Here is a 55268-nt window from a genome sequence, read left to right as displayed (position 1 = left end):
GTGTGGCATTAGGCGGCTTAAAATGACAAGTAAAATGAAATTGATATTTACATTTCTAACAATTTTTTTTAGTGTAATTTCTTATGCTCAAGTGGGTATTGTGAATGATAAATGGTTGATAATTCTCAGTGGTTTTGACAATTTAGAGAAAGCTACAGAATCTCAGAAAAGTTATGACTTTGAATCTCAAATATTAAACTCCTCGGACTATGATAATTTAAATCCAGGTTGGTATATAAATATTCTGGCTAAAGAATCGTATAGTAATGCAAAAACTGAATCAGAAGACTTGAATAAAAATGGATTTAAGAGTTACGTTAAGTATTCAGGAAAATATAAAAACACGGATTCATATTTACTAGATAACCATTACACTATTTTAGGTGGAGAATACATGATTACGGACTTTGGTATTGACAAAGAGAAGATATCTGCGGTGATTGGGATTGATGGTGCTGAAAATGGAGCTTTTATAGCAAAAGCTAAAATTGATTCTAAAGAACTTCCTCCTCAATTGAAATATTTAATCGGCAAAGAATTTATAGTTTATGATTTCAATGGAAACAAAACGAATGCAAAAATAAATGAATTTATTGCTGTTAATATTTCAATTCCATATTGGGGTTTTGTTGTGCAATGGCAACAAGAAAATTTATCGGACATTGAAATTGCAAAAAATCTAATTGATATGGAGCAGCTTACTATTGTTGCTAAATTGGATTTAGATAAAGAAATTGAAGGTGCAATTGCACATTTGAAATCTGATTACGCTTTGACTTGGTGTCTTGAAAATAAAATTCAGAAAAATGTTGACAATGCGTTTCGGAAATTAAATTCGAGTTACATAATCAAGGAATGTGATTCATTATTATCAAAATCCATGAAAGAGGAAAATGCATATTATTATAGTAAGCAACTACCAATATTTAAACAAGCAAAAGAATTGAGATCCAATGATACGACCTTTGTTTTTCTAAATGTAATATACGGAGACTATTGTGACAGTCAGAAGGATGGACATTTCTATTCTAATATTTTTGCTATTTGGAATAATAAGGATAATAAGATTGATATAATTGATAATTTTAGAGAATCATCTCGATTTGATTTCACCCCGTTTATAATAAATGAAACTGAACGTAAAATATTGGGGTTTGTAAAAAAGAATTACGGAGGGATTGCTACTTATTTTAATTATCCAGATTGGAAGAATTATAAAGGTTATGGAATAGGGGCCCATGAATGCGATTAATAACGCCACACAACAATAAATATAGGTCATTTGGCGGATAGTACTAACATTGAGCATGAGTACATTTAATAAAACATATGGCGTTTTGATAGTTGGGAGCTTTGAATTACCAAACGCCCCATATTCTCAACGTTGTGGTGCATTAGGTACGGTAAAGGGACATCCTTTACAAAGTTATAGATACATCGTTTACACTTTTAAGTTGCCCATCAAATGATATCCTGAAATAATTCTTGAACACAATTGGATTACTTTTAGATTATAACAAACTTAAAATAATTAATTTGGCTAGACCAGTATGAAAGATTATTATGAAATTCTTGGAATAGATGAATTGACTTCAAAGCCCCTTGTTAAAATAGCTTATGCTACTGCGATTGACTATTGCTTAAAGCACAATCTGGGACCAGATAAAATAAAGGAAATTAATGAGGCATACTCAATTCTGAGAAGTTATCGAATGCGGATTCGGTATTCTAATATGAAAAGTTCTCGTAAACCTGATTCGAGAATTCTTCAAATAATTGAAAAGGTGGACTCTGACCCTAGAAGTGGCTCAGTCAAACTCGTTAAAACACCTTCGCGAGTAAATCTTGAGACTAGATATATTCTGAAATCTCTGATATTCGAGATTTATGTATTTATCATTTCAGTTATATTTTCAACAATAGGAAATGCGTTAACGATTATGTCAAGTGGAGTTAGTTTTATTTCTAGTTTATTATTTTACTTTGGATTAATAAATCTGAGTGCGAATTGGCTGCCGACTAGTTATTCAATTCTTGCGATTATATTATCAATAGCAATATTAATATGGTTCCTAAAATCTCTGGGCAAGAGAGTAATAAAAACTGTGGCCAATAAATAGAACTATCAGTGGTCGGCACGCCCCAGCGATGAGTTTCGGTTGAACTACACCCCGGCCTTTATTTAACCTATGTACTTATCAACGCTTTTCGGTATTTTTAAGATGACAGAATGAGCTCAGAAGCTTTACAGAAGTGACATGAAGTTACGAGATTATTATGGCGAGGTCAAGTTATAAGCGAAAGAAGTTGTTAAAGCCTTAGGATATTAGTGGGCAAGGTATGAGATTTGAAATGAATTTAATGAATCATAGCTACATTCATTTGTAGAAAAACTTAGGCTATAATTATTGGTAGCTATGCCGGAGGACTTTAGTTCAACAATGAACTATAGAACATAAGTGGCTTGGAACTTAGAGCATATAATCAACCCCGCCGAAGCTTTTGCATCGGCTAATAACCAAAACCTTAGCTTTTGCTTGGTGGGGTTTCGGAAGTTCGGTTTTTAAATCAGCCTACGCCTCCTATTTGTAACGTCACGCATTTAAATAATTGTCGATATTCAATAAACTAGTGCACTTATATTTATCTCCTTCCTCTTATTCCGATATAACAACACCTTCGGTTACAAAAGATATTCCTTGCTGCCCTGCTGTGGAGATCATTACAGCCTGAAAAAGTGGCGTTGATTTGCTTTGGGAGTAATAGTCAAAAATAAAGTTTGCTCCCGTTCCGCCTGTATTATCTGTTTCAGCTACTACAATTTCCACCGTTTCTAATGGTCTTAAAAAAATAGGTTTGTCAATATTATTACTTATTTTATCTCCTAAAGTATTGTAATAATCTCCTTTAGTAACAAACAAAGTATCTTTTAAAGAGGTATTTCTTAGGCTTATGGTAACGGTTAAACCATAAGTATTTACATACCTGTGATGAATAACAGGATAAGCAGGAAGGTAGATGGTTTTCATATCCATCAGCGAGGTATCTATAGCTTGATGATAATAGTTTTTTTCAAAGCTAAGCTTATTATCTTCGGTTACATTTCTCTTCTCCTCAGTACAAGAAACAAAAGCTAGGGCAAGAATTATTAAGGCTAAAATGTTTTTCATAATTGTAATATATTAACGCATCACAATTTAATGAAATTATCTAAATTTTGCGTCAAACCGTTTTAATCCTTCCTATTCCATTAAATACCACCCTAACCATTAAGCTAATTATACCATTTTGTTCTTAATTTTTAAGCACAGCCTCTTTAATATCTCTCCAATCGAGCACCTTAAAGTTTTGGGCTTTCAACTCGTTACCTTCATAGTTATAACCATCATGAACCACAGCAAAACCTTCAGGGAATGCTGGTAAATTGATATTAATGACTTCTAAACCATCCGTTTCTTCTACGCCATCTATAACTCCATCAAGCACTTTAAAGGAGCCCAAGTACTTATTTTTTCCCTCACGCTCAAATAAAGCGTAAGAATAGTTTCCTTGAATTGAAGCAAGCAAATAACCTGTAGAATCACTTGTAGGATAAAGAGCAAGACCTTCGATATCAGCCTTAAAGAGAGGATTCTTTTCAATAATACTTTCGCTGAGTACTTTACCCTCATTTCCAAACTGTGGATTGGCCTTATATTTCCAAATAGCGTTCTGCTCTTCTCCTATGTATACCTCACCCAACATATCATCAGCCACCATACCTTCAGTTTGTGATGGTAGAGAGAATGCTCGTACTTGACTGTATTGAATTGTTCCTTTAGCGCTCCAAAAATGATACTGCTCAACAGATCCCGATTTACAATTGATGAAAGCGTAAAATTGCTCTGTATCTGGATTTTTATACAAACAAAAACCATATACCTCATCCTTAAAATCAGATACTATTTCTCCAACACTAAGCGGATGCAAGGCACCCGATTTATCAATTTGGTAAATATCGGTTGAATGTGTGGTTCTATTACTAAAAGCAACAATATCAACTGTATCACCCTTGTGTGGAAATCCATATCTAACATCCACATTATTCGCTTTTCCAAAGGGATAACAAAACAGCTCCTCACCTTTAAGGCTATACACAGCCACCCCACCCTTTTTATTGGTTCCAATAATATAAACCGAATCAGCATGTTGGGCTGCAACATAAATAGCTGGATCGTCGGCAGAATCCTCGTGAATACCAGCTGGCACTGGCTTTGTTTGATATTTAGCCTGCACTATTGGCTCAATTAATTTTTGATGTTCTTTTGAACCTTCACTTACTCTTCCCTTTTGTTTACAGGCGAAAAAAATGCCCCCCGCTAGTAAAGAAATGGCTATCGATATTCTTAATATATACTGTCGTTGTTGTAGCATTACTCTCTCTCTTAAAAAATATACTTCTACTTTGGCTTGTAAAAATTAAACTTAGTTTTAACACTTGGATTCTGTTCGCTTACGGTTACGTACCCACCATTGGAAATAAAACAGATGGCCTCCCCTTGAGGTTCCCCTAAATAAGGGACACGAATAAATGACGTTTGTAATATCTCTTCAACGGATTGGCTTAAATCTCGCCTCCAATACAAAACATGTTCATATGTTTTAATTAGTATTTCTTTCCCATCTGCCGAAATATCAGCAGCCGTTATTTGATTGGGAGGAATAGTAAACGAACCACATAAATGGGCATCATTAATTTTATTAAAACTATACGGATAAGTAATTTTATATAGGTGTGCGATGCTTTTACCCTTGGTAATTACATAAATATTTCTAGAAATAGGATCAACAAATAAAGCCTCGCAATTATAACTCACAGCTTCTTCGAAATCTTTATCTAAATACTGATATTCAATCTGATCAATAGTATTTACTGTATCTCTAAAATATTCTTGTGCAACTGTAAACTTAGGTTCTTGGAAGCGATAAATAGAAACTGTTTTGCGTTTTTCTTTATTATCGCCAAAATCACCTAGATAAATATAGTCTTTGCCCTCTTCTGTGTTTATGGCAATATCCTCGTAATCAATCGCAGTAATTCCTTCTAGCTTAAACTGACCCGCTTGATTGCCATTGGCAGCGTATAAATACAATCGAGCATCAGAGCCACTGTCGTTATGTTTGTAAAAGTAGTTTGGCTTTAATCTGCTTTCAATAATGCCAGAAGCTTCTTCAAGGTCGTTTAAAATAACAGCACTACTATCAAATTGAAATGAACTCTGATCAATCTCAAAATCATTTAATCTGTACTCCACATAGAAAGCGCCATCCTCATCCGCATCTTTTCCTGTTTCCCTTTGCGTATCCTCTAATTCTGAACTACATGCGCAACAGATGCTGCAGATAAGCAATAATATAAATCGTATCATAATAACAACAATAAGGTGCCACCATGGTATGATTGCACCTTATTTTATTCAAATAAATTATTTTACTGCTTTAGCACCTATATAACTTGCTGACGATGGAGTAATAAACTCATTACCGTCAATAGTTATATTTGCATACATAGGGCTTACACTTGTTAAACCAGCTCCCACCGCAGGCGAACCTGACTTTAATGAAAAGTCATACTTCCTGAAAGAATCAACAACAATACTTTCCACTGGCGTTGGGAATTCCGTATCTGCATTTTCGATGCTGAAATTAGCTTTACTATCATAGTTGGCAAACATAGGCATACCTGCCACTACATCAGTATTGTGAATATCAGAATCCTCAAAAGCATTTAATACCCCATTGGATGGAACAAACTCATTAATCATAGCCTGATTGTTACCATAGTAATAAGTATTCCCCCATGTTGTATTTTCCATATCAACATCAGTTTCACCTGTATCTTGGTCTCCAACTACACGGAATCCATATTTACAGTTAACCACTAGGTTATTGAATGAAGCACCACGAGCTCCTTTTTCAATATTCAAAGAACCGCCTCTTCCAGACTTACTTCTTCTCCATCCACCATTTAAAATAGTGTTGTTGTATACTCTTACATCCGCTTGCACTTCGCGTTCACCACTATTCGACCATTTAATACCGTTAGTAGCATTGTGGTAAAAAGTATTGAAACACACATCGCCTTTTACACCCGATTTAATGTTAATACACTCACCACCTGTTTCGCCAACATATGCAAAAAAGTTATTATATAATGATACTTGAGCTCCTTTAGAATAGAAAGCATCATCAGAAAAATATAAGAATTCGCTATTATGAATTACATTTTTTCCGGTGATATTATGCGTAAATATTCCTTTACATGGCTCACCATCTTCGTTGTAACCACCTTGCACCGACGGATGCTCTGCAGAACCAATTGCACCGCAAAACTCAACAGTTACATAGTTAAGCACAAAGTTTTCGCTTTCTTCTGTTGCACAGATACCAGACCATAAACCTTTAAATACATTATCGTTAGTTCTATTAACATCTGCAACTGTCATTACAATTCGCTTTTCTTCAGAACCTAATGCTAATAAATCACCCTTTACGTAAAACTCAGGAGCAACATCTACGTTAGCAATTACTTTTACACCTGGTTTAATTTTTAAGCTAGCGCCTTTTTCAATAATTACATGGTGGTTCATATTTACAGTAATACCTTCACCCCAAATCTGCTCACCTGTAATTACATATAAATTATCGATATCTAAATCTTCAACAATTTCGCCTTCTTCAGGAACGTATTCATCATCTTTGTCATCAACAACATCATCCTTTTCGCAAGCTGTAAAATTAATAGCTAACACTAATAGTAGTAATCTAAAAAATAATTTAGTATTCATTTTTCTAAATTGTTTAGTACTTAACGTACTGATGGTTTATAATTAATTATTAAAATTTATATCGGAGGCCAATCAAGAAATTCTGGCCATACTTATCGTATCTGATTAGTTTATCATCGCCTGCTTTGCCTTGTAAAATGTAATCCGTTTCGGTTTCCTTGAGTGGTTCTTTAATTACTATCTGGCGCGATGTATCTAATATATTTCTCAATTTCAGGAATAAGGTAACACCCATATTAAAATGCTTTTCGGCAGAGAAGTCCATTTTCCAGGTAGGCAATTCCCATAAGTCCTTTTCGTAATAAGCCGATATTTCAGAGATACGCTCGCCTGTGTATACATTAGCCAACTGCATATCTAAAGCCAATTGCTGATTCTTATACAACAAGGTGATATTTCCAATATGATCTGCTTGCCCCTGTAAAGGTCTGGTCTGATCAATTTGATAGGGAACAATATCTGACTCTGAGTCATTTTCATCTTCACGTTTCAGCAATACTTTTGATGTAGTAATACTTGAATTGGTATAGGTATAATTGGCTTTTATGCCCCAGTTTTTGATGTATTTGGTTACATCTAACTCAATACCCATATTGGTGGCTGTTCCATAATTACCTGGCTGCAGAAAAATAGCATTCTGTCTGCTTTCAATAGGTACAAGAGCGTACTCGATAGGGTCGTACAAACGCTTATAAAATGCCCCTACAAAAACATTATCTTGCGGACTTGGGAATAGCTCATAACGCAAGTCAATATTATCCGCACGCGTTCTTTCTAAATCTGGATTACCAATTTCATCATAATCTTCATACCTAAAAGTATATGGTACAATTTCGAAAAATCCTGGACGCACAATTGAATGAAAGTACGAAGCTCTTAAATTCGATTTTTTATTGAGTTCGTATTTAGCATGTAAACTTGGTAATAAGTCGATATAATTTTGCTCCAAAGTTGGTTCCTGTTCGTATTTAGGAAAAAGCAACTCGTAGCCCTGACGCGTATGCTCCACTCTAATCCCTCCAAATAACTTAAGGTTCTCTCCTATTTTTGAGTCAAACTGAAAGTAACCCGCGGCTATCTTTTCATAAGCATCATAATTTAATTCATTGGCCACACTTCCTTTGGGCGAAGTAACCCTCCAATCCACTTCAGTATAAATCCAATCTTCGCCTTCTTTTATCTCATCATTCTGTGGACGGAAATTATACCTATAAAAACGATTCTCTCTTTTCTTGTCTCTATATAAAACGCCTACTTTTAAATCGGTGTGTTCCCAAGGTTTAATATTTAAATTTAAGTAGGCACTTAAATCACGATCTGAATTATCTTCCCAAATTCGATAATTGCCACCATAATCTTCAACACGAACCTGAGTCATATCTCCATCACGGAAAGCCGTATTTCGGGTGAAAATGGATTGATCGGGACGAGCTCCTGTTGCAATAGAATATACCGCTGACCAATCGAAGCTAAACACGTCGTTTAATTCATGCTTACCTTGCAATGTGGTATTATAGATACTTTGAACGGTCGGACGAATACGCGTTTCTAAAGAAGCATTGCCTGTAGTTGTAATAGGATCGTAATTTCCATCCCACATCCTAAATTTAGTTTCTTCTCTGATTTCATCATCGCGTTGATAGATAAAAGCGGTATAAAGACTTAACTTATTTTTACCGTTTATGGCGAAATCTAGCTTACCATGGGCTCCTCCTCGCAATTGTTCCGAAGAATATAAACGATCGCTATAATGCGTTAAACTAATGGAGTTTGAAGCATCTCTATTTAATTGCTGATTGTAAAAAGAAGTATTTGAACCACGGTGTAAATGTTGAATATTACCCGACAGAACAATACCAAAACGATGATCTAAAAAACGATTCCCCCAGGTTAGTCCTGCATTTATATCAATCGGATTTCTCTTATACTGCTTCACTAAATTCTCAGTACTAAAATCATCCATCGAAGCTGAATAATCCTTACCATGAATCTCGTATGGTGATTGAGGATTAACAGCCGAGTAATTAAAATACTCAAAATCGCGTTCCATAAACAAAGTGGCCATACCTACTGAGGCATTAACTTGCCACATCTCCTGATCAGGCGCATTTTTCATTATTAAATCCATAGCTCCACCAACAGCATCACCTTCCATACTTGGTATTAAGGCCTTGCTCACTTCAATACGATCTAGCATATCCGACGGAAACATATCCAATGGCACAAAACGATTTTTATTATCGGGCGATGGTATTTTAACACCATTTACCGTAGTATAATTATATCGCTTATCCATACCTCTCACTATGGCATAAGTTCCTGTTCCACTACCAGAATATTCTAATGACACACCTGAAATTCGTTGTACAACCTCTGAAACATTTAAATCTGGAGATAACTCAATGGCTTTGCCTGACACTACATTCACCACTTTAGGCGACATTTTTTCCGTTGCCCTTGCGCTTGAGATAGTGCTTTTTATCTGACTGGCGGTAACCATCACCTCTCCCATCAACATATCATCCTCATCCAAAACAATATTTATCTCCTCATCGTTAAATATTTTAATGGTATGCTTTTCTTGTTTGCAGCCAATAAATGAAATGGTAAAAGTATATTGACCTGGCTCTAATTCTTTTATTTTAAAAGTTCCATCAAGACCAGCTATTGTCCCTTCCGTAGTTCCTTCAATAACAACAGTGGCGCCAACTAAAGGCTCCTTGTTTTTATCCGTAATCTTTCCTTTTAATTCATAACCATCCGCAAACAATTGCAGAGGCATTAGTAGCATGGCTAGTAAAACACCAATTTGAGACTTCATCATTTATTATCTTCGCTGTTAAAATTTCCGAAGGCAAATGAAGAGTTTTCTTCTCCAAAGAATTTAAACTAAATATTAAAGTATTGTAATTTGTAGCGTTGGTTTATGCAGGAAAATAACAATGTATTAAGGTTAAAGTACAACATAGTACACAAAGCAAACACTTAAACTGAAGTAGTAATTTACAATTAAAAACAGACCTGCTGTAAACAGGTAAATAAACCATATACAATTTACACCCTTGCTTATTTAATATGAGATTAACAATTGTATGTATTTACCTCAAATTAATATTTGAAGGTTCCTAGCTTTAATAAGTCTTTCTCTTATAACACACATTTTATCAGCCATAATTACATCAACTAAAACGCTTAAACATCCAAGCCTTTATTGTGTAATAACAACTTTTGTATTGACAACACTAAATAAATAAGTTACATTTAGGATATTTAGATCCTTTTTTCGTACACACTAATTAATCTTCCTTATTAATTCAATCGTATTTCGCCATGGATTTTCTGAACAAGCTACTTGAAATTAACCCAAACTATATAGTTATTGGATTAATTGCCATCTTCTTTTCTTTAGAGCAAATAATGAAAACGCCATTTAGCTTTAAAAACAGAATGAATCACTTACTTCAAAATACATTATTTCAAATTATATTAGTTGCATTAAACGTCTTTTTCGTCACATTTCAAGTATATTCTATTGAATGGCTGAACAATAATCATATTGGGCTTCTATATCTTATAGAATTACCCGCTGAATTGCTACTTATTATTTCTATTGCATTATATGACATCACTGCATACTGGATACATAGAGGAACTCACGCAATACCCATACTTTGGAGATTTCATAGAGTGCATCATAGCGATACAACGATGGACTCTTCTACTGTATTTCGATTTCATCCATTTGAACTGATTCTTGTATTTGGCATAGGAAATATTGTTACCGCAGCGCTGTTTGGAACAGATGTATTTTCAATGGCATGCTATTATTTCATTCTTTATGTATTCTTCTTTTTTGAGCATGCAAACTTAAAGTTTCCAAGTTGGTTAAACACCACCCTAGGTTTAATCTTTGTTATGCCAGATCACCATCGGGTTCACCATCAACAGAACCAATTTTACACCAATTCTAACTACGCAGATATATTCATCCTATGGGATCGGATTTTTGGCACTTTTAAAATGATGCCAATCGAGAAAATGAAATATGGCTTAGCCGAATTTAACACGAAAAAGAAACAGGAGTTTCTTTATTTAATTAAAAGCCCTTTTATCGATATTAACAAAGAGAAAACTGAGTAAGACCTAGAAAAAAAACGAATTGATAAAGATAACCATAGAGATACCAATTCTTTATATTTATTCAAGAACTTGTATGAACACATTAATACTGTGCACTAAGTATTTTTAATAGAAATATAAAATGCTTAGAGCCTATACTAGTAATCGTCAATTTTAATAATATTATCCCCGGTTTTGCTCGGACAAATACACCTAAGAAGAACTCGAATGTAGACGAAAGGTCTAGAGTACTATCTAATGGGGATAAATATATTTTGGCATGAAAGCCTGTGGAACAAACAAATAACTACCTCAATCAAGTTCTGGGCTGTTAGATTGGGAGGAAAAAGTTGCTATATTAGGTGAGTTTAGAAAATGAATTAAATAATGAACCTTCAAGAGCACTATAATAAACTATATCAAGATTCAATACAGAAGATACAATCAGACTCTTATCAAACTGACCAGTTAATCGATTCGGATAATGATAAAAGATACGGAATAACTCTTTTACTTCGACCTGACAATATAGTAAAGACCAATATTCAGAAATTACTATCCAAAGTAAAAGCAATAGAACCACACCAATACTATTATCGCAGTTCGGATATACATGTAACCGTAATGTCAATAATTTCTTGCTATGATGAATTTGATCTTAATCAGATTAGAGTTGAAAACTATATCGATACAATTAACAAAAGTATCAAAGGACTAAGTGGTTTTAATATCGAGTTTAGAGGTCTGACTGCCTCTCCATCTTGTTTAATGGTACAAGGATTTTTAAAAAATGATATTTTAAACCAGTTCCGGAACAACTTAAGAGCTGACTTTAGGCAAACTGACCTAGAGCAGTCAATGGATAAACGATATTCTATTCAAACCGCCCATTCAACAATTTTAAGGCTGAAAGAAAAATTTAAGAATAAAGAGAAGTTTTTGGATATTTTGGAAGAATATCGGCATTACAATTTTGGCTCATTTAAAGTAGACTCATTGGAATTGGTATATAATGATTGGTATCAGCGAAAAGAAAATGTAAAAACACTTCACAGATTTAAATTACGCTAAAAAACATGAATCAATATTTCACGAAAATCATCATAAAAAGGGAATAATGGCCATTGTTTATTTCCTTTTCAGATAGGCATTAAAAGAATAGGTTAAATGAGAAACAAATTGAGGTACAAATTGCTATTATGTACCAGTAAAGTGCCAGCAAGAATTACTCCAGCCAATCATTATTTTTTCGTTCATAGCCAATGCTTGTTTCATAACCATGCCCCGGATATACTAAAGTAGTATCGGGTAAAATCATTAATTTGGTTTTAATACTATTGATCTCCATTTTGGTGTACTTTTCATCCTCTTCGGTTGTTTTGTTTGGGGTACTGCCAATTCCCTCTTTTTGTAAGGTATCTCCGGTTACCAAAATATCTTCAATATGAATAGCTATACTTCCTGACGTATGTCCTGGGATATGGTAGAACTTAAGCTCTTTAAAGCCCTCAATTATTGGAAGCTGGTCTTCTTCGAAAAATGTAGTAATATCTTTTGTACGGTGATTACTTTTTTCAGCAATGTGGGCATAAATGTTTACCTTGTATAATGCTTTATAATGTGCATTTCCCCCAACATGATCACCATGACCATGAGTGTTGATAATTGCTCTAATGATTAGTTTATTTGCTCTAACATAATCTTCAATTTGATTGTCAACTTTTCCAGGATCAATCAAAATGGCATCTTTAGTTTCAGCATTATATAGAATATAGGCATTCTGCCAAAAATTTTGCCCATGAACTATATCAATCATTTGTATTTTATACCTTGGGCTTGCGCTTAAGGAACCCATACTGAATATGGCTGTCAATAAAAAAAACAAAATTTTCTGCATCGCTTTTAGTACTTAATGGTTTATCCAAACAGCCACAATCATACTGGCTTTTGGTTTCTGTAGTCAAACATACAATTTATCAGCCTATATCACCATCTTAAAATAAAAAAATTGAAACCTATAATACTTTGGCAGATAGTTATTAAAGAGGTGTGCTAAAATTATTAAAACAGCCGAAATTGTAACTAATTTAAATTCTAAACATGTGGTTTTTCATCCTTGAATTGGATAGACAATAGGGTATTGATGAAGTCTATTCTTTCTTAGATGAGAGAAATATTAGAATAACAAAACGTGTTATAACAATGTGATAAGTAATACGGAGAAAGTGCTATATTTATCGTTAAAACAATTGATAAACGGCAGTATAACTTAATAGTTTAGAGCTTTGAAATCCTGCACTGCTTATATAGGTCCCATTGTCAACAGTTTAAACTAAAGTAAGTAATCTATGTTCGGAGTAATAAACTTTGGGGCTTTTTTAATAGAAGAATTAATTTTGAATTTAACTCCAGGAGCTGACTATATATATCCTTGGACGAAGTATTTCTCAAGGGAAAAAAGCAGGTATTTTATCTGCTTTGGGAATAAAACTTACTTTAATGAAGAAATAATTGTCGCCAACCGAAGTCTAAAACTTAAATAGTCTCTTAAAACCCAAATAAATGATCAATAACCAAATGTCAAGAGGATTAATTCAAACACTTACAATTGCATTGTTAATGTGTAGCTGTAACAGCCCTAAGGATCAATCAAATAAAATAGGTACAGAAATGGATATCCCGTTAATAGGATTTGATTACATAGGTTCTTATCCACATAGTACAAATTCATTTACAGAAGGTTTGTTGGTTCATGATGGTAGGTTGTACGAAAGCACTGGTTCTCCCAAAGAACTACCTCGAACAAGATCTGAAATAGGCACAGTTGATCTTCGAACAGGTCATGTTAAGACCAAGGTTGAAATAGATCATAACAAGTATTTTGGTGAAGGAATAGTAATTTTAAATGAAAGAGTTTATCAACTAACCTATAAAAGTAAAACAGGTTTTATATACGACGTAAATAGCTTTAAAAAGATTGCCGAATTTGCTATCCCAAGTAAAGAAGGATGGGGAATGACTACAGATGGTACTAATTTGATTATGTCAGACGGTACTAATATTTTAACCTATTTAAATCCAGAGGATTGTTCTGTTATAAAGGAGATTAATGTTACAGAGAATGGTTTTGCAAAGGGTTATCTTAATGAATTAGAATTTATACATGGTTATATTTATGCAAATGTTTGGATGACAAACACTATCGTCAAAATTAATCCAACTAATGGCAGAGTTATAGGAGTGCTTGATTTAAGTTCATATGCTACTAATGCAAAAAGCGTTTTTAACGGATCATTAGAAATGAATGGAATAGCTTATGATTCAATAAGGGATAGGGTTTATATTACAGGTAAATTATGGCCAAAGATTTATGAAATTAAGATTAATCATAATAAATAAAGTCTCTCCAAACCTAACTGCATATTATGCATTGGTAAATCAAACAATTTCAAACCTAATCAAGTAGCCTACATGAAAAACATAACACTAATAACCCTATTATTTACTAGTGCATATTTCTTTAATAGTTGCACAGAAAGAACTGCAAAAAAAGATACTAATAATTCTCATATTCAATCAGAAGAGACTATCAAAAGCAAGTTATGTTCTTCTAAAGAATTAATAATTAAAGCTCAAGAGTATTATGACAACAAAAAATATTCTAAGAGCTTAGCAATGCTTGCTGAATTAGAGGAAAGGTATCCTGATAGTGAAGAATGTAAGCAAGGAATAACAATTGAAGGAATATCAAACACTTCAAATATTCAAGCCGAAAAAGCAGTCAGTACCACAGTGAATAAGATTGAAGGTAAAACTAAGGACGAAGAGAAATCCCAAAATTCATACAACCATGTATTAGCAGTAGAAATAAACTCAAATAATGTTGATGAAAAAATAATTGAAGAAAGGACATGCAAAACATATATTAGTCTTGACGATGATTATATTGTTGTAAGTGGATATACTACTAAAAAGACTTATTTTGAAATTATTTCTACAGGTAATGTTATGGGGTCAAAATATTACGATGTAAAAACTAAACTAAAAGAATCTAAATTTCTTTTTGATACTGAAGATAACTCCGTTGTGTGGCAGCAAACAAAACATGATAATTCTGGACTTCAGATATACTTTACAAATAAATAATCTCACGAAATATACATTCAAAAGAGTACAGATTAAATTATAGCATAAAAAAAAGCCACTGTCAAACGTTCTGACAATGGCTTTTTAATCTTTAACCAAACCTAACCCTAAACTATGAGTTGATACAAAGATAATATTAATTTCAAATATAAGCAATAGATTACCTAATTAATTAACTCAATGCAGAACATTAACTAAACAGGCAAATTATATCTTATATCAAAATAGTTAACGTTCACATTCCCCTCACTCCATACGATAAAAAAAAAGGCATTCTTACCCAATTTTTAAAAAACTTATCAACAAAGTGGATTAAAGTGTCATAAAGTGGTTGATTGTGGTTTATAAATTTCATACTTTTACCACAATTAATTTTAAAGTGTAATGGCCACATTTATAGGTGATTTTGTTTGCAAGGCGGATGCCAAAGGACGGATTGTATTACCTTCTCTCTTCAAAAAGGTGATGAATACCATGGAAGAGAACCGTTTTGTGGTCAGAAAAGACTTGTACGGAAACTGCCTTTTGGTATATCCATATCCCGACTGGGAAACTCATATGGAAGAAGTTCGCTCCAAGGTGAACATGTTTAACCGAGAAGAAAATAAGTTCTATCGTCAATACATTAGGGCCGCTGCCGAAATAACATTTGATGCCAATGGCAGAATGCTAATGCCAAAACGTTTGATGGAGAAAATTAAATTGCCCAAAGAAGTGGTGATGGTAGGTGTGGACGATAAAATAGAGATATGGAGCAAGGTAGAGTTTGAAGGTGGAGAGATGAGTGATGATGAATTAGCTAACATGATGGAAGGAATTTTGGGTAGAAGTTCTAATGCAGAATTAAAGGAGGGAGAGTAATGGAGGAAGTGTATCATGTGCCAGTATTATTGCATGAATGTATTGATGGGCTCAATCTGAAAGAAGATGGAGTATATGTTGATGTTACTTTTGGCGGAGGAGGCCACTCCAAAGAAATTTTAAAACAACTTAAAGGTGGCCGCCTAATTGTTTTCGATCAGGATGAAGATGCCTACGAAAATCGCCCAGATGATGAACGCTTGATTTTTGTTCGTCATAACTTTCGCTATTTAAAGCATTTCTTAAAATATATTGGTATAGAAAAGGTAGATGGAATCCTTGGCGACTTGGGCGTTTCTTCTCATCACTTCGACACCCCAGAAAGAGGTTTTTCTTTTCGTTTTGAAGGAGAATTGGACATGCGTATGAACAAGCAGGCCGATTTAACTGCAGCCGATGTGATAAACGATTACGAGGAGAACGATTTATACAAGATTTTTAAAACCTACGGAGAAATTAAAAATGCAGGTAAGTTAGTTCGGGGTATTTTATCTCAACGCCAAGCGCGACCATTTAAAAACATATCCGACTTACTCGAAGTAGCGGAACCATGCGTTCCTGCTCGCGATAAAAATAAATTTTTAGCCAAAGTATTTCAAGCTTTACGTATCGAAGTAAATCGCGAAATGGAAGCCTTAAAAGAAATGCTGATGCAAACTAAAGATGTATTAGCTCCAGAAGGCCGCTTAGTGGTAATTTCCTATCACTCACTAGAAGATAGGTTGGTGAAGAATTTCATGAAGACAGGAGACTGTGATCAAACTCAGCCAGATCAAGATTTTTACGGAAAAACTATAGTGCCTTTTAAAGCCATTAGTCGTAAGCCAATTTTACCAACAGCCGAGGAATTAGAAAGAAATACAAGGTCAAGAAGTGCCAAGCTTAGAATATCTGAAAAACTATAGAGGTGTTTAAAAGGAAGCGGAAAGATAAAGAATTTGAAGATTCGGGTGACATCTCCTTTAAAAAGATATCGCTGCGAGATTTTGTGACAGGGAGGTTTTTTACGCGCCAAGTTGTAGTTAAGCAACTACCCTATTTCTTATTCTTAACCATGTTGGCTTTTTCATATATATCCAACCACTTTAGGGTTGAAAAACTATTAAAAGAAGCTGCAACACTAAATAAAGAAATTCAAGAACTCAGGATAGAAGCCATCACCACTTCTTCCGACCTAATGTATTTCAGCAAACAGTCGGTCATTTTAGATAAAGTAAGAGAAGCAGGTATTCATTTAGAAGAATTAACAGAGCCACCAAGAAGAATTGTAGTAAAAGAGAGAGATTAGCAAATGACAATAAAAAGAGACATAACATGGAGAGTGGGTGTCATCTATCTGGCACTGGTAGTGTTGGCTGTTGTCGTATTCGGAAAGGTGGTTTACCTGCAAGTAGTGGAAGGGCCCGAATGGCATGCCATGGAGGAGAAAATGACCAGCCAAGAGCGAGAGATTGAAGCGAACAGAGGAAATATATTAGCCAGCGACGGGCGCAAACTAGCCTGCTCAGTTCCAAGCTATCGTTTATATATGGATATGATGGCGCACGGCTTAACCGACGAAATATTTGAAGATAACGTAGACAGCTTAGGCTGGTACCTTTCTAATTTCTTTAAGGATAAGTCTGCATCTGCATACAAAAAAAGTCTTAAGGATGCACGACAAAAAGGTCGCCGCTATTACAGAATTCAAAGAAGACGAGTGAGCTTTACGGAGCTTAAAAAGATAAAACAGTTTCCAATTTTTCGTTTAGGGAAAAATATTGGCGGTTTCATACCCGAACAATTAGACCGAAGAAAAAAACCTTTCGGAATTTTAGCTTCTCGCACCATAGGTAAGCTTTACGAAGAGAAAGAAAAAGGTGGAATGGTTGGCCTAGAACGTGCTTATAACGAAGAACTAAAAGGACAAAACGGAGTAAATACATTCACACGTATTTCGGGTCGTTGGATACCCGAAGAAATAATGCCTCCTAGAAACGGCAAAGATGTAATGACTTCTTTCGATATCGAAATTCAGGATGTGGCCGAAAATTCTCTGCGCAAGCAATTAATTAAACACAACGCACATCACGGGGTAGCCATACTAATGGAAGTTGAAACTGGCGCCATCAAAGCGCTAGTAAACCTTCATCGCAAAAGCGAGGGAAATTATATAGAGGATTATTTTAATTATGCTATTGGCGAAGCTACCGAACCTGGCTCTACTTTTAAACTAGCCAGTATGATTGCCGCTTTGGAGGATGGATATATAAACCTAGAGGACACAATTGATACAGGCAAGGGCTATTGTAAATTTTACGATAGAGTGATGCGCGATAGTCATCACAGTGGTTTTGGAAAAATTACCTATCGTGAGGTTTTTGAAAAATCATCCAATGTAGGTATTTCCAAAATGATTGTAGAACACTACAAATCGGATCCAAAAAGATACATAAACCGCATATGCTCCATGGGGCTCGACAAAAAGCATGGCCTACAAATAAAAGGCGAAGGCGACCCATTTATTAAATACCCAGGCTCAAAAACATGGTCTGGCGTTTCTTTACCTTGGATTTCAATAGGATACGAATCTAAACTTACTCCATTGCAAACTTTAGCATTATACAATGCAGTAGCAAATAATGGTAAAATGATGAAGCCATATTTTGTTAATGGCATATATGAACATGGAGAATTAATTAAAGAATACGAACCTACGGTTCTAAATCCATCCATCTGCTCATTAGGCACAATAGAAAAAGTACACGACCTACTTGTTGGTGTAGTAGAACATGGAACTGCAAAAAACATTAAAAACAAAGATTACTTAATTGCCGGCAAAACAGGCACAGCACAAATTGCAAAAGGAAGAGGCGGATACAAAAAAGGAGGTGTAGAGTACCAAGCTTCTTTTGCGGGCTACTTCCCTGCTGATCGCCCTAAATACTCCTGTATTGTAGTCGTTAATGGCCCATCAAACAATGTGTATTACGGAAATGAAGTAGCAGGTACTGTTTTTAAACAAATTTCAGATAGAGTTTATGCTTCTGGTTTTGATATGCTAGATGAACATGCAGAGGAAATTCCAGATGAAGGTATTTTACCTTACTCTAAAGGTGGAAAAAAAGAAGATTTATTAACTGTGTTTGATAGACTAAATGTAACCATAGAAGGAGACGAAGTGGAGTCGGATTGGATATCAACCAAAGCACAAGAACACAAAGTCAACTTTAAACGAAAGTCATTTGCACGAGGATTAGTGCCCAACGTAAAAGGAATGGGCGCAAAAGATGCAGTGACTTTACTAGAGAATATGGGCTTAAACGTAATTGTTTCAGGAAGAGGAAGGGTAAAAGAACAATCACTAACAGCCGGAGGTAGAATTAAAAGTGGAACCAGAATAATTATAAAGTTAGGTTAATGATGGCAAGCGTTTCGCAAATACAAGAATGGACCAAAGTAAAAGAGCTCGTAGGGAACGACTCCTTAAGCTTTAATGAAATTACTTTTGATTCGCGCCAAGCGAAAGAAGAAACTTTGTTTGTGGCGGTTAGAGGAGTAACTGTTGATGGACATTCATTTATAACCAAAGCAATTGCTGTTGGTTGCGAGATTGTGCTGTGCGAAGAGCTACCACAAGATTCATACGATAATATCACATTTATCGTGGTGGAGGATTCTGCACTTGCATTAGGAGAAATAGCTAGCGGCTTCTACGGAAAACCTTCAGAAGAATTAGAACTAATAGGCGTAACAGGAACCAACGGAAAAACAACCATCGCCACTCTACTATATGAGCTTTTCCGCGACATGGGTTTTGAGTCGGGATTATTTAGTACAGTAGCCAATTTTATTGGTGATGAAAAATTAGAATCCACTCACACAACTCCAGACCCTGTAGCATTAAATAAGATTATGCGTCAAATGGTTGATGCAGGCTGCAGATATTGCTTCATGGAAGTGAGTTCGCACGCCATCGACCAAAAACGTATAGCAGGATTAAAATATAAGGGTGGTGTATTTACCAACCTCACACACGACCATTTAGATTATCATATCACCTTCGACGCTTATTTAAAAGCCAAGAAGACTTTCTTCGATAATTTATCGAAAGATACATTTGCCATTGTAAATGTGGATGATAAAAACGGAATGGTGATGGTTCAAAACTGCAAGGCCAACATTAAATCGTACTCAGTTCGTGCAATGGCAGATTACAAAGCCAAAATAGTAGAAAGCATGTTCGAAGGCATGCAACTACTTATTAATAACGATGAGATATGGACACCTTTCATTGGCAAGTTCAATGCTCAAAATTTATTGGCAGTTTACGGCGTAGCCTTGTCTTTAGGTCGACCAAAAGACGATGTGCTATTAAGCATTAGCCGTCTACAATTTGTAGATGGTAGGTTTCAAACCATTCGTTCAGCCTCAGGAATTACTGCTGTAGTAGATTACGCACACACACCAGATGCGCTTAAAAACGTCATAGAAACCATCAATCAAATTCGTCAACCAGGGCAAGAACTTATTACAGTTGTTGGTGCAGGTGGCGATAGAGATAAAACCAAACGACCAGAAATGGCTCGCGTGGCCATCAACGGCAGCAGCCGAGTTATTCTAACATCAGATAATCCACGTTCCGAAAATCCTCAAACCATTATTGATGACATGATGGAAGGTGTTGATTTTAAGAGCAGAATAAAAGTGGTGTCTATTACTGATAGAAAAGAAGCCATCAAAACAGCTTGCATGCTTTCCAAAAGAGGAGATATCATTCTGATTGCAGGAAAAGGACATGAAGATTATCAGGAGATAAATGGCGTTAAGCATCATTTTGACGACCGAGAAGTAATAAAAGAAATTTTTGAATTGATATAATCCGTAAGAACAATGTTGTACTATTTATTTGAATATCTCAAAGAGTTAGATTTACCTGGAGCAGGCGTGTTTCAGTATATTTCATTTCGTTCTGGATTAGCCGTAATTGTATCTTTGCTGATAGGCACCATATTCGGTAAGAGAGTTATTAATCTTTTGCAGAAAAAACAAATTGGAGAAGTCGTTCGCGACTTAGACTTAGAAGGCCAACTAGCTAAAAAAGGCACACCTACTATGGGCGGTGTTATCATCATTGCCTCTATCGTAATACCTACTTTACTGTTCGCCAAACTTTCCAACGTATACATCATACTAATGTTAGTTTCAACCATATGGCTAGGCTGTATTGGATTTTTAGATGACTATATTAAAGTATTTAAAAAGAATAAAGAAGGCTTAGCAGGTCGCTTTAAAATCATAGGCCAAATTGGTTTAGGACTAATTGTTGGCTTAACCATGTGCTTTAGCGATGCAGTTGTTGTTCGCGAAAAAATTCCTGGCGAAACGGTTATTGTTACTACCGCAGACGGAGAAGAAGTTGAGCGCCAAGCAACAGTAGATGTAAAATCAACGCAAACAACCATTCCTTTTATGAAGGACAACCGCTTTGATTACGCGTGGTTTGTAGGATTCATGGGAGAAAAAGCAGCACAATGGGGTTGGGTAGTTTTCGTTTTAGCAGTAATCTTTATTATCACAGCAGTATCTAACGGCGCAAACATGACGGATGGGCTCGATGGACTCGCCACGGGAACTTCAGCTATCATAGGAACCACACTCGGCATCTTAGCCTACGTTTCCAGTAACACGGTTTTTGCAGATTATCTCAACATCATGTATATACCTCAATCAGAGGAACTAGTAATATTTATGAGTGCGTTCATTGGTGCAACCATTGGCTTTTTATGGTACAACTCTTTCCCTGCTCAGGTTTTCATGGGCGACACAGGAAGCTTAACACTTGGAGGTATCATTGCAGTTTTTGCCATCATTATCAAAACAGAATTATTAATACCTATCCTTTGCGGGATATTCTTAGTTGAGAATATTTCTGTAATGATTCAAGTTTCGTGGTTTAAGTATACCAAAAAGAAATACGGAGAAGGACGAAGAGTTTTCAAGATGGCTCCTTTACATCACCACTATCAAAAGAAAGGATATGTGGAGTCTAAAATTGTGACCCGCTTTTGGATTGTAGGCATCTTACTGGCAGTATTAACCATTGTAACACTGAAGGTTCGATAGATTCATGAGCAAACGAATTGTCATATTAGGAGCTGGAGAGAGCGGTGTTGGCGCAGCTTTATTGGCGCAAAAACAAGGATTTGATGTTTTCGTATCGGATAAGTCTGCCATTAAAGATGGTTTTAAAAAGGAGTTAGATGATAACAACATAGAGTATGAACAAGAACAACATACGCACGAAAATATTTTTAATGCAAATGAAGTAGTAAAAAGCCCTGGCATTCCGGATACCGTTCCGATGATATTGGAATTAAAAGAAAAGGGTATTCCAGTGGTATCTGAAATTGAATTTGCTTCAAAATATACCGATGCAAAATTTGCATGCATTACAGGTAGTAACGGAAAAACCACAACTACTTTATTAACGCATCATACATTAACAAATGCCGGCTTAAATGTAGGTCTGGCAGGAAATATTGGTCAAAGTCTGGCTCGTCAAATTGCAGTGGACGAACCTAAAGACTGGTACATATTGGAATTAAGTAGTTTTCAGTTGGATGGCATGTACGACTTTAAAGCAGACATTGCTGTTTTAATGAACATTACACCAGACCATCTGGATAGATATGATTACAAAATGGATAATTATATCGATTCCAAATTTAGAATTATTCAAAACCAAACAGCAGATGACTATTTCATTTACTGTGCGGACGATGAAAATATTTCAAAGGAGTTAAAAAAGAGAGATATAAAGGCTCAACAACTTCCTTTTTCAAACAAATTAGAAATAAGCGAAGGAGCCTTTTTTCAAGATAACAAAATAGTATTTAATCTAAAGGAGGATGCTATGAGCGTATTTATTGAACAGTTGGCTATTCAAGGTCAACATAACCGTTATAACACGATGGCAGCAGGCATTGTTGCTCATCTGTTTCAAATCAGAAAGCCTAAAATAAGAGAATGTCTTTTAAGTTTTAAAGGTGTAGAACACCGCTTAGAAAGAGTTCTTAAAGTAAGGGGCATGGATTTTATCAACGACTCAAAAGCAACCAATGTTAATTCTTCATGGTACGCGCTAGAAAGCATGGAATCGGAAGTGATTTGGATTGCAGGAGGCATTGACAAAGGAAATGATTACGCAGAAATTAAAGAATTAGCTCGCCAAAAAGTGAAAGCACTAATATGTTTGGGAACAGACAATAAAAAATTAGTCGAGAGCTTTGAGGGAATTGTTCCAACTATTGTTGAAACATCAAGCATGGCAGAAGCTGTTAAGTCAGCATATTTTTTGGGAGACAAAGGAGATTCCATATTACTATCTCCAGCCTGTGCAAGCTTTGATTTGTTTGACAATTACGAGCAACGCGGTCGCTTATTTAAAGAATGCGTACGTAATCTGTAAAAAATAATCGTCCTGCTTTAAGCATGATTATTGTTTTCGTACACCATTATTCTGCCTTAACGGAAGAGGATAATTAAAGAAGTAAACTCAATATAAATATTGAGCATTTTGATACACATGTCTGAATGTTTAATGCTGAAGTTTTGAAGAATGGGATTAAAAACAACCTTACAAAAATATTTTAAAGGTGACCCAATATTGTGGGGTGTGATTGCGGTGTTAGCTGCAATTTCCTTGTTGGCAGTTTATAGCTCCACAGGGTCTTTGGCATACAAGTACCAAGGAGGAAATACTTACTATTACATGTTCAAACACTTTGTATTTTTATTGGTAGGTATCGGTATAATCTGGGGAATCCACCAGATGGATTATCGAATGTTTGCCAAGTATGCCACCGTAGGGCTTTGGGCAAGCATAGGATTATTGTTGATTACATTAATAACTGGAGTAAGCTTAAATAGTGCATCTCGCTGGCTAACCGTTCCTGGCATTGGTATTTCTTTTCAGCCCTCAGAACTGGCTAAGCTCGCATTAATTATGTACATAGCACGCACTTTAGCCCGACATCAGGACGATAAAGCAGGCGCAAAAGATGCCTTCAGACCCATTATGACCTATGTAGGTATTGTATGCGGACTAATATTTACAGAGGATTTTTCAACTGCATTTTTAATTGGTTTCATCGCATTTTTGCTAATGTTTATCGGTCGTGTACCATTCAAGTATTTAGCAAGCACAGTTGGAGTAGCCGTAATGCTAGTTACCATACTTATGTTAGCATCGCCCTATCTCCCATTTTTACATCGTGCCCAAACTTGGAAAACTAGAATTGAAAATTTTGTAGGAGGAGATAAACTAGAAGATAACTCGGAAGGTAACTATCAATCGCGTCAAGCACAGATGGCTGTAGCTACAGGAGGATTATTTGGTAAAGGGCCAGGAAATAGTAACCAACGAAATTTTTTACCTCACCCCTACAGCGATTTTATCTTTGCCATCATCGTGGAAGAATGGGGAGCAATTGGCGCACTATTGATGATACTGTGTTATGTGGTATTCTTATTTAGAGCGGGAGTAATTGTACGCGGAAGTATGCGAACCTTTCCTGCCTTTCTGGCCATCGGGCTATCCTACTTATTGGTTTTTCAAGGTTTCTTTAACATGGGAGTAGCCGTTGGAATATTCCCAGTAACAGGTCAGCCCTTACCATTAGTAAGCATGGGTGGAACATCTATTCTATTTACATGCGTGGCCATGGGTGCCATCTTAAGCGTGAGTCGAAACAACATGGAAGAAGCTCAGAAATTAAAAGAAGAAGCGGGAATTGCAACCGCATAAAATTATAAAATGAAGCAATAGTGCTTACACCAAAACACTTGTTTCATCTCAAATCTATTTGTCTATGAAAGTTATAATCAGTGGAGGAGGTACTGGAGGACATATTTTTCCAGCCGTTTCAATTGCCAATGCTTTAAAAGCAGTTGATTCGTCAATTGAAATTCTTTTTGTTGGTGCTGAAGGAAAGATGGAAATGGAGAAAGTACCGGCTGCTGGATATAAAATCATAGGTCTTCCCGTAGCAGGCTTTCAACGTAGATTGACACTGAAAAATATCACTTTTTTCTTTAAGCTAGCTGCAAGCATGCGTAAAGCACGCAAGGTGGTGACGGAGTTTAATCCTGATGTAGTAGTAGGAGTTGGCGGTTACGCAAGCGGACCTGTTTTACGTGTAGCAAGCAACAAAAAAATTCCATCTATTATTCAGGAACAGAATTCCTACCCAGGCGTAACAAATAAGATTCTTTCAAAAAAAGTGAGCAAAATTTGCGTGGCTTATCCTGAAATGGAGCGTTTCTTCCCAGCTGAAAAAATCATCCTAACAGGTAATCCTATTCGACAGAATTTATTAGAAAAAGTGAGCCGCGAAGAAGCTGCAAAATATTTTGGTTTAGACCCAAATAAAAAGGTAGTTTTTGTAACTGGAGGAAGCTTGGGAGCCAGAACAATCAATCAAGGAATTCAGACTGGGTATCAAAAGCTCGTAGACGAAGGCATTCAATTAATATGGCAAACAGGAAAGTATTATTACGAACAAATTAAAAGCGCAGTTCCTGAAAATGACAATATTAAAATCATGGCTTTTGTAGACCGCATGGAAGCAGCATTTTCATTGGCAGACATTGTGGTTTCAAGAGCAGGAGCATCTTCTATTTCAGAAATAGCCCTACTAGGCAAAGCAACAATCTTTGTTCCTTCGCCTAATGTATCCGAAGACCATCAAACAAAAAATGCAATGGCTTTGGTTAAGGAAGATGCAGCACTAATGGTGGCCGATAAAGATGTAGCAGCAAATTTGGTAGATAAAGTATTAGAATTACTGAAGGACGACAAAGGTTTGCAAAGTTTACAATCTAATGTAAAAAAGTTTGCCATGCCCGATGCTGCTAAAGTTATTGTTGAAGAATTATTTAAGTTGGTAAAGCAAAAATAGATGGACTTTAATAAGGTAAAAAACGTTTATTTTATTGGAATTGGCGGGATTGGGATGAGTGCATTAGCGCGCTATTTCAAAGCCAATAACTACAATGTGGCTGGATATGACAGAATGCCAACCCTACTTACAGGCGAACTAGAGAAGGAAGGTATTGAAATTCATTTTGAGGATGACACAAAATGCATTGATGATGATTATAAAAATCAAGTTAATACTCTGATAGTTTATACTCCTGCCATCCCAGCAGAAAACAAGCTATTAAACTTCTTTAAAGAAAATTTATTTAGCGTAAAAAAGCGCTCGGAAGTTTTGGGTATATTAACCCATCAACGAAAAGGCATCTGTGTAGCTGGCACGCATGGAAAAACGACCATATCAACCATGATCGCCCACTTACTAAAGCAATCAAAAGTAGATTGTAGCGCGTTTTTAGGTGGAGTAGCCCAAAACTACAAAACCAACTTATTACTATCTGAAAAATCTGATTATGTAGTTTTAGAAGCCGACGAATTTGATCGTTCTTTTTTGAGATTAACCCCTCATTTAGCATTAATTTCATCTACAGATGCAGACCACTTAGACATTTACGGTGACGATAGTTCAGTAAAAGAATCCTTTTGCGAATTTGCAGCACTGGTTAAATCCGACGGAATTCTCTTGTCAAAAAAAGAAATAGAACTAAACTTTAAAGTTAGCAAAGGAGTAAAGCATTTCACATACTCTTTAGAAGACAAACAGGCAGACTTTTACGCTGACAACATCAGCTTATCGAAAGGAATTTACCAGCTTGACCTAAAGACACCTCAACAAACAATAAAAGGAATTAAAGTAGGAATACCCGGATTAGTAAACGTAGAGAATGCAGTTGGAGCATGCTCTGTGGCCTATCTTTCAGGAGCTACTGAGCAAGAAATAAAAAATGCTTTACCTGGATTTAAAGGCATCAGACGAAGGTTTGATTACAGAATTAAACGAGATGATTTGGTTTTGATTGATGACTACGCACATCACCCTGAGGAGATCAACGCCACTTTACGATCAGTAAGAGCTTTGTATCCAAATAAAAAAATAACAGGTGTTTTTCAACCGCATTTATTTTCTAGAACAAAGGATTTTTATAAAGAATTTGCAACGAGCTTAAACAAATTAGACGAGCTATTAATACTAGATATATATCCTGCCAGAGAAAAACCAATAAAAGGAGTAACATCTTCTATGATTTTAGACTTGATTGAATTACCCATAAAAAAGCTTACAGCCAAAAAAGAGCTACTAAATGAAATTAACGATATAAAACCAGAAATTTTATTGATGATGGGCGCAGGCGATATTGATAAAGAAATTGATAAAATAACCGATGCTCTAAGCTAAATATTTTCCATATTAGCTTATGCATTACCGATTTTGGATAACACTGACCAAAATATGGAAAAAACAAACATGTAATCGTTAATAAAAACGAATCAATTGTTTATAAGTAATTGATTATAAATAGTGTTAAATTTTGATTATTAAAATATATTTAAACGGGTTGAAGTAGGCTAGAAGTTGATAATGAGAAAAGTAAAAAATATAATATTATGGACACTGGCGATAGCTTACTTCCCAGTGGTTTTTGCATTTGTATCTAACAAGAAGAATCAAGTGATTTGTTCTGATGTACAAGTGGTTGTAAAGGATAGCTTAAGTACGCAATTCGTTACTTCCACACAAATGCGAAATGTTTTATTGAATAAGTACCCAGCCATTTTAGGCAACTCAATAGGCCAAATTAACTGTGAAGAAATTGAGCAGTTTATAAAAAAGCATGAAGCCATAAGAGATTGCGAGGCCTATTATACAATTGGCGGTAGATTAAATATTGAACTAGAGCAAAGAAAACCATTGTGTAGAATTTTCTCTGGTTATTCATCTTACTATTTAGATGAAAACGGCGAAAAAATGCCTTTGTTTAAAAGCCATACAGCTCATGTGCTTGTGGTGAGTGGACATATTAATAAGTTAGATAGCATAAACGAAGTAATTGATTTTGCTAAGTTCATTAAGCATGACAATTTTTGGAATGCTCAAATTGAGCAAGTTTATGTTGAAAGTAATGGTGAGTTTTCTTTGGCTCCCCGCGTTGGCGATCAAATTATTTATTTAGGATCGTTAAAAGATTATCCGTTGAAGATGAAGAACCTTTATGCATTATATAGCGAAGGGCTACATCCCAGAGAATGGAATAATTACAAAGAGATTAATTTAAAGTTTGAAGGTCAAATAATTTGTACAAAAAAAATAAAGTAATGAGTGATACATCCAATATAATTGCTGCTATCGATATCGGTACCACAAAAATTGTAGCTGTTGTTGGAAAGAAGAGAGAGGATGGTAAGCTGCACGTAGTAGGCATTGAAAAAGTGCCATCTACTGGGGTAAAGAGAGGAGTTGTATTAAATATTGAAGAAACCACTAACGCCATTAAAGATTTAGTTTTTAATGTTGAATCGAAATACGGTGTTAAGCTATACGAAGTTTATGTAGGTATTGCTGGTCAGCATATCAAAAGCTTACAGAACCGAGGTTACCGATATATTGAAACAAGTCACGAAATTACACAATACGATGTAGATCAACTATATAAGGATAATTTTAAAATTCCTTTAGAAGCTGGTGAAAACATCCTTCACGTATTTTCGCAAGATTATGTGGTAGATAATGAGGCTGGGGTTAAAAATCCGATTGGAATGTCTGGTCGAAGATTAGAAGGAAATTACCACATTGTACTGGGAAGAATAGCTTCTGTTAACAACATTGAGAAGTGCATTAACCGTGTAGGGTTAAAATTAAATCATCTTATTCTTGAACCTATGGCTTCTGCTCGTTCGGTACTAACGGCGGAAGAAAAAGAAGCAGGAGTAGTATTGGTTGACATTGGCGGAGGTACAACTGATGTGGCCATTTTTTACGATGGTGTTATTCAGCATACTGCAGTAATTCCATTCGGAGGTAATGTGGTAACTTCAGATGTAAAAGAAGGTTGTGCTGTATTACACAAACAAGCAGAATCCTTAAAAACACAATTTGGATCAGCACTAGGTGATCTAGAACGAGAAGATATGGTGGTTACTATTCCTGGTATTGAAGGATGGGAACCTAAAGAGATTTCTTTCAAATCGTTGGCTTACATCATTCAAGCTCGAATGGAAGAAATTGTGGACTACGTAATGTATCAGATTGAACGCTCGAAACTATATGATAAACTTGGCGCGGGAATTGTTATAACTGGAGGTGGATCTTTATTAAAGAATCTTCCGCAATTGGTTAAATTCAGAACAGGACTTGAAGTTCGTTTAGGAATACCTAATAAATATTTCGCGCAAGGCAATGTTGAAGATGCCAACAAACCTATGTACTCTACAAGTATTGGTTTGTTATTAAGCGCTATGGATAACCCAGTGAAAAAAGTAGTTGAGCAAAAGTTATTTTCCGACGAATTTAACGATGAAGACGTTCAACCTCGCAAAGCAAGTACTCAAGCTCCTCGTAAAGAAAAGAAGCGTAAAGAGCGACCAGAGTATGCTACAGGGGATTTATTTGGTAGTTTTAAAAAGACCATTGCAGGAATATTCGACGAGAAAGACGTTGAGATGTAAAAAGTTATAAAGTTGAATGATAAAAGATAAAAGCAATACAATAGATTTTACGATGTATTATTTATTGTTTTTCGACTTTTACTCTTTTGTATAAAACTGTAAGACATGAGTGAAGATTTAATGAGTTTCGAGATACCTCAAAACCCGGATTGTATTATAAAAGTAATTGGAGTTGGTGGCGGCGGAAGCAATGCGGTAAATCACATGTATAGCCAAGGCATTAAAGATGTAAATTTCATGGTATGTAATACTGATGAACAAGCATTACAAAGCAGCCCTGTACCCATTAAAATTCAATTAGGAGAATCGCTTACAGAAGGACGAGGTGCTGGCAACAAGCCCGAAAAAGGCAAGCAATCGGCCATTGAAAATATTGGAGATATTGAAAAGGTTTTGCAAGATAATACCAAAATGGTTTTTATTACTGCAGGAATGGGTGGAGGAACTGGAACGGGAGCCGCACCAATTATTGCCAAAGCCGCCCGAGATATGGGTATTCTTACCGTTGGAATTGTTACTATCCCATTTAAGTTTGAAGGAAAATTAAGAATCAATCAAGCTTTAGATGGCATATCAGAAATGGAGAAGAATGTAGATTCTCTGTTAGTCATCAACAATGAGAAACTACGCGATATGTATGGAGATTTAAAACTCTCAAACGCGTTTTCCAAAGCAGATGATGTATTATCCACTGCAGCTAAAGGTATTGCAGAAATAATTACCGTACACGGATATATAAACGTGGATTTCGCTGATGTTGAAACAGTGATGAAAGACAGTGGTGTAGCTATTATGGGAAGCTCTTCTGCGTCAGGAGAAAATCGCGCAATATCGGCCATTGAAAATGCATTAGAGTCACCTCTATTGAACAGTAATGATATAAGAGGTGCTAAAAATATCCTACTCAACATTACGTCTGGTGTTAATGAAATTACTATGGACGAAGTAGGTGAGGTAACCGACTATGTTCAGGACACAGTTGGAACAAGCGCTTCTATCATTTGGGGTACAGGTGCTGATGAAGAACTCGGTGACGAAGTAAACGTAACTATTATTGCTACAGGCTTTAACACCAAAAATATTGCAGAATTTACCAGCAGAAACGAACCCAAAGTACAGCGTTTTTCTTTAGGAGGAGAAGAAGATAAAACTCCTCTTAATACGGAAGATATAGGTCCGGAAGATGAAGAACCCATCGTATTGGATTTAGACGAGCCTGAAGAAGGTGCCAGCAGAGTAATTGACTTTGATGCTATAGAAAAGAAGAAAGAAGAACGTATTAACATGTTCTATAAAGATACTGTTCGTAAAAAGCCGGTAGAAGAAGTGGAGCCTGACTTATCATTAAGTACACAATCGGGAAGAATTGCAACGGGGGTTGGAGAACGTTTCTCAATATCACCTGAGGAAATGGAAGATGACAGATATATAGAACGTATCGAAAATGTTCCCGCATATAAGCGTAAAAAGTCAAAGGAGCCAGAAGTAACACCTGAAGACGATAGTCAATATAAAGTATCACGTTTCTCTATTTCGGAAGGTAAAGATGGCAAAACAAAAATCATAAGGGATAATCCTTATTTACATGACAATGTAGACTAAGATTATTCATAAAAAAAGACATAAAATGACATTGTTAGAACAAATAACGCAAGAGATAAAAACTGCAATGAAAGCCAAGAATAAAGTGGCTTTAGAAGCACTAAGAGGTATTAAAAAAGAATTGATTGAAGCAAGTACTGCAGAAGGATCTAATGGCGAAGTAAGTGATGAGGCTGGTATAAAGATTATGCAAAAGATGGTGAAGCAACGCAAGGATGCTGCTACTATTTTTATAGAACAAGGACGTGAAGATTTAGCTGAAAAAGAAAATGCCGAAATTGAAGTTATTGCTCAATTTTTACCTGAACAAATCACAGGTGATGAATTGGAAAAGTTAGTTGCAGAAATTGTAACCAAATCAGGAGCTAGTTCAATGAAAGAAATGGGCAAAGCAATGGGTATGGCCTCAAAGGAACTTGGTGGAAAAGCTGACGGAAAAGAAATTGCTAATCTAGTAAAGAAGATATTGAATTCGTAAAAAATTACTTTTCGAACAAATTATGAACGGATGGCCTTCGATGTAAAATCAATTGCCATCCGTTTTTTTTTATTTCAAAGGTCGGATACCCATCACAATCATATCATCAACCTGCTCATGGTCACCCATCCACTCTTCTATTTTCTGATGCAGAATAGCTTTTTGATCTTCGCTTGGTAATTTATGAATATTCAATAATAAATGACGGAATCTACGATACTTAAATTTCTTACCATCTTCTCCTCCAAACTGATCCGCATATCCATCAGAGAAAATATAAAACACATCATTATCTTCTAAGGCAATTTCATGCTTATTAAAGTTCACCTCTTTCTCATGTTGGTACCCAATTGGGAAGCGATCTCCCTTGTATACAAATATTTCATTTTCTCTAACCAAATAGAGCGGATTATAGGCTCCTGCATATGACATTTTCTTTTGCTCCTGATCAATCATACAAAGCGCAATATCCATCCCATCATTAACACTTAATGCTTCACTTTGGCCTTTGCTAGCGTTTTTCTTAAACGTTTCTAAAACATCCTCATTCAATCGCTTTAGGATATATGCAGGACAATGCTCAATATTTGAATTAATTATACCCTTGAGCATATCGTAGGCAATAATCGACATAAATGCTCCAGGCACTCCATGACCAGTACAATCTACTGCAGCAATAAACGTTTTATTACCCACCTGATGCATCCAGTAAAAGTCACCACTCACTAAATCCTTAGGTCTAAAATAAACGAATGAATCAGGAAATATTTGCTTTATCTTTCTTTCAGAAGGAAGGATCGATTCCTGAATCCTCTTGGCATAGTATATACTGTCCGTAAGACTTTGGTTAATCTTAGACAGCAACTCCCTTTGTGCCTCAATTTTCTTTTTATCAACAGCTTTCTCCTCTAATGATTTATACGCCGTTTTATAGTGCCTAATTCGATAATTAATAATAGATTGGACTAAAAATATTAAGGCTATTAAATAGAATGCATAGGCATAATTAGACATCCAAATAGGCGGCACCACTTCAATGGTAACCGATATCGGATCCTCTGACCAAATATGGTCGCTATTAGCTCCTTTTACATTTAATGTGTATGTTCCTGCTGGAAGATCAGATATATCCACCTCATTATCTGAAGTAATAGGCCTCCAATCATCATCAAAACCCTCTAAATAAACTTGATATTTATTTTTAGTTGGTTCTGTAAACTCAAGCGCAGCAAACTGAACCTTTAACATAGAGCTTTTACGGTATTTCAATTTTATATGTTCAACCTCTGTATTAATATTCTCGATTAGTCTACCTTTATGATATAGTTCGACTGAAGTAAAAACAACTTTAGGGCGATGCAAATTATAATTTATAGAATCAGGACGAATATAAGCTAGTCCTTCAACTCCTCCGAAATAAAACAATCCAGAATCAGACTTTGCTACAGCACCAATGTTATGCACATAACCTGGAAGCCCATCCGAAATATCAAAGTTATAAATTTGATTATTGCCCTTAATTAACGAAACTCCCTTATTTGTACTTAACCAAACACCTTCGTTATCGTCACACAAAACTCCATACACCATATCATTGGCTAAACCTTCTGAATGCGTATAAAAACCAGATACATCATCCTTTTTACTATAATAACTGATTCCTGATCGAGTTCCAAACCAAATTTTATCATCATTATCCTCAGCAATGGAAAGTATATAGTTATTACTCAGAACCGATATTGAATCGTTGACATTTCGAAGATGGCCAATCTTACTTTGAGCGTCCATATTGGTATCCATAAAATTAACGCCGTCACTGGTTCCTACCCATAATATACCTTCTGAATCTATATAAAGATCATTGATCTCATCGCTACAGATTCCCTCCTTTATATCTGAGAAATAATTATATATCGCCTTACCATCATATTTATAAAGTCCAAACTGCGTACCAAACCATATATTACCAGCTACATCCTCTTCAATAGCATTAATTCTATTTTGTTTTAATAACGATTCTACCTCTTCCGCATAAGAGAACTCACTAATTGTTCCCCTGTCCAAATAAAAAATATAAATACCAGAGACAGTACCTATCCATACACGTTGATTAGAATCCTTACAAAGCGATAATACTTTATCCTCTCCTATCTTATTTAAAGCTTTGTTTACAGCATAACTATAAAAACCACCTTGCTTTACATCTATTATCTTAAGACCTTTATCCCCAGTCCCTACCCAAATTAAATCTTCATTATCCCACAATACACTATGAATATCAAAATTCTTCAGGTCTTCAAATTTGCGATTATTCTTACTAATATTTTTAAATTTTTTAGGTTTAAAATCTAGTTTCAATAAGCCACTATACCTAGTTCCCACCCATAACAAACCTGAATTATCTTCATATAAAGCTGTTACTTCATCCTCGGTAATGATATTCTTTTTTCGATTGAAAAAATCAGCATCGTAATAAAACAAACGCTCACGTTCCGCGTTAAAACGAGCTACCCTCAACCCTTTTTTAGTTCCTAAAAATATATTACCCGAAGAATGATTATAAACGGCATTGATACTACCATATTTCTTAGAAGAAAAATTCAAGCTTCTATTCTCATACTTGGCACTATCAATATATGTTAGTTGAAACAAACCTTGCTCACCTGCTAACAAATAAGATTTATCCGAAAGAGACACGACACCATTAATTGCATCGATTTCATTAGAATAAGTATTATAGCGATGATCCACTACAATCCTTTCATACAGTTTTTCTTTTGTATTAAATTGAGCAATCCCTTCCTTGGTTCCAATCCACAGCTGAGTATCTGATTTTCTAAAGATGGGTATATTAAGTTTTTCTTGATATTTAAATGGAGGGCTATACAATCCATAAATAGATTGACGAAGTGGGTCTATGTTTATATTTAATAAATAATTATCCGTTTTAACCCAAAGACTGGAGTCCTGGTCGAAAAACAAACCATAAATATTATCCTCGGGTAACGATAATTCCTTTTTCGTCTTGCTACTAAAACTAGTAAACGACTCGGTATTTCTATCCCATTTATTTAAACCATTACCTATAGTGCCCACCCATAAGTTACCTTGGGTGTCCTCATTTATACATTGAATATGATTACCTGAGATGGAAGTGCTATCTTGCAGATTATGACGAAACACCTTAAAAGTATACCCATCATACATATTCAAACCATCTTGAGTTCCCACCCACAAAAAGCCCTTACTATCCTGAAAAACGCTGGTAATTCCATTTCCCGAAAGCCCATCATGAATAGAGTAGTTTTTTACACTTACATCCTTCTGAGCCAAAAGATTTCCATTAAAAAATAGGCAAAATATAAGCATGAGAAGTTGCAACAAGCAACAACGCATATACTTTAAAATTTTCCAATGATAATCTCGACATTCCATACTTGCAGCTAAATTAGCAAAATGTCTGTATTATAGTATTTCTTTATTCAAAAAAGAACAATAAAAAAACATGTATCTTAAATAAAAGATACATGTTATGTCTTTATGGAGTAAATGGACTATTTCGTTCTAGTCTTCAACTTGATCTAAAAACCATTGAAGATTCTGAGATTTAGGACGTTCAATAGGCAAACTATATAATCTATCCCATATTAACTGAGTTAACACACCCAGCGATCTAGAAACACCAAATAAAACTGTATAAATTGGGTACTCGGTAATACCATAGCTGGTTAACAACGAACCAGAAATAGCATCCACATTTGGCCAAGGATTCTTCACTTTTCCTGTAGCTAATAGTACATCAGGCACTACATTATAAATACGATTGGCTAGTTTAATATACGGAGCATCAGGAATATATTTATTCGCAAAATCTAATTGCACTTGAAAACGAGGATCTGTTTTACGTAAAACAGCATGGCCATAACCAGGTATCACTCTTCCTTTACTTAAAGTTTCTTCAGCATATTTCTTAATTTGCTCCTCAGTCGGATCTTCGCTACCTATTTCTCTCTTCATTTTGTTTAACCAATGCATCACATCCTGGTTAGCCATTCCGTGCAGAGGACCAGCTAAACCATTCATACCTGCAGCAAAGCTGTAATATGGATTTGACAAAGCTGAGCCAACCAAGTGTGTTGTATGCGCAGATACGTTACCCCCTTCATGGTCTGAATGGATAAGCATATACAACCTCATTAGCCTTTTCACTTCTACTGAGTCGTGCCCCATCATGTGAGCTAGATTACCTGCCCAGTCAAGACTTGGATCGGCAGCAATATGATTTCCATTATGAAAAACTCTTCTATATATATAAGCCGCAATAATTGGTAAGCGAGCTATCAAATCCATCACACCTTCATAAGTAGGATCCCAATAGTCCTTTTTATCCATACCCACTAAGTAGGCTTTTCGGAATTGTGATTGAGTTGACATGGCCAAAATTGCCGTATTAAACTGAATCATCGGGTGGGCATCCTTAGGTAAGGCTTCTATTACATCATATACATGCGAAGGAATTCCTTGAGCTCTTTGTGCCCATTGTTCACTAATATACTTGGCATCTTCATCAGTGGGAAGTTCGCCAGTAAGCATTAAATAAAAAATACCTTCTGGAAGTGGCTCATCGTCTTTATTTATTTTAGGTAACTTTTCCTTTAACTCAGGAATAGAGTACCCTCTGAAACGAATACCTTCTTCAGCATCTAGTTTTGAAGTACAGGTTAAAAGCCCTACCATACCTTTCATACCAGTTAGAACTTGGCCCATAGTCACCTTTTGTATAACCTGGTCACCATGCTCTTTTACTAACTTTCTAACTTTTTCGGCTTTAGGAACTGCAACTTCAAGTAATTTTTGCTTTATATAGTCCATAAGAATATTTTTAGATTTTTTTAAATATACAAATTAATGATACAATTGCTACCAAAGTGAGCTATAACAATCCTATCTTATTTGTAGATTATATTAACTTAAGCGTCTTCTATCATGAAACAGAACATCAATTGATCATTTTTGTTCGCCTTATAAAACAAAAAAAGGGTGCCCTAACGGGCACCCTTCATATAATAATTTAAGAAGCTTTAATTAAGCTTTTTTTACAGCTTTATAACCATAAACCGCTTTTTCTCCTAATTCCTCTTCAATACGTAATAATTGGTTGTATTTAGCCATTCTATCTGAACGACTTAAAGAACCAGTTTTAATTTGACCTGAGTTAGTTGCAACAGCGATATCAGCAATAGTAGCATCTTCAGTTTCACCTGAACGGTGAGAAGTTACTGAAGTATAACCAGCTCTGTGAGCCATTTCAATTGCATTTAAAGTCTCAGTTAAAGATCCAATTTGGTTTACTTTAATTAAGATAGAGTTAGCAGCTCCTAATTCGATACCTTTTTTAAGGTAATCAACATTAGTTACAAAAAGGTCATCTCCAACAATTTGACACTTATCGCCAACTTTGTTGTTTAATGCAACCCATCCATCCCAGTCATTCTCGTCCATTCCGTCCTCGATAGAATCAATAGGGAATTTAGCAACTAGGTCAGCTAAATATGCAGCTTGCTCCTCAGAGTTACGCTTAGTACCATTTGGCTCAAAAATGCTATAATCATAGTATCCATCTTTGAAGAACTCAGAAGAAGCACAGTCCATAGCGATAGAAATATCACCACCGTCTTCTGCACGACCTGCTTTATAACCAGCATTTTTGATAGCTGTTAAAATACAGTCGATAGCTTCTTCAGTACCACCTAACATAGGAGCGAAACCACCTTCGTCACCCACTGCAGTAGATAGACCTTTTCCTTTAAGTACTTTTGCTAATGCATGAAATACTTCAGCACCCATACGTAATCCTTCTTTGAAAGTTGGAGCACCGATTGGACGAATCATAAATTCTTGGAAAGCAATTGTAGCATCAGAGTGAGAACCACCGTTGATGATGTTCATCATTGGTACAGGAAGTGTACAAGCATTAGTTCCACCAATATAACGATATAAAGGCATCTCTAAATATTCAGCAGCTGCTTTAGCTGTTGCAAGAGAAACACCTAAAATAGCATTAGCACCTAACTTACTCTTAGTTTTAGTACCATCCATTTCAAGCATTTTTGTATCAACACCAACTTGGTCAATTACGCTATATCCGATTAATTCAGGAGCGATAACCTCGTTAACATTTACTACAGCTTTCTCAACACCTTTACCTAAGTAACGGCCTTTGTCGCCATCTCTTAACTCAAGTGCCTCGTGCTCACCAGTTGAAGCACCAGAAGGTACAGCAGCACGACCAACAACACCACAATCTAAAGTTACCTCTACTTCTACAGTAGGGTTTCCGCGAGAGTCAAGAATCTCACGAGCATGAACATTTGCAATTTGTCCCATAATATTGACTTATTTAAAAATTGAGTTTACGATTTTATAAAAAAAGGATAAAAGCACGAGGCGATTATCCTTTTATTTCATTCATGAATTCATGTATTTAACTACTAATTCACTATTCTTTAGCATTTTCTTCACTTGAAGTTGAATCTGTAGATTCTGTTTCATCCTTTACCTCAGGAGTAGCAGTCTCTGCAGAAGCAGTTTCAACTGTAGTAGTTTTCTTACGACGAGTACGACGTGTTTTCTTCTCAGCAGGTTTGCTAGCAGATAACATGTTCTCATTGTAATCAACTAATTCGATATAACACATCTCTGCATTATCACCAATACGATTACCCAACTTTAAAATTCGAGTATATCCTCCTGGTCTGTCAGCAATTTTACCAGCTACTTCTCTAAATAGCTCAGAAACTGCTTCTTTATTCTTTAGGTAACTAAAAACAACTCTTCTTTGTGTAGTTGAATCATCTTTAGATTTAGTAATAAGCGGCTCTACGTACATACGCAATGCTTTTGCTTTGGCAACAGTGGTTTTAATTCTCTTATGCATGATAAGTGAATTAGCCATGTTAGCTAACATTGCCTTACGGTGAGCGCTCTTTCTACCTAAGTGATTGAACTTTTTTCTATGTCTCATCGCAATTATTCCTTGTCTAATTTATACTTGGTAATATCCATACCGAAGGTTAAGTTCATTACCTGTAACAAGTCATCAAGCTCTGTTAATGATTTTTTACCGAAGTTACGGAACTTCAATAAATCGTTACGGTTAAACTGTACCAACTCACCTAAAGTTTCAACGTCCGCTGCTTTTAAGCAGTTAAGTGCACGTACTGAAAGGTCAAGGTCAACCAATTTAGTTTTAAGAAGCTGACGCATATGAAGAACTTCTTCATCAAACTCCTCGTTACCAAACTTCTCATCTGAGTCAAGAGTAATTCTTTCATCAGAGAATAACATGAAGTGATAAATAAGAATTTTAGCCGCTTCTTTTAAAGCATCTTTTGGGTGGATAGAACCGTCTGTTTCTATTTCAAATATTAATTTCTCGTAGTCAGTTTTCTGTTCAACACGATAGTTTTCTATCGAATATTTTACATTTTTGACTGGAGTATATATAGAGTCGATCGCGATAACGCCAAACTCAGCATCTACCGAACGGTTTTCCTCTGCAGGAACATACCCTCTGCCCTTACTAATGGTTAATTCCATTTTAAGGTTTACATCAGGATTCATTAAGCAGATTGTCTTATCAGGATTCAATACCTCAAAGCCTGTCATGAAGTTACTCAACTCCCCAGCTTTTAACTCATCTTTACCCGACACGCTGATAGTAACTTTTTCACTATCTACCTCTTCAACAATCTGTTTAAATCTGATTTGCTTAAGATTAAGAATTATGTCGGCTACATCGTTAATTACGCCAGGTATAGTTGAAAACTCATGATCAACACCTTCGATTTTTACAGATGTAATAGCGAAACCTTCTAATGAGGATAACAAAATTCTTCTTAAGGCATTTCCAACTGTAATACCATAACCCGGTTCTAACGGGCGGAATTCAAATCGGCCAAATTGCTTGTCCGACTCAAGCATTATTACTTTATCTGGTTTTTGGAATGCTAATATTGCCATAAGAATTAATTATTTAGAATACAATTCAACGATCAATTGTTCTTTAATGTTTTCAGGAATATCTTCTCTAGCTGGTACATTTAAAAATTTACCTGCTACTGAGTCGTTGTCCCACTCTAACCATGAGAAGTTATGCACTGAAGATGCTGCCAATGATTCGGTAATTGCCTCAAGTGACTTAGACTTTTGACGAACTCCGATAATTTGATCAGCTTTTACAGAGAATGAAGGGATATTTACAATCTGTCCATCTACTGTAATATGCTTATGAGAAACTAACTGACGTGCAGCAGCTCTCGTAGGAGCAATACCTAAACGATATACTACGTTGTCTAGACGACATTCTAGTAAAGCTAAAAGAACCTCACCCGTAATACCTTTAGAACGAGATGCTTTCTTAAATAGGTTACTAAATTGCTTTTCTAATACACCGTAAGTATATTTAGCTTTTTGTTTTTCTTTCAACTGAACACCGTACTCCGATGTTTTCTTTCTACGATTGTTCCCGTGTTGTCCAGGAGGATAATTCTTTCTTTCAAAGCTCTTATCCGAACCATAAATTGCCTCTCCGAATTTACGGGCAATTCTAGTCTTTGGTCCAATGTATCTAGCCATTCTTCTAAATTTTTGTTTTTAAATTTTTGTTTTCAAATTATGAATATGAAGGCCGCGAGATTATAGAGAGGAGGTTCTATTATAATCATTCATAATTCAAAATCCAAAAGCTCAATTTATGGTTAATAACTAGTAGTTAATTAAACTCTTCGTCTTTTTGGAGGACGACACCCATTATGAGGCATAGGAGTAATATCTACGATTTCTGTAACTTCGATCCCACTTGAGTGGATAGATCTAATTGCAGACTCGCGTCCATTACCTGGTCCTTTTACATAAACTTTCACCTTTCTTAATCCTAAATCAAATGCTACTTTAGAGCAATCGCTTGCTGCTGTTTGGGCTGCATATGGAGTATTCTTTTTAGAACCTCTAAAACCCATTTTACCTGCACTTGACCAAGAAATAACTTGACCGTTTTTATTGGTCAAAGAAATAATAATATTATTGAAAGATGAGTGAATATGTGCTTCTCCCTGAGCCTCTACTTTTACGACTCTTTTCTTCTGACTCGCTGTCTTCTTTGCCATATTTCAATGATTATTTAGTTGCTTTCTTTTTGTTTGCAACAGTTTTCTTTTTCCCTTTACGTGTACGAGCGTTATTTTTCGTTTTTTGACCACGTAATGGTAAACCGATACGGTGACGAATTCCACGGTAACAACCGATATCCATCAAACGCTTAATGTTTAACTGTATTTCTGAACGAAGTTCTCCTTCGATTTTGAAATCTTCAGCAATAACCTCACGAACTTTTGCAGTTTGTTCGTCTGTCCAATCGCTAACTTTTAAGTTAACGTCAACCCCAGCAGTGCCAAGGATCTTTTGAGCAGCGCTCTGCCCAATTCCGTAAATATATGTTAATGATACCACACCTCTTTTATCGGTAGGTATATCAACTCCAGCAATTCTAGCCATAATATTAATTATTATCCTTGACGTTGTTTAAACTTGGGATTCTTCTTGTTAATCACGTATAAGCGACCTTTGCGTTTTACGATTTTGCAATCCGCGCTTCTCTTCTTAACAGATGCTCTAACCTTCATTTTATTATAGAATTAATTTTTATATCTATACGAAATTCTACCTTTTGTAAGGTCATATGGAGACATCTCCACTTTTACCTTATCACCTGGCAAAATTTTAATATAGTGCATTCTCATCTTACCTGAGATATGCGCTGTAATGATATGCCCGTTTTCTAATTCCACTCTAAACATGGCATTTGAAAGGGCTTCTATTATCGTTCCGTCTTGTTCTATTGAGGCTTGTTTAGCCATAATATATTATCCTTTTTTTATTTTTCAGACTGCGAAGTTAACACTTCTTCGACAAATTTAAAACTAGAAAGTATATCTGCTTCATTTTTTCCTACTGCAATTGAGTGTTCAAAATGCGCGGATACCTTGCTATCAATGGTCCGTATGGTCCATCCATCATTTTCTTGAACGATGTTTCTTTTTCCTAAATTTATCATTGGTTCGATGGCAATTACCATTCCTGGCTTTAATAAACTACCATTTCCACGACGACCATAGTTAGGAACTTCAGGTGATTCATGTAAGTTTTTACCAACTCCATGTCCTACCATCTCGCGTACTACAGAATATCCTCTTTCTTCACAATGTTTTTGAATAGCATAACCAATATCGCCAAGGCGTTTACCAACTATAGCTTGTTCAATTCCTTTATAAAGAGATTCTTTGGTGGTTGTTAACAAGTCTTTTACTTCTTTACTAACTTCACCTATAGCAAATGTATAGGCTGAATCACCATAAAAACCATTCTTTAAAACACCACAATCAACAGAAACAATATCTCCATCGTTTAGTGCTTTATCATTCGGAATCCCATGCACTACATGTTCATTAACTGAAGTACAAAGTGTATTAGGGAATCCCTGGTAATCTAAAAAACCAGGGATACCACCATTATCTCTTATGAATTCTTCAGCGACTTTATCTAGCTCTAAAGTTGTAACACCTGGTTTAATAAGCTTTGCTATTTCTCCAAGCGTTTTAGCAACTATCATGTTACTTTCTCGAAGTAACTCTATCTCCTCGTCTGTCTTAAGATATATCATCGTACGAACGACCTCTCATTAATTAGTATACAGCAGGTCCGCCGCCTGTTCTACCTTTGATTCTTCCCGACTTCATTAATCCATCATAATGACGCATTAATAAGTGACTCTCGATTTGTTGTAAAGTATCTAAGACAACACCTACGAGAATTAATAAGGAAGTACCTCCATAAAACTGTGCAAACATTCTATCTACACCTGCAATCATTGCAAATGCTGGTAGAATAGCAATCATAGCTAAGAAAACGGATCCTGGCAAGGTAATTTTAGACATCACAGAGTCTAAAAATTCAACCGTTTTTTTACCTGGCTTAATACCTGGTATAAAACCACCATTACGTTTCATGTCTTCTGCCATTTGCGTTGGGTTAATTGTAATTGCAGTATAAAAATACGTAAACGCAATAATTAGTAGTGCAAACGATAAATTATAAACCCAACCTGTCATATCAGAAAACGTAGCTGCTATACCTGTTGCTGTTTCACTATCTGCAAAACCTGCTAAAGTAATAGGCACAAACATTATTGCCTGAGCAAAAATGATTGGCATAACACCTGCAGCATTTACTTTTAGTGGGATGTATTGACGAACTCCACCATATTGTTTATTCCCTACAATACGCTTAGCATATTGCACTGGAATACGGCGAGTTCCTTGTACTAACAAAATTGTTCCTGCAAACACAAAGAAAAGAACCACAATCTCAATTAACAACATTACCAGTCCACCACCTTCTTCAAGTCGTGATACAAATTCAGCTACCGCCGCAAAAGGTAAACGTGCTATAATACCAATCATAATGATTAGAGATATACCGTTTCCGATACCCTTTTCAGTAATTCTTTCTCCTAACCACATCACGAACATAGTTCCTGCTGTAAGTATGATGATAGATGTTATTTTAAACATTATTCCTGGAGCAGTTACTGCTGCATCTGGTAAGTTTGCTAAATATGCTGGCGCTTGAAACAATAGTATAATCACTGTAAGATAACGTGTAATTTGGTTAATCTTACGTCTACCACTTTCACCTTCACGCTGTAATCTTTGAAAATAAGGAACAGCGATTCCTAAAAGTTGAATTACGATAGATGCCGAGATATAAGGCATAATACCTAAACCAAATACAGATGCATTAGCAAATGCACCCCCTGAAAACATATTCAAAAGACCCATAACGCCTTCTGCTGTTTGATTTTCAAGAGCACTTAATTGTGTAGGATCAATACCCGGTAGAACAATAAACGACCCTAAACGGTAAATTAATACCAAGCCGATTGTTGTTAAAATACGAGATTTAAGATCCTCAATCTTCCAAATGTTGCGAATTGTTTCGATCAGTTTCATTGTGATTTACAGTTTTACAACGGTTCCTTGAGCCGCCTCGATAGCGCTCACCGCTGATTTAGAAAAGGCATGAGCTTTCACTTCAATTTTGGCAGTAATAGTACCATTACCAAGAACTTTTACCCGGTCATTCTTACTAATAAAACCTGCTTCGCGAAGTACATCAACGTCTATTACAGTAACATTGTTCTTTTCAGCAAGTGCTTGAAGCACTTCAATATTGATCGCCTTATACTCTACGCGATTAATATTTTTAAATCCGAATTTAGGAACACGTCTCTGTAATGGCATTTGACCACCTTCGAAACCTATTTTTCTTGAATAACCAGATCTGGACTTGGCACCCTTATGTCCACGAGTGGATGTACCACCACGACCAGAACCTTGTCCTCTACCAATTCTTTTTTTAGTTTTGGTAGAACCTTCTGCCGGTTTTAAATTACTTAAGTCCATATCTAAATTTAACTTAATTCGTTATCAATTATTTTTCTACACTAACTAGGTGTTTCACCTTTTCAACCATACCAAGAACTTGAGGGGTTGCCTCAAATTCGTTGGTTGCGTTTATTTTAGTTAGCCCAAGAGCAGTCAAAGTTCTTTTTTGACGTTCGGTAGAACCGATTTTGCTCTTCACTTGAGTTACTTTTATTTTAGCCATCTTTGCTATCCTTATCCGTTAAATACTTTGTCTAACGTAACACCTCTTTGCTGAGCTACCATATTTGCATCTCTTAATTCCTTAAGCGCATTAATAGTAGCCTTAACAAGGTTATGTGGGTTAGATGAACCTTTTGACTTAGCCAAAACGTCCGTTACACCAACACTTTCAAGTACAGCACGCATCGCACCACCAGCTTTAACACCGGTACCATGAGAAGCTGGTTTCATGAAAACACTAGCTCCACCAAATTTGCAATATTGCTCGTGAGGAATAGTTCCGTTTAATACAGGAACTTTTACAAGGTTTTTCTTAGCTGCTTCAACGCCTTTAGCAATTGCAGTGGTTACTTCATTAGCTTTACCTAATCCCCATCCTACAATACCATTTTCGTTACCTACAACAACTATAGCAGAAAAACTAAAAGTTCTACCACCCTTAGTAACTTTCGTTACTCTGTTAATGGCAACCAACCTATCCTTTAACTCAAGGTCGTTATTACTTCTTACTTTTTGATTATCTCCAGCCATAGTTATTAAAATTTAAGACCTGCTTCACGAGCAGTATCAGCTAATTGTTTAACTCTACCGTGGTATAAAAATCCATTACGATCAAATACTACAGTTTCTATTCCGGCATTCTTTGCTTTTTCAGCGATTAATGCGCCTACTTTACCAGCTTGTTCAGTTTTAGTAACCTTTTCAGCTGCAATTTCCTTCTCCAAAGAAGATGCAGATAAAATGGTCTTTCCATTTACATCATCTACAAGTTGAACAGAGATTTGCTTATTGCTTCTAAAAACCGACATTCTGGGCTTTTCTGAAGTACCCGAAATCTTACCTCGGATACTTTTCTTTATTTTTATTCGTCTTTCTATTTTAGAAAAAGCCATAATTTTAAATTTTAATCAGATTAAACTTTAGCAGACTTACCAGCTTTACGTCTAATTTGCTCTCCAACAAACTTAACACCTTTACCTTTATAAGGCTCTGGCTTACGAAGTGAGCGGATTTTAGCGCAAACCTGACCAAGCAATTGCTTATCTGCAGATTCTAATGTAATAATCGGATTACTCTTTCTGTCGGTTACAGCTTCCACTTTAATTTCAGCTGGTAACTGCAAATGAATTGGGTGAGAGTAACCTAATGCTAGTTCAAGAATTTGTCCTTGGTTGGTAGCTCTATAACCTACACCAACTAATTCCATTTTCTTCACGTAACCTTTTGCTACTCCTTCAACCATATTGTTGATAAGTGAACGATATAAACCGTGCTGAGAACGGTGATCTTTTGACTCTGAAGGTCTTTTCACCTCTACTTGTCCTTCGCTCACCTCTACTGTTAATTCAGGATTTACTTCTTGCGTAAGTTCTCCTTTTGGCCCTTTTACTGTAACAAGGTTTTCTTTCATTGTTACGGTAACGCCGGCCGGTATCGAGATGGGCTGTTTTCCTATCCTTGACATACTGTTTCCTCCTTTATTAATATACGTAACATAAAACCTCACCACCTACTTGAGCAGCTCTAGCTTCTTTATTGGTCATAACACCTTTAGAAGTAGATAGGATGGCGATACCTAAACCGTTTAATACTCTTGGCATAGTTTTGTAGCCAGCGTACTTACGTAATCCAGGTGTACTTACACGCTTAAGCGTTTTGATTGCTGAAACTTTTGTTTGAGCATCATACTTTAAAGCGATTTTGATAATTCCTTGTTTATCATCTTCGATAAACTTAAAATTTAAGATATAACCTTTGTCATAAAGAACTTTGGTCATTTCTTTTTTTAAGTTTGATGCAGGAATTTCAACAACTTTGTGTTTTGCCATAATGGCATTTCTGACTCGGGTCAGAAAATCTGCTATTGGATCTGTCATTTTAAAAAAAGTTTAAATTAATCCCGATGACGGGACAATATTTATACTTGAAACCTAATTTTTCTACCAGCTGGCTTTTTTTACTCCAGGTATTAAACCTGCAGAAGCCATTTCACGAAATTGAATTCTGGATAAACCAAACTGTCTCATATATCCTTTCGGACGACCTGTAATTTTGCAACGGTTGTGCATACGAACAGGTGAAGCATTTTTAGGCAATTTCTGCAATGCTTCATAATCTCCAGCTTCTTTCAATGCCGCTCTTTTTTCAGCGTATTTGGCAACAAGCTTGGCTCTTTTTACTTCACGAGCCTTCATTGATTCCTTGGCCATATCTAACTATTTTTTTGTTTTAAATGGTATCCCGAAAGCCTTTAATAAAGCAAAAGCTTCTTCATCGGTATTTCCAGAGGTCACAAAGGTAATATTCATACCCAAAATCTTACTAACTTCGTCAATATTTATTTCTGGAAATATGATTTGCTCTGTAATACCTAAGGTATAATTCCCACGTCCATCAAGCTTACTACTTACTCCTTTAAAGTCACGAACACTTGGTAAAGAGATTCTAATTAATCTCTCTAAGAACTCGTACATGTTCTCTTGTCTTAACGTTACGCGAACACCAATAGGCATTTTTTTACGTAACTTAAAGTTAGAAACATCTTTCTTTGAAAGAGTAGGAACAGCTTTTTGACCTGTAATAGTGGTAAGCTCCTTAATTGCGATATCTACCATTTTCTTATCCGCCACTGCTTGACCGATACCTTGGTTGATAACAATTTTCTCTAATTTCGGAACTTGCATTACTGATTTGTAATCAAATTCCTTCATCAATGCAGGAACTACTTGTTCCTTGTACATTGTTTTTAAACTAGGTGTATAGCTCATTACTTGATCTCCTCTCCTGATTTTTTAGCAAACCTTACTAGTTTACCTTCTTCGTTTTTACGACGACCAACGCGAGTTGCCTCACCGTTAGAAGGATCTTTAAGGTTTAAGTTAGAGATGTGGATTGGAGCCTCTTGCTTAACGATTCCTCCTTGCGGATTATCAGCATTTGGCTTGGCGTGTTTAGACACCATATTAATTCCTTCCACGATAGCTCTATTCTTACTAATAAGAACTTCAAGTACCTTACCTTCTTGTCCTTTATATTCACCGGCGTTAACAACTACTGTATCGCCTTTTTTAATGTGTAACTTTCCCATTGCTATCTTTTATTAAAAATTTATAGCACCTCAGGAGCCAATGAAACGATTTTCATGTATCCTTCACGTAACTCTCTGGCTACAGGGCCAAAGATACGAGTACCGCGCATTTCACCACCTTGGTTTAGTAATACACATGCATTCTCGTCGAAACGAATATATGAACCGTCGGCTCTTCTGATTTCTTTTTTTGTACGAACAACTACTGCCGTTGTAACAGTACCTTTTTTCATCTCCGTTGAAGGAAGTGAACTTTTTACCGTTACAACAATACGATCACCTATGGTAGCGTATCTTTTTTTAGTACCGCCAAGTACTCTGATGCAGAGTACTTCTTTGGCACCACTATTATCGGCAACAGCCAATCTGGATTCTTGTTGTATCATGATTACTTAGCTCTATCGATAATTTCTACTAATCGCCAACGCTTTGTTTTACTCAAAGGGCGAGTTTCCATAATTTTCACTGTATCACCAGCGTTGCAGTCGTTTTTCTCATCATGAGCGTGAAACTTTGCTGTCTTCTTCACGAATTTACCGTAAATAGGGTGTTTCTCACGAACCTCAACAGCAACCACAATAGACTTATCCATTTTGCTGCTAGCAACGATACCGATACGTTCTTTTCTTAAGTTTCTCTTTTCCATTACTAAACTATTTTTCGGTTAATTGCTTTTGACGCAAAATAGTTTGCAATCTCGCAATGTTTCTGCGTAAGTCGCGAATCTGCAAAGGATTTTCCAATGGAGATATACTATGATTGAGTTCTAAACGAATAAGCTCTGCACGCTCGGTATCAATCTTCTCGATGATCTCATTGATCGCCATTTCATTAATTTCTGATACTTTCATCTTACTTCTTATGCTTTAGATTCAACAAAGTCACGTCTTACAACGAATTTAGTCGTAATAGGCAATTTTTGCGCTGCTAATCGCAATGCTTCTTTTGCCGTTTCGTATGGTACTCCATCACATTCAATAATGATTCTTCCTGGAGTAACAGGAGCTACAAATCCTTCTGGGCTACCTTTACCTTTACCCATACGAACCTCTGCAGGTTTCTTGGTAATTGGCTTATCAGGAAATACTCTAATCCAGATTTGTCCTTGACGTTGCATGTAACGGGTTACCGCAATACGAGCTGCCTCGATTTGACGTCCGGTAAGCCATTTACTTTGTAAGGCCTTAATACCGAAAGATCCGAATGCTAGTTGCGCGCCACGTTGAGCGTCGCCTTTCATTCTACCTTTCTGCCTTCTTCTGTATTTTACTTTCTTTGGTTGTAACATCTTTCTAACTCATTTACATTAGCTGATGATTACTTTCTTCTCTTCTTGAAGTTGCCACCTTTACGGTTTCCGCCTTTTTCTGTAGCGAAGTTTGGTGAAAGATCCGGTTTACCGTAAATCTCTCCTTTACAAATCCAAACTTTGATACCTAGCAAACCTGTTTTGGTTAGCGCTTCTGCCTGAGCGTAATCGATATTTGCACGGAACGTATGAAGTGGAGTTCTTCCTTCTTTATACATTTCCGATCTGGCCATTTCTGCACCGTTCAAACGACCTGAAACTTGAATTTTGATACCTTCTGCACCCATTCTCATGGTTGAAGCTATAGACATTTTTATTGCACGTCTGAAAGCGATACGGCCTTCTAACTGACGAGCGATATTATTGGCTACAATAATGGCATCTAATTCTGGTCTTTTCACTTCAAAAATGTTGATTTGAACCTCCTTATCGGTGATCTTTTTCAACTCTTCTTTTAGCTTATCAACCTCTTGGCCACCTTTACCGATAATGATACCAGGACGAGCTGTGTGTACCGTAATCGTTATCAGCTTAAGTGTACGTTCGATAATAATTCTTGAAATACTAGCTTTGGCTAAACGTACATTAAGGTATTTACGGATTTTAGTATCTTCTAATAACTTATCTCCGTAATTCTTTCCGCCAAACCAATTAGAGTCCCATCCTTTGATGATACCTAATCTGTTACTTATTGGATTTACTTTTTGTCCCATCTAGCTAACTTTTATTTCTTCTTGGTTACCAACGTTGCTATCAATATAAATGGTTACATGGTTCGATCTTTTTCTGATGCGGTGAGCACGTCCTTGCGGAGCTGGTCTCAATCTTTTCAAAATTCTTGCAGAGTCAACGTTAATTGATTTTACTACAAGATTTGCATCTTCCATGCGTACCCCTTCGTTCTTCTCTTTCCAGTTTGCAATAGCGGAAAGAAGTAATTTCTCAACTCTACGTGAAGCTTCTTTTGGAGAATACTTCAATAAGTCAAGAGCTAAATTTACCTCTTTACCTCTAATCATATCTGCAACCAGGCGCATCTTACGCGGAGAAGTAGGCACATTGCGAAGTGAAGCAAAGCTTACTTGCTTTTTTGCTTCCTTATTTTGTTCTGCTCTGAGTCTTTTTCTAGCACCCATTTTTAATTCTCTTTATTAAGTTACTTTAAAGTTAGGTTAGCGTTTTTTGTTACCACCGTGACCTCTATAGGTACGTGTTGGTGAAAACTCGCCTAACTTGTGACCTACCATATTTTCGGTCACGTAAACAGGAATAAATTTATTTCCGTTGTGCACTGCAATAGTATGCCCTACAAAATCAGGAGATACCATTGATGCTCTTGCCCAAGTTTTGATAACGGATTTCTTACCTGAATCGTTCATGGCTAGAACTTTGTTTTCAAGCTTGTAATCGATAAATGGGCCTTTTTTTAGTGATCTGCTCATAATTTCTTCTGATTACACGTTATTTTTTACGTCTTTCAATAATGTACTTGCTAGTAGCTTTTTTCTTATCTCTAGTCTTAAAGCCTTTAGCTAATACACCCGTACGTGATCTTGGATGACCTCCAGACTGACGTCCTTCACCACCACCCATTGGGTGATCTACTGGGTTCATGGCAACACCACGAACTCTTGGACGACGACCTAACCAACGTGAGCGACCTGCTTTACCAGATCTTTCAAGCGCGTGGTCTGAGTTACCAACCGCACCAATAGTAGCACGACAAGTAATTAAGATCATTCTAGTTTCACCAGAAGGTAATTTAATCACGGCAAATTTTCCGTCACGAGCAGCCAATTGAGCAAATGTACCAGCACTACGTGCCATAATTCCACCCTGTCCAGGGCGTAACTCAATATTGTGGATGATCGTTCCCAGAGGGATCTCTTTAAGGGTTAACGTGTTTCCAAGTTCTGGGCTTACGCCTTCTCCTGATTGCACTGTTTGACCGACTTCTAATCCATTAGGAGCGAGAATGTAACTTTTTGCACCATCAGCATAAACTAATAATGCAATACGTGCACTTCGGTTTGGGTCATATTGAATTGACTCAACCCTAGCTGCAACACCGTCTTTATTTCTCTTGAAATCGATTACCCTGTAACGTCTCTTATGTCCACCCCCCATGTTTCGCATGGTCATTTTTCCGGTGTTATTTCTACCTCCGGATTTTTTTATGGGCTCCAGTAAGGACTTTTCTGGTGTACTTGAGGTAATCGTATCAAATGCACCAATAACTTTGTGTCTCTGCCCCGGTGTTGTGGGCTTTAGCTTTCTTACTGCCATTTTAATTAAATATTGCTATAAAAATCAATCTTTTCTCCTTCTGCCAAGGTAACAATTGCCTTTTTGTAAGCAGCAGTTTTACCTACCTGCACACCACTTTTAGTATAACGGCTTTTTACTTTGCCGGCATAGTTCATAGTGTTTACTCTATCAACAGTTACGTTGTACATTTCCTCAACCGCTTTTTTAATCTGTAGTTTGTTAGCGTTTTTGTTTACAACAAAACCAAAACTATTTAGCTTTTCGCTTACTTCGTTGAGTTTTTCAGTAACTATTGGCTTAATTAATATTTGCATTTCTAAATCTCCTTAAGCTTTAAATTAAAGATTACCTAATCCTTCAACTGAACTTTCAACTAGAACTAATGCTCCGGCCTTCATAATACTATAAGTATTCAATTCAGCTAATGTTACTACTTCCGATTTTGGAATATTTCTTGAAGCAAGGTAAACGTTTTTGTTAGCTTCGTTTAAAACAACTAACGAACGTTTTCCGTCTACTTTCAGACTCTTTTGAATTTGAGAAAACTCTTTAGTTTTTGGAGCTTCCATGTTGAAATCTTCAACAATGATAATGCTACCAGTCTTTGCTTTATATGATAAAGCAGACTTACGAGCAAGCTCTTTTAACTTTTTGTTTAACTTAAATCCATAGTTACGTGGGCGTGGACCGAAAATACGACCTCCACCACGGAAAACACCAGATTTGATGCTACCTGCACGTGCTGTACCAGTACCCTTTTGTTTTTTAATCTTGCGAGTACTTCCAGTGATCTCTGCTCTTTCTTTTGACTTATGGGTTCCTTGACGTTGATTTGCAAGGAACTGTTTTACATCAAGATAGATAGCATGATCATTGGGCTCAATACCGAAAACAGCGTCTGCTAATTCAACAGTTTTTCCGGTCTCTTCTCCTGTTATGCTTAATACTTTTAGTTCCATTACATTTCAACAATTACATATGAACCTTTTGCTCCTGGAACAGAACCCTTAACAATAATAAGGTTACTTTCTGGAACTACTTTTAAAACTTTAAGGCTTTCGATCATTACTCTATCGCCACCCATTCTTCCTGCCATTCTCATGCCTTTAAATACACGAGCTGGGTAAGAAGCAGCACCAATAGAACCGGGAGCTCTTAGACGGTTATGCTGACCATGAGTAGCACCACCAACACCTGCAAAACCATGACGTTTTACAACCCCTTGAAATCCTTTTCCTTTTGAAGTACCTGTAACGTCAACAAAACTATCTTCTGCGAAGATGTCAACAGTTACTTCGTCTCCTAAATTCAATTCTTGTTCGAAACCTTTGAATTCAACAACGCTTCTTTTTGGAGTTACGCCAGCTTTTTTAAAGTGACCTGCCTCTGCTTTAGAAGTGCTCTTTTCCCTCTTTTCGTCGAACGCCAGCTGTACAGCCTCATAGCCATCAGTTTCAACAGTTTTAACCTGCGTAACTAAGCATGGGCCAGCTTCGATAACAGTGCATGGAATGTTTTTCCCATCGGCACTGAAAACGGAAGTCATTCCGATTTTCTTTCCAATTAATCCTGGCATTATTACAAAAATTTAATATTAAATAATCGATTCCAACAGCTCGAAGTTTCGGCTCACAAACTGCTGGAACTTATTTGTTTTCTTTTTATCAAACTTTGATCTCTACTTCTACTCCACTAGGTAACTCTAACTTCATTAAAGCATCGATAGTTTTAGCAGTAGAGCTATAGATATCGATTAAACGCTTATAAGATGAAAGTTGGAATTGCTCTCTCGACTTCTTGTTTACAAATGTTGAACGCAACACTGTAAATACTCTTTTATGAGTAGGAAGTGGAATAGGACCGCTTACTACGGCTCCAGTAGTTTTTACTGTCTTAACGATTTTCTCAGCTGATTTATCAACTAAGTTATGATCGTAAGATTTTAATTTGATTCTTATTTTCTGACTCATCTTGAGATCTTATTATAATAATTCAACTTTTCCTTCAGCTTCCTTAACTACTTCCTGCGCGATAGACTTAGAAACTCCTTCGAAGTGCGAAAACACCATTGAAGAAGTTGCTCGACCCGATGAAATAGTACGTAAAACTGTTACATATCCAAACATTTCGGCTAAAGGCACTTTAGCTTTTACTACACGAGCAGCAGCTTTAGATTCCATACCTTCTACTTGACCACGACGTTTGTTCAAGTCACCAATGATATCACCCATATACTCCTCTGGAGTTACAACTTCTACCTTCATGATTGGCTCAAGAAGAATTGGCTTAGCTTTAGCACACGCAGCTTTAAAAGCTTGACGACCCGCGATCTCAAAAGATAACTGGTCAGAATCCACTGGGTGGAAAGAACCATCTAAAAGGGTTACTTTAAGACTGTCAACAACAAAACCTGCTAACACACCATTTAACATGGCTTCTTTGATACCCTTTTCTACTGAAGGAATAAATTCTTTAGGAACATTACCTCCTTTTACTTGGTTGACAAACTCAAGACCATCTTTTCCTTCTTCTCCAGGACCTATAGTTACCACAATATCGGCAAACTTACCACGACCACCAGACTGCTTTTTAAACACCTCACGATGATCAACAGTTTGCGTAATAGCTTCCTTATATGTTACCTGAGGACGACCTTGGTTACACTCAACTTTAAACTCACGTTTCAAACGATCAACGATAATTTCAAGGTGAAGCTCACCCATACCGCTAATTACCGTTTGACCACTATCTTCGTCAGTTTGAACACGGAATGTTGGATCTTCTTCAGCTAATTTCTGAAGAGCAATACCCATTTTATCCATATCCTTTTGAGACTTAGGCTCAACAGCCACACCGATTACTGGATCTGGAAAATCCATAGACTCCAAAGTAATTGGGTTTTTCTCATCACAAAGTGAATCTCCAGTACGGATATCTTTGAAACCAACACCTGCACAAATATCACCAGCTTCGATTACATCTTGCGGTAACTGCTTGTTAGATTTCATTTGATATAAACGAGAGATACGCTCTTTTTTACCTGTACGAGTATTTAAAGCATAAGAACCTGCCTCTAATTTACCAGAGTAGATACGCATAAATGCTAAACGACCTACGAATGGGTCAGTAGCAATTTTAAATGCTAATGCAGAAAATGGTGCATTTACATCATGCGGTCTAGAAGCTGGCTCTCCATCTTCATCAGTACCTGTAATTGCAGGTATATCATTAGGTGAAGGTAAGAAGGTAATAACAGCATCTAATAAACGCTGAACACCTTTATTTTTAAATGCAGACCCACACATAACAGGAGTAATCGATTGATTGATAGTAGCAACACGAATTGCGTCTAACATCTCCTCTTTTGTAATAGATTCTGGATCTTCAAAATAACGCTCCATTAACTCTTCGTTAGATTCAGCAACGGCCTCTACTAACTTATCTCTCCACTCTTTTGCTTCCTCTACTAAACTTTCACGAACTTCTCTTAGTTCGTAACGAGATCCCATTTGAGCATCGTCAAACCAAACAACCTCTTTATTTTCGATTAAGTCGATAACTCCTTCAAAATCGTCTTCAGCTCCAATAGGAATTTGAAGAGGAATAGGATTAGCTCCTAACATCTCTCTAATCTGACGAACAACTTCTAAAAAGTTAGCACCTGAACGGTCCATTTTATTTACGAAAGCTATACGAGGCACACCGTATTTATCGGCTTGTCTCCATACAGTTTCAGACTGTGGCTCAACACCACTTACAGCACAGAATAAGGCAACAGTACCATCTAACACCCTTAAAGAACGCTCTACCTCTACAGTAAAGTCAACGTGACCAGGGGTATCGATAATGTTAATCTTATACGATTCGTCATTGTAGTTCCAGTTGGTTGTAACAGCAGCAGAAGTAATTGTAATACCTCTTTCTTGCTCTTGCTCCATCCAGTCCATGGTAGCAGCACCATCGTGAACTTCACCAATTTTATGAGTAATACCAGTATAAAACAGAATACGCTCTGTAGTAGTGGTTTTACCTGCATCGATATGCGCCATGATACCGATATTTCTGGTGTATTTTAAATCTGTATTTCCCATTTTATTTATTTCCTTAAAAGATTAGATGATTAGAACCTAAAATGAGCAAACGCTCGGTTAGCCTCAGCCATCCTGTGCATATCTTCTTTTTTCTTGAAGGCACCACCTTCGTTGTTATAAGCTGCAACAATTTCAGCAGATAGTTTTTCTGCCATTGATTTACCACTTCTTT

At 36.3% G+C, this 55268-nt stretch carries 60 protein-coding genes (1 of these 60 only partly in view); 19 read left to right on the top strand and 41 right to left on the bottom strand.

Going from position 1 to position 55268, the window contains the following annotated elements:
• Window positions 1-1252: hypothetical protein (locus A8L32_RS19375; RefSeq protein ID WP_233145507.1), on the top strand; the 1252-nt coding region annotated here is incomplete at its 5' end.
• Between the two features lie 1405 nt (window positions 1253-2657).
• Here the strand turns inward: A8L32_RS19375 and A8L32_RS19365 are convergent.
• The 5 genes from A8L32_RS19365 to A8L32_RS19345 all read right to left on the bottom strand — a co-directional run bounded on the left by A8L32_RS19365 (window position 2658) and on the right by A8L32_RS19345 (window position 9651).
• The gene (locus tag A8L32_RS19365) at window positions 2658-3170 is read right to left on the bottom strand and encodes a DUF3124 domain-containing protein (RefSeq protein WP_066632738.1); all 513 of its coding nucleotides are present in this window, start codon (window positions 3168-3170) and stop codon (window positions 2658-2660) included.
• Window positions 3171-3294: 124 nt separating this feature from the next.
• Window positions 3295-4413, bottom strand: a complete 1119-nt coding sequence (locus A8L32_RS19360) for a phytase (protein ID WP_083631415.1) — start codon at window positions 4411-4413, stop codon at window positions 3295-3297.
• Between the two features lie 26 nt (window positions 4414-4439).
• Entirely contained in the window at window positions 4440-5408 is a 969-nt protein-coding gene (locus tag A8L32_RS19355; protein ID WP_066632735.1) for a hypothetical protein, read from the bottom strand.
• Window positions 5409-5465: 57 nt separating this feature from the next.
• Window positions 5466-6827 (bottom strand): hypothetical protein, encoded by a 1362-nt coding sequence (locus A8L32_RS19350; RefSeq protein ID WP_066632732.1) that lies wholly within the window; start codon window positions 6825-6827, stop codon window positions 5466-5468.
• A gap of 49 nt (window positions 6828-6876) precedes the next feature.
• The gene (locus tag A8L32_RS19345) at window positions 6877-9651 is read right to left on the bottom strand and encodes a TonB-dependent receptor (RefSeq protein WP_083631414.1); all 2775 of its coding nucleotides are present in this window, start codon (window positions 9649-9651) and stop codon (window positions 6877-6879) included.
• Between the two features lie 506 nt (window positions 9652-10157).
• On the opposite strand from A8L32_RS19345, the gene A8L32_RS19340 reads away from it, so the two are divergent.
• Complete coding sequence (locus tag A8L32_RS19340; protein ID WP_066632727.1) at window positions 10158-10967, top strand: sterol desaturase family protein; 810 nt, start codon at window positions 10158-10160, stop codon at window positions 10965-10967.
• Window positions 10968-11333: 366 nt separating this feature from the next.
• Window positions 11334-12017 carry a 2'-5' RNA ligase family protein gene (locus A8L32_RS19335; RefSeq protein WP_066632724.1) on the top strand — a complete coding sequence of 228 codons (684 nt, stop codon included), beginning with the start codon at window positions 11334-11336 and terminating at the stop codon, window positions 12015-12017.
• Between the two features lie 154 nt (window positions 12018-12171).
• Here the strand turns inward: A8L32_RS19335 and A8L32_RS19330 are convergent, their stop codons facing one another.
• The gene (locus A8L32_RS19330) at window positions 12172-12762 is read right to left on the bottom strand and encodes an MBL fold metallo-hydrolase (protein ID WP_158027265.1); all 591 of its coding nucleotides are present in this window, start codon (window positions 12760-12762) and stop codon (window positions 12172-12174) included.
• 746 nt (window positions 12763-13508) lie between these two features.
• Between A8L32_RS19330 and A8L32_RS19320 the strand changes: the two genes are divergently transcribed.
• The 16 genes from A8L32_RS19320 to A8L32_RS19245 all read left to right on the top strand — a co-directional run bounded on the left by A8L32_RS19320 (window position 13509) and on the right by A8L32_RS19245 (window position 31615).
• Complete coding sequence (locus A8L32_RS19320; protein WP_083631412.1) at window positions 13509-14345, top strand: glutaminyl-peptide cyclotransferase; 837 nt, start codon at window positions 13509-13511, stop codon at window positions 14343-14345.
• 72 nt (window positions 14346-14417) lie between these two features.
• A complete protein-coding gene (locus A8L32_RS19315) occupies window positions 14418-15092 on the top strand; it encodes an outer membrane protein assembly factor BamD (RefSeq protein WP_066632710.1) in 675 nt (224 codons plus the stop codon).
• A gap of 384 nt (window positions 15093-15476) precedes the next feature.
• Window positions 15477-15953 carry a division/cell wall cluster transcriptional repressor MraZ gene (mraZ, locus tag A8L32_RS19310; RefSeq protein ID WP_066632707.1) on the top strand — a complete coding sequence of 159 codons (477 nt, stop codon included), beginning with the start codon at window positions 15477-15479 and terminating at the stop codon, window positions 15951-15953.
• Complete coding sequence (gene rsmH / locus A8L32_RS19305; protein WP_066632704.1) at window positions 15953-16858, top strand: 16S rRNA (cytosine(1402)-N(4))-methyltransferase RsmH; 906 nt, start codon at window positions 15953-15955, stop codon at window positions 16856-16858. Before mraZ ends, rsmH begins: the two co-directional genes overlap by 1 nt.
• Before the next feature lie 2 nt (window positions 16859-16860).
• Complete coding sequence (locus A8L32_RS19300; protein WP_083631411.1) at window positions 16861-17241, top strand: FtsL-like putative cell division protein; 381 nt, start codon at window positions 16861-16863, stop codon at window positions 17239-17241.
• A gap of 3 nt (window positions 17242-17244) precedes the next feature.
• Window positions 17245-19353: a penicillin-binding protein gene (locus tag A8L32_RS19295; RefSeq protein WP_066632693.1), complete on the top strand. Its 2109-nt coding sequence runs from the start codon at window positions 17245-17247 to the stop codon at window positions 19351-19353.
• Window positions 19353-20813, top strand: a complete 1461-nt coding sequence (locus tag A8L32_RS19290) for a UDP-N-acetylmuramoyl-L-alanyl-D-glutamate--2,6-diaminopimelate ligase (RefSeq protein WP_066632691.1) — start codon at window positions 19353-19355, stop codon at window positions 20811-20813. The genes A8L32_RS19295 and A8L32_RS19290 overlap by 1 nt, the downstream gene beginning before the upstream one ends.
• Window positions 20814-20825: 12 nt before the next feature.
• Window positions 20826-22058 carry a phospho-N-acetylmuramoyl-pentapeptide-transferase gene (gene mraY / locus A8L32_RS19285; protein WP_066632689.1) on the top strand — a complete coding sequence of 411 codons (1233 nt, stop codon included), beginning with the start codon at window positions 20826-20828 and terminating at the stop codon, window positions 22056-22058.
• A gap of 4 nt (window positions 22059-22062) precedes the next feature.
• A complete protein-coding gene (gene murD, locus A8L32_RS19280; protein ID WP_066632684.1) occupies window positions 22063-23403 on the top strand; it encodes a UDP-N-acetylmuramoyl-L-alanine--D-glutamate ligase in 1341 nt (446 codons plus the stop codon).
• A 150-nt stretch (window positions 23404-23553) separates the two neighbouring features.
• A complete protein-coding gene (locus tag A8L32_RS19275; protein ID WP_066632682.1) occupies window positions 23554-24741 on the top strand; it encodes an FtsW/RodA/SpoVE family cell cycle protein in 1188 nt (395 codons plus the stop codon).
• A gap of 64 nt (window positions 24742-24805) precedes the next feature.
• The gene (gene murG / locus A8L32_RS19270) at window positions 24806-25894 is read left to right on the top strand and encodes an undecaprenyldiphospho-muramoylpentapeptide beta-N-acetylglucosaminyltransferase (RefSeq protein ID WP_066632680.1); all 1089 of its coding nucleotides are present in this window, start codon (window positions 24806-24808) and stop codon (window positions 25892-25894) included.
• Window positions 25895-27268, top strand: coding sequence for a UDP-N-acetylmuramate--L-alanine ligase (gene murC, locus A8L32_RS19265; RefSeq protein WP_066632677.1), 1374 nt, complete (start codon window positions 25895-25897; stop codon window positions 27266-27268).
• Between the two features lie 183 nt (window positions 27269-27451).
• Entirely contained in the window at window positions 27452-28186 is a 735-nt protein-coding gene (locus A8L32_RS19260) for a cell division protein FtsQ/DivIB (protein WP_066632673.1), read from the top strand.
• Window positions 28186-29535 (top strand): cell division protein FtsA, encoded by a 1350-nt coding sequence (ftsA, locus tag A8L32_RS19255; protein WP_066632754.1) that lies wholly within the window; start codon window positions 28186-28188, stop codon window positions 29533-29535. The genes A8L32_RS19260 and ftsA overlap by 1 nt, the downstream gene beginning before the upstream one ends.
• A 105-nt stretch (window positions 29536-29640) precedes the next feature.
• Complete coding sequence (gene ftsZ / locus A8L32_RS19250; RefSeq protein ID WP_083631410.1) at window positions 29641-31137, top strand: cell division protein FtsZ; 1497 nt, start codon at window positions 29641-29643, stop codon at window positions 31135-31137.
• A gap of 25 nt (window positions 31138-31162) precedes the next feature.
• On the top strand, window positions 31163-31615 hold the full coding sequence (locus tag A8L32_RS19245; RefSeq protein WP_066632670.1) for a GatB/YqeY domain-containing protein: 453 nt from the start codon (window positions 31163-31165) through the stop codon (window positions 31613-31615).
• Between the two features lie 69 nt (window positions 31616-31684).
• Here A8L32_RS19245 and A8L32_RS19240 read toward each other — a convergent pair whose 3' ends face one another.
• The 35 genes from A8L32_RS19240 to rpsG all read right to left on the bottom strand — a co-directional run.
• On the bottom strand, window positions 31685-34948 hold the full coding sequence (locus tag A8L32_RS19240; protein ID WP_158027264.1) for a ligand-binding sensor domain-containing protein: 3264 nt from the start codon (window positions 34946-34948) through the stop codon (window positions 31685-31687).
• Window positions 34949-35179: 231 nt separating this feature from the next.
• Entirely contained in the window at window positions 35180-36487 is a 1308-nt protein-coding gene (locus tag A8L32_RS19235; RefSeq protein WP_066632662.1) for a citrate (Si)-synthase, read from the bottom strand.
• A gap of 213 nt (window positions 36488-36700) precedes the next feature.
• Window positions 36701-38002: a phosphopyruvate hydratase gene (gene eno, locus A8L32_RS19230; protein ID WP_066632660.1), complete on the bottom strand. Its 1302-nt coding sequence runs from the start codon at window positions 38000-38002 to the stop codon at window positions 36701-36703.
• A 112-nt stretch (window positions 38003-38114) separates the two neighbouring features.
• Window positions 38115-38582, bottom strand: a complete 468-nt coding sequence (gene rplQ, locus A8L32_RS19225) for a 50S ribosomal protein L17 (RefSeq protein ID WP_394333283.1) — start codon at window positions 38580-38582, stop codon at window positions 38115-38117.
• Window positions 38583-38644: 62 nt separating this feature from the next.
• Window positions 38645-39637, bottom strand: coding sequence for a DNA-directed RNA polymerase subunit alpha (locus A8L32_RS19220; protein WP_066632654.1), 993 nt, complete (start codon window positions 39635-39637; stop codon window positions 38645-38647).
• Between the two features lie 9 nt (window positions 39638-39646).
• Window positions 39647-40252 (bottom strand): 30S ribosomal protein S4, encoded by a 606-nt coding sequence (gene rpsD, locus A8L32_RS19215; RefSeq protein ID WP_066632652.1) that lies wholly within the window; start codon window positions 40250-40252, stop codon window positions 39647-39649.
• Between the two features lie 140 nt (window positions 40253-40392).
• Window positions 40393-40782: a 30S ribosomal protein S11 gene (gene rpsK, locus A8L32_RS19210; protein ID WP_066632644.1), complete on the bottom strand. Its 390-nt coding sequence runs from the start codon at window positions 40780-40782 to the stop codon at window positions 40393-40395.
• 10 nt (window positions 40783-40792) lie between these two features.
• Window positions 40793-41170 carry a 30S ribosomal protein S13 gene (gene rpsM, locus A8L32_RS19205; protein ID WP_066632642.1) on the bottom strand — a complete coding sequence of 126 codons (378 nt, stop codon included), beginning with the start codon at window positions 41168-41170 and terminating at the stop codon, window positions 40793-40795.
• Between the two features lie 11 nt (window positions 41171-41181).
• The gene (gene ykgO / locus A8L32_RS19200) at window positions 41182-41298 is read right to left on the bottom strand and encodes a type B 50S ribosomal protein L36 (RefSeq protein ID WP_071792536.1); all 117 of its coding nucleotides are present in this window, start codon (window positions 41296-41298) and stop codon (window positions 41182-41184) included.
• A gap of 12 nt (window positions 41299-41310) precedes the next feature.
• Window positions 41311-41532, bottom strand: a complete 222-nt coding sequence (gene infA, locus A8L32_RS19195; RefSeq protein ID WP_027472434.1) for a translation initiation factor IF-1 — start codon at window positions 41530-41532, stop codon at window positions 41311-41313.
• Window positions 41533-41549: 17 nt separating this feature from the next.
• Window positions 41550-42335: a type I methionyl aminopeptidase gene (gene map, locus A8L32_RS19190; RefSeq protein ID WP_066632640.1), complete on the bottom strand. Its 786-nt coding sequence runs from the start codon at window positions 42333-42335 to the stop codon at window positions 41550-41552.
• A gap of 22 nt (window positions 42336-42357) precedes the next feature.
• Window positions 42358-43683, bottom strand: a complete 1326-nt coding sequence (secY, locus tag A8L32_RS19185) for a preprotein translocase subunit SecY (RefSeq protein WP_066632638.1) — start codon at window positions 43681-43683, stop codon at window positions 42358-42360.
• Between the two features lie 6 nt (window positions 43684-43689).
• Window positions 43690-44136: a 50S ribosomal protein L15 gene (gene rplO, locus A8L32_RS19180; protein ID WP_066632637.1), complete on the bottom strand. Its 447-nt coding sequence runs from the start codon at window positions 44134-44136 to the stop codon at window positions 43690-43692.
• A gap of 28 nt (window positions 44137-44164) precedes the next feature.
• Entirely contained in the window at window positions 44165-44341 is a 177-nt protein-coding gene (rpmD, locus tag A8L32_RS19175; RefSeq protein ID WP_066632632.1) for a 50S ribosomal protein L30, read from the bottom strand.
• An 11-nt stretch (window positions 44342-44352) separates the two neighbouring features.
• Window positions 44353-44871, bottom strand: a complete 519-nt coding sequence (gene rpsE, locus A8L32_RS19170; protein ID WP_066632629.1) for a 30S ribosomal protein S5 — start codon at window positions 44869-44871, stop codon at window positions 44353-44355.
• 5 nt (window positions 44872-44876) lie between these two features.
• Window positions 44877-45233, bottom strand: coding sequence for a 50S ribosomal protein L18 (gene rplR, locus A8L32_RS19165; RefSeq protein WP_066632628.1), 357 nt, complete (start codon window positions 45231-45233; stop codon window positions 44877-44879).
• Between the two features lie 20 nt (window positions 45234-45253).
• A complete protein-coding gene (rplF, locus tag A8L32_RS19160; protein ID WP_066632626.1) occupies window positions 45254-45805 on the bottom strand; it encodes a 50S ribosomal protein L6 in 552 nt (183 codons plus the stop codon).
• Window positions 45806-45821: 16 nt separating this feature from the next.
• Window positions 45822-46217 (bottom strand): 30S ribosomal protein S8, encoded by a 396-nt coding sequence (gene rpsH / locus A8L32_RS19155; protein ID WP_066632624.1) that lies wholly within the window; start codon window positions 46215-46217, stop codon window positions 45822-45824.
• 63 nt (window positions 46218-46280) lie between these two features.
• Window positions 46281-46550 (bottom strand): 30S ribosomal protein S14, encoded by a 270-nt coding sequence (gene rpsN, locus A8L32_RS19150; protein WP_066632622.1) that lies wholly within the window; start codon window positions 46548-46550, stop codon window positions 46281-46283.
• A gap of 6 nt (window positions 46551-46556) precedes the next feature.
• Window positions 46557-47108, bottom strand: coding sequence for a 50S ribosomal protein L5 (gene rplE, locus A8L32_RS19145; protein ID WP_066632620.1), 552 nt, complete (start codon window positions 47106-47108; stop codon window positions 46557-46559).
• A complete protein-coding gene (rplX, locus tag A8L32_RS19140; RefSeq protein WP_066632618.1) occupies window positions 47108-47428 on the bottom strand; it encodes a 50S ribosomal protein L24 in 321 nt (106 codons plus the stop codon). The genes rplE and rplX overlap by 1 nt, the downstream gene beginning before the upstream one ends.
• Window positions 47429-47448: 20 nt before the next feature.
• Window positions 47449-47814 carry a 50S ribosomal protein L14 gene (gene rplN / locus A8L32_RS19135; protein WP_066632615.1) on the bottom strand — a complete coding sequence of 122 codons (366 nt, stop codon included), beginning with the start codon at window positions 47812-47814 and terminating at the stop codon, window positions 47449-47451.
• Window positions 47815-47816: 2 nt separating this feature from the next.
• Window positions 47817-48074 (bottom strand): 30S ribosomal protein S17, encoded by a 258-nt coding sequence (gene rpsQ / locus A8L32_RS19130; RefSeq protein ID WP_066632612.1) that lies wholly within the window; start codon window positions 48072-48074, stop codon window positions 47817-47819.
• Window positions 48075-48081: 7 nt separating this feature from the next.
• A complete protein-coding gene (gene rpmC, locus A8L32_RS19125) occupies window positions 48082-48279 on the bottom strand; it encodes a 50S ribosomal protein L29 (RefSeq protein WP_066632610.1) in 198 nt (65 codons plus the stop codon).
• Between the two features lie 8 nt (window positions 48280-48287).
• Entirely contained in the window at window positions 48288-48716 is a 429-nt protein-coding gene (gene rplP, locus A8L32_RS19120) for a 50S ribosomal protein L16 (RefSeq protein WP_066632608.1), read from the bottom strand.
• A 29-nt stretch (window positions 48717-48745) separates the two neighbouring features.
• Window positions 48746-49450, bottom strand: a complete 705-nt coding sequence (gene rpsC / locus A8L32_RS19115) for a 30S ribosomal protein S3 (protein ID WP_066632606.1) — start codon at window positions 49448-49450, stop codon at window positions 48746-48748.
• Window positions 49451-49873, bottom strand: a complete 423-nt coding sequence (gene rplV / locus A8L32_RS19110; protein WP_066632604.1) for a 50S ribosomal protein L22 — start codon at window positions 49871-49873, stop codon at window positions 49451-49453. It abuts the gene before it with no gap.
• A 36-nt stretch (window positions 49874-49909) separates the two neighbouring features.
• On the bottom strand, window positions 49910-50179 hold the full coding sequence (gene rpsS / locus A8L32_RS19105) for a 30S ribosomal protein S19 (RefSeq protein WP_066632602.1): 270 nt from the start codon (window positions 50177-50179) through the stop codon (window positions 49910-49912).
• Window positions 50180-50198: 19 nt separating this feature from the next.
• Window positions 50199-51023 (bottom strand): 50S ribosomal protein L2, encoded by an 825-nt coding sequence (rplB, locus tag A8L32_RS19100; RefSeq protein WP_066632600.1) that lies wholly within the window; start codon window positions 51021-51023, stop codon window positions 50199-50201.
• 5 nt (window positions 51024-51028) lie between these two features.
• Window positions 51029-51319, bottom strand: a complete 291-nt coding sequence (gene rplW, locus A8L32_RS19095) for a 50S ribosomal protein L23 (RefSeq protein WP_066632597.1) — start codon at window positions 51317-51319, stop codon at window positions 51029-51031.
• 24 nt (window positions 51320-51343) lie between these two features.
• The gene (gene rplD, locus A8L32_RS19090; RefSeq protein ID WP_066632595.1) at window positions 51344-51964 is read right to left on the bottom strand and encodes a 50S ribosomal protein L4; all 621 of its coding nucleotides are present in this window, start codon (window positions 51962-51964) and stop codon (window positions 51344-51346) included.
• Window positions 51964-52581 carry a 50S ribosomal protein L3 gene (rplC, locus tag A8L32_RS19085; RefSeq protein ID WP_066632593.1) on the bottom strand — a complete coding sequence of 206 codons (618 nt, stop codon included), beginning with the start codon at window positions 52579-52581 and terminating at the stop codon, window positions 51964-51966. Before rplC ends, rplD begins: the two co-directional genes overlap by 1 nt.
• Window positions 52582-52669: 88 nt before the next feature.
• Complete coding sequence (rpsJ, locus tag A8L32_RS19080; protein ID WP_027472457.1) at window positions 52670-52975, bottom strand: 30S ribosomal protein S10; 306 nt, start codon at window positions 52973-52975, stop codon at window positions 52670-52672.
• 12 nt (window positions 52976-52987) lie between these two features.
• Window positions 52988-55096, bottom strand: a complete 2109-nt coding sequence (gene fusA / locus A8L32_RS19075) for an elongation factor G (RefSeq protein WP_066632591.1) — start codon at window positions 55094-55096, stop codon at window positions 52988-52990.
• 29 nt (window positions 55097-55125) lie between these two features.
• Window positions 55126-55268: the end of a 30S ribosomal protein S7 gene (rpsG, locus tag A8L32_RS19070; protein ID WP_066632588.1), read on the bottom strand. 334 nt of this gene lie beyond the right edge of the window; 143 of the gene's 477 nt are visible here — the last part of the coding sequence; its start codon lies off the right edge, out of view; it ends in the stop codon at window positions 55126-55128.

It is taken from the genome of Labilibacter marinus (genome assembly GCF_001659685.2).
GTDB lineage: Bacteria > Bacteroidota > Bacteroidia > Bacteroidales > Marinilabiliaceae > Saccharicrinis > Saccharicrinis marinus.
This window is presented reverse-complemented; position numbering and strand designations above follow the sequence as displayed.

Bases quoted from the DNA above. Each gene is read 5' to 3' on its own strand.
- rplO (WP_066632637.1), bottom strand. From the start codon at position 44,136: ATGGACTTAAGTAATTTAAAACCGGCAGAAGGTTCTACCAAAACTAAA.
- rpsH (WP_066632624.1), bottom strand. From the start codon at position 46,217: ATGACAGATCCAATAGCAGATTTTCTGACCCGAGTCAGAAATGCCATT.
- murD (WP_066632684.1), top strand. From the start codon at position 22,063: ATGAGCAAACGAATTGTCATATTAGGAGCTGGAGAGAGCGGTGTTGGC.
- rpsJ (WP_027472457.1), bottom strand. From the start codon at position 52,975: ATGAGTCAGAAAATAAGAATCAAATTAAAATCTTACGATCATAACTTA.
- A8L32_RS19220 (WP_066632654.1), bottom strand. From the start codon at position 39,637: ATGGCAATATTAGCATTCCAAAAACCAGATAAAGTAATAATGCTTGAG.
- rpmC (WP_066632610.1), bottom strand. From the start codon at position 48,279: ATGAAAGTATCAGAAATTAATGAAATGGCGATCAATGAGATCATCGAG.
- secY (WP_066632638.1), bottom strand. From the start codon at position 43,683: ATGAAACTGATCGAAACAATTCGCAACATTTGGAAGATTGAGGATCTT.
- ykgO (WP_071792536.1), bottom strand. From the start codon at position 41,298: ATGAAGGTTAGAGCATCTGTTAAGAAGAGAAGCGCGGATTGCAAAATC.
- A8L32_RS19315 (WP_066632710.1), top strand. From the start codon at position 14,418: ATGAAAAACATAACACTAATAACCCTATTATTTACTAGTGCATATTTC.
- mraY (WP_066632689.1), top strand. From the start codon at position 20,826: ATGTTGTACTATTTATTTGAATATCTCAAAGAGTTAGATTTACCTGGA.
- A8L32_RS19355 (WP_066632735.1), bottom strand. From the start codon at position 5,408: ATGATACGATTTATATTATTGCTTATCTGCAGCATCTGTTGCGCATGT.
- rpsM (WP_066632642.1), bottom strand. From the start codon at position 41,170: ATGGCTAGAATTGCTGGAGTTGATATACCTACCGATAAAAGAGGTGTG.
- A8L32_RS19335 (WP_066632724.1), top strand. From the start codon at position 11,334: ATGAACCTTCAAGAGCACTATAATAAACTATATCAAGATTCAATACAG.
- rplB (WP_066632600.1), bottom strand. From the start codon at position 51,023: ATGGCAGTAAGAAAGCTAAAGCCCACAACACCGGGGCAGAGACACAAA.
- rplD (WP_066632595.1), bottom strand. From the start codon at position 51,964: ATGGAACTAAAAGTATTAAGCATAACAGGAGAAGAGACCGGAAAAACT.
- rpsN (WP_066632622.1), bottom strand. From the start codon at position 46,550: ATGGCCAAGGAATCAATGAAGGCTCGTGAAGTAAAAAGAGCCAAGCTT.
- fusA (WP_066632591.1), bottom strand. From the start codon at position 55,096: ATGGGAAATACAGATTTAAAATACACCAGAAATATCGGTATCATGGCG.
- rpsS (WP_066632602.1), bottom strand. From the start codon at position 50,179: ATGAGCAGATCACTAAAAAAAGGCCCATTTATCGATTACAAGCTTGAA.
- rpsK (WP_066632644.1), bottom strand. From the start codon at position 40,782: ATGGCAAAGAAGACAGCGAGTCAGAAGAAAAGAGTCGTAAAAGTAGAG.
- map (WP_066632640.1), bottom strand. From the start codon at position 42,335: ATGATATATCTTAAGACAGACGAGGAGATAGAGTTACTTCGAGAAAGT.
- mraZ (WP_066632707.1), top strand. From the start codon at position 15,477: ATGGCCACATTTATAGGTGATTTTGTTTGCAAGGCGGATGCCAAAGGA.
- rpsD (WP_066632652.1), bottom strand. From the start codon at position 40,252: ATGGCTAGATACATTGGACCAAAGACTAGAATTGCCCGTAAATTCGGA.
- rplW (WP_066632597.1), bottom strand. From the start codon at position 51,319: ATGCAAATATTAATTAAGCCAATAGTTACTGAAAAACTCAACGAAGTA.
- rplQ (WP_394333283.1), bottom strand. From the start codon at position 38,582: ATGTTAGCTAACATGGCTAATTCACTTATCATGCATAAGAGAATTAAA.
- murG (WP_066632680.1), top strand. From the start codon at position 24,806: ATGAAAGTTATAATCAGTGGAGGAGGTACTGGAGGACATATTTTTCCA.
- rplF (WP_066632626.1), bottom strand. From the start codon at position 45,805: ATGTCAAGGATAGGAAAACAGCCCATCTCGATACCGGCCGGCGTTACC.
- rsmH (WP_066632704.1), top strand. From the start codon at position 15,953: ATGGAGGAAGTGTATCATGTGCCAGTATTATTGCATGAATGTATTGAT.
- murC (WP_066632677.1), top strand. From the start codon at position 25,895: ATGGACTTTAATAAGGTAAAAAACGTTTATTTTATTGGAATTGGCGGG.
- A8L32_RS19340 (WP_066632727.1), top strand. From the start codon at position 10,158: ATGGATTTTCTGAACAAGCTACTTGAAATTAACCCAAACTATATAGTT.
- A8L32_RS19320 (WP_083631412.1), top strand. From the start codon at position 13,509: ATGATCAATAACCAAATGTCAAGAGGATTAATTCAAACACTTACAATT.
- eno (WP_066632660.1), bottom strand. From the start codon at position 38,002: ATGGGACAAATTGCAAATGTTCATGCTCGTGAGATTCTTGACTCTCGC.
- rplC (WP_066632593.1), bottom strand. From the start codon at position 52,581: ATGCCAGGATTAATTGGAAAGAAAATCGGAATGACTTCCGTTTTCAGT.
- rplR (WP_066632628.1), bottom strand. From the start codon at position 45,233: ATGGCTTTTTCTAAAATAGAAAGACGAATAAAAATAAAGAAAAGTATC.
- A8L32_RS19330 (WP_158027265.1), bottom strand. From the start codon at position 12,762: ATGATTGATATAGTTCATGGGCAAAATTTTTGGCAGAATGCCTATATT.
- A8L32_RS19345 (WP_083631414.1), bottom strand. From the start codon at position 9,651: ATGATGAAGTCTCAAATTGGTGTTTTACTAGCCATGCTACTAATGCCT.
- A8L32_RS19235 (WP_066632662.1), bottom strand. From the start codon at position 36,487: ATGGACTATATAAAGCAAAAATTACTTGAAGTTGCAGTTCCTAAAGCC.
- rplE (WP_066632620.1), bottom strand. From the start codon at position 47,108: ATGAGCTATACACCTAGTTTAAAAACAATGTACAAGGAACAAGTAGTT.
- ftsZ (WP_083631410.1), top strand. From the start codon at position 29,641: ATGAGTGAAGATTTAATGAGTTTCGAGATACCTCAAAACCCGGATTGT.
- infA (WP_027472434.1), bottom strand. From the start codon at position 41,532: ATGGCTAAACAAGCCTCAATAGAACAAGACGGAACGATAATAGAAGCC.
- rplN (WP_066632615.1), bottom strand. From the start codon at position 47,814: ATGATACAACAAGAATCCAGATTGGCTGTTGCCGATAATAGTGGTGCC.
- A8L32_RS19290 (WP_066632691.1), top strand. From the start codon at position 19,353: ATGATGGCAAGCGTTTCGCAAATACAAGAATGGACCAAAGTAAAAGAG.
- rplV (WP_066632604.1), bottom strand. From the start codon at position 49,873: ATGGGTGCTAGAAAAAGACTCAGAGCAGAACAAAATAAGGAAGCAAAA.
- rpsC (WP_066632606.1), bottom strand. From the start codon at position 49,450: ATGGGACAAAAAGTAAATCCAATAAGTAACAGATTAGGTATCATCAAA.
- A8L32_RS19295 (WP_066632693.1), top strand. From the start codon at position 17,245: ATGACAATAAAAAGAGACATAACATGGAGAGTGGGTGTCATCTATCTG.
- A8L32_RS19360 (WP_083631415.1), bottom strand. From the start codon at position 4,413: ATGCTACAACAACGACAGTATATATTAAGAATATCGATAGCCATTTCT.
- A8L32_RS19245 (WP_066632670.1), top strand. From the start codon at position 31,163: ATGACATTGTTAGAACAAATAACGCAAGAGATAAAAACTGCAATGAAA.
- rpmD (WP_066632632.1), bottom strand. From the start codon at position 44,341: ATGGCTAAAATAAAAGTAACTCAAGTGAAGAGCAAAATCGGTTCTACC.
- rplP (WP_066632608.1), bottom strand. From the start codon at position 48,716: ATGTTACAACCAAAGAAAGTAAAATACAGAAGAAGGCAGAAAGGTAGA.
- ftsA (WP_066632754.1), top strand. From the start codon at position 28,186: ATGAGTGATACATCCAATATAATTGCTGCTATCGATATCGGTACCACA.
- A8L32_RS19275 (WP_066632682.1), top strand. From the start codon at position 23,554: ATGGGATTAAAAACAACCTTACAAAAATATTTTAAAGGTGACCCAATA.
- rpsQ (WP_066632612.1), bottom strand. From the start codon at position 48,074: ATGGAAAAGAGAAACTTAAGAAAAGAACGTATCGGTATCGTTGCTAGC.
- A8L32_RS19365 (WP_066632738.1), bottom strand. From the start codon at position 3,170: ATGAAAAACATTTTAGCCTTAATAATTCTTGCCCTAGCTTTTGTTTCT.
- rplX (WP_066632618.1), bottom strand. From the start codon at position 47,428: ATGGGAAAGTTACACATTAAAAAAGGCGATACAGTAGTTGTTAACGCC.
- rpsE (WP_066632629.1), bottom strand. From the start codon at position 44,871: ATGGCTGGAGATAATCAAAAAGTAAGAAGTAATAACGACCTTGAGTTA.
- A8L32_RS19350 (WP_066632732.1), bottom strand. From the start codon at position 6,827: ATGAATACTAAATTATTTTTTAGATTACTACTATTAGTGTTAGCTATT.
- A8L32_RS19260 (WP_066632673.1), top strand. From the start codon at position 27,452: ATGAGAAAAGTAAAAAATATAATATTATGGACACTGGCGATAGCTTAC.